The organism is Microbacterium sp. BK668 (assembly GCF_004362195.1).
Classification (GTDB): domain Bacteria; phylum Actinomycetota; class Actinomycetes; order Actinomycetales; family Microbacteriaceae; genus Microbacterium.
The window spans coordinates 397,965-453,959 of sequence record NZ_SNWG01000001.1 but is presented as its reverse complement, the minus strand read 5'-3'; the positions used below and the strand labels follow the sequence as shown (position 1 = coordinate 453,959).

General features: G+C 72.0%; 53 protein-coding genes (2 of these 53 running past the window's edge). 17 read left to right on the top strand and 36 right to left on the bottom strand.

The window, feature by feature from the left end:
• The 18 genes in view from EV279_RS02005 to EV279_RS01925 are tightly spaced (at most 18 nt apart) and all read right to left on the bottom strand, a layout consistent with a single transcriptional unit that may run on beyond the window.
• On the bottom strand, window positions 1-866 hold the 5' portion of the coding sequence (locus EV279_RS02005; RefSeq protein WP_133541272.1) for a DUF6519 domain-containing protein. The gene continues 2,104 nt to the left of window position 1, outside the view; 866 of the gene's 2,970 nt are visible here — the first part of the coding sequence; it begins with the start codon at window positions 864-866; its stop codon lies off the left edge, out of view.
• On the bottom strand, window positions 851-3,370 hold the full coding sequence (locus EV279_RS02000) for a hypothetical protein (RefSeq protein ID WP_133541271.1): 2,520 nt from the start codon (window positions 3,368-3,370) through the stop codon (window positions 851-853). The genes EV279_RS02005 and EV279_RS02000 overlap by 16 nt, the downstream gene beginning before the upstream one ends.
• On the bottom strand, window positions 3,367-5,832 hold the full coding sequence (locus EV279_RS01995) for a baseplate J/gp47 family protein (protein ID WP_243728587.1): 2,466 nt from the start codon (window positions 5,830-5,832) through the stop codon (window positions 3,367-3,369). The genes EV279_RS02000 and EV279_RS01995 overlap by 4 nt, the downstream gene beginning before the upstream one ends.
• Entirely contained in the window at window positions 5,832-8,252 is a 2,421-nt protein-coding gene (locus EV279_RS01990; protein ID WP_133541269.1) for a baseplate J/gp47 family protein, read from the bottom strand. The genes EV279_RS01995 and EV279_RS01990 overlap by 1 nt, the downstream gene beginning before the upstream one ends.
• Before the next feature lies 1 nt (window position 8,253).
• Complete coding sequence (locus EV279_RS16780; RefSeq protein WP_166644421.1) at window positions 8,254-8,646, bottom strand: GPW/gp25 family protein; 393 nt, start codon at window positions 8,644-8,646, stop codon at window positions 8,254-8,256.
• On the bottom strand, window positions 8,643-8,972 hold the full coding sequence (locus EV279_RS16775; protein WP_166644420.1) for a hypothetical protein: 330 nt from the start codon (window positions 8,970-8,972) through the stop codon (window positions 8,643-8,645). Before EV279_RS16775 ends, EV279_RS16780 begins: the two co-directional genes overlap by 4 nt.
• The gene (locus EV279_RS01980) at window positions 8,972-9,478 is read right to left on the bottom strand and encodes a phage baseplate assembly protein V (protein WP_133541267.1); all 507 of its coding nucleotides are present in this window, start codon (window positions 9,476-9,478) and stop codon (window positions 8,972-8,974) included. The genes EV279_RS16775 and EV279_RS01980 overlap by 1 nt, the downstream gene beginning before the upstream one ends.
• Window positions 9,478-10,566, bottom strand: a complete 1,089-nt coding sequence (locus EV279_RS01975) for a contractile injection system protein, VgrG/Pvc8 family (protein WP_166644419.1) — start codon at window positions 10,564-10,566, stop codon at window positions 9,478-9,480. The genes EV279_RS01980 and EV279_RS01975 overlap by 1 nt, the downstream gene beginning before the upstream one ends.
• A 1-nt stretch (window position 10,567) precedes the next feature.
• Window positions 10,568-10,843 carry a LysM domain-containing protein gene (locus EV279_RS01970; protein WP_133541265.1) on the bottom strand — a complete coding sequence of 92 codons (276 nt, stop codon included), beginning with the start codon at window positions 10,841-10,843 and terminating at the stop codon, window positions 10,568-10,570.
• Window positions 10,844-10,852: 9 nt separating this feature from the next.
• On the bottom strand, window positions 10,853-11,551 hold the full coding sequence (locus EV279_RS01965; RefSeq protein ID WP_133541264.1) for a hypothetical protein: 699 nt from the start codon (window positions 11,549-11,551) through the stop codon (window positions 10,853-10,855).
• The gene (locus tag EV279_RS01960; RefSeq protein WP_133541263.1) at window positions 11,548-11,829 is read right to left on the bottom strand and encodes a hypothetical protein; all 282 of its coding nucleotides are present in this window, start codon (window positions 11,827-11,829) and stop codon (window positions 11,548-11,550) included. Before EV279_RS01960 ends, EV279_RS01965 begins: the two co-directional genes overlap by 4 nt.
• Entirely contained in the window at window positions 11,826-13,724 is a 1,899-nt protein-coding gene (locus EV279_RS01955; protein ID WP_133541262.1) for an ATP-binding protein, read from the bottom strand. The genes EV279_RS01960 and EV279_RS01955 overlap by 4 nt, the downstream gene beginning before the upstream one ends.
• Window positions 13,721-14,974, bottom strand: a complete 1,254-nt coding sequence (locus tag EV279_RS01950) for a DUF4255 domain-containing protein (protein ID WP_133541261.1) — start codon at window positions 14,972-14,974, stop codon at window positions 13,721-13,723. The genes EV279_RS01955 and EV279_RS01950 overlap by 4 nt, the downstream gene beginning before the upstream one ends.
• A 3-nt stretch (window positions 14,975-14,977) precedes the next feature.
• A complete protein-coding gene (locus tag EV279_RS01945) occupies window positions 14,978-15,835 on the bottom strand; it encodes a hypothetical protein (RefSeq protein WP_133541260.1) in 858 nt (285 codons plus the stop codon).
• On the bottom strand, window positions 15,828-16,604 hold the full coding sequence (locus EV279_RS01940; protein WP_133541259.1) for a hypothetical protein: 777 nt from the start codon (window positions 16,602-16,604) through the stop codon (window positions 15,828-15,830). The genes EV279_RS01945 and EV279_RS01940 overlap by 8 nt, the downstream gene beginning before the upstream one ends.
• Window positions 16,605-16,612: 8 nt before the next feature.
• Window positions 16,613-17,122, bottom strand: a complete 510-nt coding sequence (locus EV279_RS01935) for a phage tail protein (RefSeq protein ID WP_133541258.1) — start codon at window positions 17,120-17,122, stop codon at window positions 16,613-16,615.
• Window positions 17,123-17,133: 11 nt separating this feature from the next.
• Complete coding sequence (locus tag EV279_RS01930) at window positions 17,134-18,756, bottom strand: phage tail sheath subtilisin-like domain-containing protein (RefSeq protein ID WP_133541257.1); 1,623 nt, start codon at window positions 18,754-18,756, stop codon at window positions 17,134-17,136.
• 18 nt (window positions 18,757-18,774) lie between these two features.
• Window positions 18,775-19,632 carry a hypothetical protein gene (locus EV279_RS01925; protein ID WP_133541256.1) on the bottom strand — a complete coding sequence of 286 codons (858 nt, stop codon included), beginning with the start codon at window positions 19,630-19,632 and terminating at the stop codon, window positions 18,775-18,777.
• 107 nt (window positions 19,633-19,739) lie between these two features.
• Between EV279_RS01925 and EV279_RS01920 the strand changes: the two genes are divergently transcribed.
• The 3 genes from EV279_RS01920 (at window position 19,740) to EV279_RS01910 (ending at window position 20,995) form a co-directional block, all read left to right on the top strand.
• The gene (locus EV279_RS01920) at window positions 19,740-20,108 is read left to right on the top strand and encodes a sterol carrier family protein (RefSeq protein ID WP_133541255.1); all 369 of its coding nucleotides are present in this window, start codon (window positions 19,740-19,742) and stop codon (window positions 20,106-20,108) included.
• Between the two features lie 76 nt (window positions 20,109-20,184).
• Window positions 20,185-20,643: a hypothetical protein gene (locus EV279_RS01915; protein ID WP_133541254.1), complete on the top strand. Its 459-nt coding sequence runs from the start codon at window positions 20,185-20,187 to the stop codon at window positions 20,641-20,643.
• Between the two features lie 7 nt (window positions 20,644-20,650).
• Window positions 20,651-20,995 (top strand): potassium transporter Trk, encoded by a 345-nt coding sequence (locus EV279_RS01910; RefSeq protein ID WP_133541253.1) that lies wholly within the window; start codon window positions 20,651-20,653, stop codon window positions 20,993-20,995.
• A 3-nt stretch (window positions 20,996-20,998) separates the two neighbouring features.
• Here the strand turns inward: EV279_RS01910 and EV279_RS01905 are convergent, their stop codons facing one another.
• A complete protein-coding gene (locus tag EV279_RS01905; RefSeq protein ID WP_133541252.1) occupies window positions 20,999-21,610 on the bottom strand; it encodes a zinc-binding alcohol dehydrogenase in 612 nt (203 codons plus the stop codon).
• Between the two features lie 158 nt (window positions 21,611-21,768).
• Between EV279_RS01905 and purM the strand changes: the two genes are divergently transcribed.
• Genes purM through EV279_RS01890 form a run of 3 tightly spaced genes read left to right on the top strand, consistent with a single transcriptional unit; the run spans window position 21,769 to window position 25,723 of the window.
• A complete protein-coding gene (purM, locus tag EV279_RS01900; RefSeq protein WP_133541251.1) occupies window positions 21,769-22,938 on the top strand; it encodes a phosphoribosylformylglycinamidine cyclo-ligase in 1,170 nt (389 codons plus the stop codon).
• A gap of 6 nt (window positions 22,939-22,944) precedes the next feature.
• Window positions 22,945-24,405 carry an amidophosphoribosyltransferase gene (gene purF / locus EV279_RS01895; RefSeq protein WP_133541250.1) on the top strand — a complete coding sequence of 487 codons (1,461 nt, stop codon included), beginning with the start codon at window positions 22,945-22,947 and terminating at the stop codon, window positions 24,403-24,405.
• A gap of 55 nt (window positions 24,406-24,460) precedes the next feature.
• Window positions 24,461-25,723, top strand: a complete 1,263-nt coding sequence (locus EV279_RS01890; protein WP_133541249.1) for an MFS transporter — start codon at window positions 24,461-24,463, stop codon at window positions 25,721-25,723.
• An 82-nt stretch (window positions 25,724-25,805) separates the two neighbouring features.
• Here EV279_RS01890 and EV279_RS01885 read toward each other — a convergent pair whose 3' ends face one another.
• Window positions 25,806-25,982 carry a DUF3073 domain-containing protein gene (locus EV279_RS01885; RefSeq protein WP_133541248.1) on the bottom strand — a complete coding sequence of 59 codons (177 nt, stop codon included), beginning with the start codon at window positions 25,980-25,982 and terminating at the stop codon, window positions 25,806-25,808.
• Window positions 25,983-26,149: 167 nt separating this feature from the next.
• Between EV279_RS01885 and EV279_RS01880 the strand changes: the two genes are divergently transcribed.
• A complete protein-coding gene (locus EV279_RS01880) occupies window positions 26,150-26,689 on the top strand; it encodes a universal stress protein (protein ID WP_133541247.1) in 540 nt (179 codons plus the stop codon).
• A 115-nt stretch (window positions 26,690-26,804) separates the two neighbouring features.
• Here EV279_RS01880 and EV279_RS01875 read toward each other — a convergent pair whose 3' ends face one another.
• Both EV279_RS01875 and EV279_RS01870 read right to left on the bottom strand, forming a co-directional pair.
• Window positions 26,805-27,425: a PadR family transcriptional regulator gene (locus EV279_RS01875; RefSeq protein WP_133541246.1), complete on the bottom strand. Its 621-nt coding sequence runs from the start codon at window positions 27,423-27,425 to the stop codon at window positions 26,805-26,807.
• Complete coding sequence (locus EV279_RS01870) at window positions 27,425-28,333, bottom strand: DUF4097 family beta strand repeat-containing protein (protein ID WP_133541245.1); 909 nt, start codon at window positions 28,331-28,333, stop codon at window positions 27,425-27,427. Before EV279_RS01870 ends, EV279_RS01875 begins: the two co-directional genes overlap by 1 nt.
• Window positions 28,334-28,490: 157 nt before the next feature.
• Here EV279_RS01870 and EV279_RS01865 point away from each other — a divergent pair, with 157 nt between their 5' ends.
• The gene (locus EV279_RS01865; protein ID WP_133541244.1) at window positions 28,491-29,249 is read left to right on the top strand and encodes a MerR family transcriptional regulator; all 759 of its coding nucleotides are present in this window, start codon (window positions 28,491-28,493) and stop codon (window positions 29,247-29,249) included.
• Window positions 29,250-29,434: 185 nt separating this feature from the next.
• Here EV279_RS01865 and EV279_RS16770 read toward each other — a convergent pair whose 3' ends face one another.
• Complete coding sequence (locus EV279_RS16770) at window positions 29,435-29,602, bottom strand: hypothetical protein (RefSeq protein ID WP_165126072.1); 168 nt, start codon at window positions 29,600-29,602, stop codon at window positions 29,435-29,437.
• A gap of 338 nt (window positions 29,603-29,940) precedes the next feature.
• Between EV279_RS16770 and EV279_RS01860 the strand changes: the two genes are divergently transcribed.
• The 5 genes from EV279_RS01860 (at window position 29,941) to EV279_RS01840 (ending at window position 35,573) form a co-directional block, all read left to right on the top strand.
• Window positions 29,941-30,903: a DNA topoisomerase IB gene (locus tag EV279_RS01860; protein WP_208109449.1), complete on the top strand. Its 963-nt coding sequence runs from the start codon at window positions 29,941-29,943 to the stop codon at window positions 30,901-30,903.
• 52 nt (window positions 30,904-30,955) lie between these two features.
• Window positions 30,956-31,387 (top strand): CrcB family protein, encoded by a 432-nt coding sequence (locus EV279_RS01855; RefSeq protein ID WP_133541243.1) that lies wholly within the window; start codon window positions 30,956-30,958, stop codon window positions 31,385-31,387.
• Window positions 31,384-31,776: a CrcB family protein gene (locus EV279_RS01850; protein ID WP_133541242.1), complete on the top strand. Its 393-nt coding sequence runs from the start codon at window positions 31,384-31,386 to the stop codon at window positions 31,774-31,776. Before EV279_RS01855 ends, EV279_RS01850 begins: the two co-directional genes overlap by 4 nt.
• Window positions 31,777-31,929: 153 nt before the next feature.
• On the top strand, window positions 31,930-35,214 hold the full coding sequence (locus tag EV279_RS01845; RefSeq protein ID WP_133541241.1) for an efflux RND transporter permease subunit: 3,285 nt from the start codon (window positions 31,930-31,932) through the stop codon (window positions 35,212-35,214).
• A gap of 5 nt (window positions 35,215-35,219) precedes the next feature.
• Window positions 35,220-35,573, top strand: coding sequence for a hypothetical protein (locus EV279_RS01840; protein ID WP_133541240.1), 354 nt, complete (start codon window positions 35,220-35,222; stop codon window positions 35,571-35,573).
• A 600-nt stretch (window positions 35,574-36,173) separates the two neighbouring features.
• Here the strand turns inward: EV279_RS01840 and EV279_RS01835 are convergent.
• The 3 genes from EV279_RS01835 to EV279_RS01825 form a co-directional block, all read right to left on the bottom strand.
• On the bottom strand, window positions 36,174-37,283 hold the full coding sequence (locus tag EV279_RS01835; RefSeq protein ID WP_133541239.1) for a DUF998 domain-containing protein: 1,110 nt from the start codon (window positions 37,281-37,283) through the stop codon (window positions 36,174-36,176).
• Between the two features lie 66 nt (window positions 37,284-37,349).
• Window positions 37,350-38,279, bottom strand: coding sequence for an aldose 1-epimerase family protein (locus tag EV279_RS01830; protein WP_133541238.1), 930 nt, complete (start codon window positions 38,277-38,279; stop codon window positions 37,350-37,352).
• 1 nt (window position 38,280) lies between these two features.
• On the bottom strand, window positions 38,281-38,898 hold the full coding sequence (locus EV279_RS01825; protein ID WP_166644418.1) for an antibiotic biosynthesis monooxygenase: 618 nt from the start codon (window positions 38,896-38,898) through the stop codon (window positions 38,281-38,283).
• 266 nt (window positions 38,899-39,164) lie between these two features.
• Between EV279_RS01825 and EV279_RS01820 the strand changes: the two genes are divergently transcribed.
• A complete protein-coding gene (locus EV279_RS01820; RefSeq protein WP_133541236.1) occupies window positions 39,165-41,231 on the top strand; it encodes a DEAD/DEAH box helicase in 2,067 nt (688 codons plus the stop codon).
• 129 nt (window positions 41,232-41,360) lie between these two features.
• Here the strand turns inward: EV279_RS01820 and EV279_RS01815 are convergent, their stop codons facing one another.
• Together EV279_RS01815 and EV279_RS01810 are read right to left on the bottom strand one after the other, a co-directional pair.
• Window positions 41,361-42,629: a nucleotide disphospho-sugar-binding domain-containing protein gene (locus EV279_RS01815; protein WP_133541235.1), complete on the bottom strand. Its 1,269-nt coding sequence runs from the start codon at window positions 42,627-42,629 to the stop codon at window positions 41,361-41,363.
• A gap of 92 nt (window positions 42,630-42,721) precedes the next feature.
• Window positions 42,722-43,798, bottom strand: coding sequence for an Rv2578c family radical SAM protein (locus EV279_RS01810; protein WP_133541234.1), 1,077 nt, complete (start codon window positions 43,796-43,798; stop codon window positions 42,722-42,724).
• A 122-nt stretch (window positions 43,799-43,920) separates the two neighbouring features.
• Here EV279_RS01810 and EV279_RS01805 point away from each other — a divergent pair, with 122 nt between their 5' ends.
• Both EV279_RS01805 and EV279_RS01800 read left to right on the top strand, forming a co-directional pair.
• Window positions 43,921-44,943: a M15 family metallopeptidase gene (locus tag EV279_RS01805; RefSeq protein WP_133541233.1), complete on the top strand. Its 1,023-nt coding sequence runs from the start codon at window positions 43,921-43,923 to the stop codon at window positions 44,941-44,943.
• Window positions 44,944-45,024: 81 nt separating this feature from the next.
• On the top strand, window positions 45,025-46,188 hold the full coding sequence (locus EV279_RS01800) for an acyl-CoA dehydrogenase family protein (protein ID WP_133541232.1): 1,164 nt from the start codon (window positions 45,025-45,027) through the stop codon (window positions 46,186-46,188).
• 6 nt (window positions 46,189-46,194) lie between these two features.
• Here EV279_RS01800 and EV279_RS01795 read toward each other — a convergent pair whose 3' ends face one another.
• The 6 genes from EV279_RS01795 to EV279_RS01770 form a co-directional block, all read right to left on the bottom strand.
• A complete protein-coding gene (locus EV279_RS01795) occupies window positions 46,195-47,472 on the bottom strand; it encodes an LCP family protein (RefSeq protein WP_133541231.1) in 1,278 nt (425 codons plus the stop codon).
• Between the two features lie 88 nt (window positions 47,473-47,560).
• Entirely contained in the window at window positions 47,561-48,106 is a 546-nt protein-coding gene (locus EV279_RS01790) for an ECF transporter S component (protein ID WP_133541230.1), read from the bottom strand.
• Window positions 48,103-48,987 (bottom strand): siderophore-interacting protein, encoded by an 885-nt coding sequence (locus tag EV279_RS01785; protein ID WP_133541229.1) that lies wholly within the window; start codon window positions 48,985-48,987, stop codon window positions 48,103-48,105. The genes EV279_RS01790 and EV279_RS01785 overlap by 4 nt, the downstream gene beginning before the upstream one ends.
• A 55-nt stretch (window positions 48,988-49,042) precedes the next feature.
• Window positions 49,043-49,873, bottom strand: a complete 831-nt coding sequence (locus tag EV279_RS01780) for an energy-coupling factor transporter transmembrane component T (protein WP_133541228.1) — start codon at window positions 49,871-49,873, stop codon at window positions 49,043-49,045.
• Complete coding sequence (locus EV279_RS01775; protein WP_243728397.1) at window positions 49,870-51,714, bottom strand: energy-coupling factor transporter ATPase; 1,845 nt, start codon at window positions 51,712-51,714, stop codon at window positions 49,870-49,872. The genes EV279_RS01780 and EV279_RS01775 overlap by 4 nt, the downstream gene beginning before the upstream one ends.
• Window positions 51,715-51,836: 122 nt before the next feature.
• Window positions 51,837-52,388: an ECF transporter S component gene (locus EV279_RS01770; protein WP_133541227.1), complete on the bottom strand. Its 552-nt coding sequence runs from the start codon at window positions 52,386-52,388 to the stop codon at window positions 51,837-51,839.
• Between the two features lie 146 nt (window positions 52,389-52,534).
• Here EV279_RS01770 and EV279_RS01765 point away from each other — a divergent pair, with 146 nt between their 5' ends.
• Window positions 52,535-55,546 carry a S8 family serine peptidase gene (locus tag EV279_RS01765; protein WP_133541226.1) on the top strand — a complete coding sequence of 1,004 codons (3,012 nt, stop codon included), beginning with the start codon at window positions 52,535-52,537 and terminating at the stop codon, window positions 55,544-55,546.
• 66 nt (window positions 55,547-55,612) lie between these two features.
• Here EV279_RS01765 and EV279_RS01760 read toward each other — a convergent pair whose 3' ends face one another.
• The gene (locus tag EV279_RS01760; protein ID WP_133541225.1) at window positions 55,613-55,867 is read right to left on the bottom strand and encodes a hypothetical protein; all 255 of its coding nucleotides are present in this window, start codon (window positions 55,865-55,867) and stop codon (window positions 55,613-55,615) included.
• A 95-nt stretch (window positions 55,868-55,962) separates the two neighbouring features.
• Window positions 55,963-55,995 carry the end of a pirin family protein gene (locus tag EV279_RS01755; RefSeq protein WP_133541224.1) on the bottom strand. Its footprint extends 951 nt past the window's final position, so the window shows 33 of its 984 coding nt (coding positions 952-984); the start codon falls outside the window, past its right edge — the gene reads right to left on this strand; it ends in the stop codon at window positions 55,963-55,965.

Here is a 55,995-nt window from a genome sequence, read left to right as displayed (position 1 = left end):
TCGAGCTGGGCTGTCGCGCGGAGCACCTGCACCGCCTGGCCGGCTCGCGGCCGGTGGAAGTCGTCCACGGGTGAGCGGTCCAGGGTCAGGACGGGGTTCGCGCCCGCGTCGGGCGTCACGCGGTAGAGGAACGAGGCGTCGTCGTAGCCCCACAGGAGGTCGAAGCGGCCGTCCCGCCCGACGCGCGTGAGCTGCACGCGCAGGAGCTGGTTCTCGGCGCCGAGGTAGCCCCCCGTACTGGTCGGCTCGCATGGGTTCGGCGGAACCGGTTCGGCATCCCACGTCACGAGCAGCCGGGAATCGGAGAGGAGCGCTGCCGTCTCCGGGTCGTGGCGCAGACCCTGCCTGAGCCACCGCCTCCGATCCGCCGCCATCGCCCCCGCGCAGGTCGAGGCATCCGTCTCGGTTCGCACGATCCGCTGCAGGAGACGCGTGCGTCCCGCCCCGTCCGGCCCGCCGAGGGCGACCTCGTGCAGGGCGGGGTCCTCGACCGCCGTGACGTCGGTCTCCTGCACGACGAGCGCGACGTGCTCGCGCCCCGTCTCGCGCCACCCCCGCCCGCGGTCGAGCCAGTCGGGCTGGTGGTAGTCGCCGACCTTCTCGTCGAGCTCGACCCGCCAGCCGCCGACGTACATCGTGCCCGGGCCGATCGTGAGCTCGAACCCGGTCCCCGCGCTGACGGCGTAGCCGTCGTCGGGCGTGCCGGTGGGTCCGACGATGTCGATCACCTGAGCGCGCTGCTCCTCGGTGTCGATCGTGCGCTGCTCGTTGGCCTCGGCCTCGAGGCTCACGCGACCCTGCTGGAGGACGACTCCGCGGTAGGCGCGTGCGCGGTCGAAGGAAAGGCGCGTCACATCGGTGGCCATGGTCTCCCTCTCGTCAGTTCGCCGACGGGATCGGCCTCGGGCAGGTGGATGAGCACGGGGGCGAGGCCGACCGGAAGGTACTCCTGCGCCTTGAGAAGCAGCGAACGGTCCTTCACACTCGCCAGGTCGCGGCAGAAGACGCCCATCTCGGACCGGTTCTCGGCGCCGCTCAGCAGGCTCGGGTCCGAACTGGTGTTGCCGCTGCGGATCGCCGAGTCGGCGCCGTCCGACAGCTGCGCATAGCCCCACTCGCCGTACCTGCGGCTCACCATGACGGGGGCCCCAGGGGCCACCTCGACCGACTCGTAGCGGCGCGGCAGCCGACTGCCGCTCGCCCATGCCGAGAATCGCACGCACCCGTCCTGCGTGTCCCGCACGAGTACGACGTCATCGAGGATCGACTCGCTGCACTCGAGCCGATGCACGTACGCGCGTCCGAGGATCGTGCTGCGCTCCAGCCGCACGCGGCCCGACTCCAGTGCGAGCGCGGCATCCCCGAGCGCGAGCGGGAAGCCCTCGGCGAGCAGCAGGCGATTGAGGCGACGGATGCTGTCGGCCTCGGTCGGGACGGCCGCCGCGGCTGCGACCGTCGAGGCGCTGAGCAGCCGCTCGCCGAACCGCGCGGCGTCCCAGATCAGAGGTCCGTCGATCACCGCCTGAAGGGCGGCCCTGACGAGCGATGCCGTCGCCGCGGCGGCCGGCGTGTTCTCCTGGTGCGTCGCGACGGCCGCGGCGGTCGCGGCATCCAGCTGTCCGGCCAGCCATGTGCCGAGCGGCTCGCGCTGGAAGCGCAGGGCGCTCGCGATCGCATCGGCGTCGCGCAGGGCGTCGAGGTCGCCCGGCAGCTCGGCCGGAAGCCCCTGCACGACGGAGTCGGTGACGACGACGTCGTCGACGAGTCCCGCGGTGCGGGTGCGGATCGGACCCGTGATCGAGCGGTCGATGCGCAGGGTGTCGACCGTGCCCTCGATCCACACCGTCGTGGGGGTGAGCTCGCGGCCGTCGACCGCCTCGTCCCACACGGCGGATGGCGTGTGCAGCGCCCCGGAACCACCCGGGTCGAGCGTGCAGCAGGAGACGGCGACCTCGGCGAAGTCGCCGCGCAGCACGATGTCGGTGCCGCTCACGAGGAGCCCCTCGAGCCGGAGCCGGCCGCCGGCGCCGGTGAACACCCACTCGGCACCGCCGACACCGCCGGCACCGCGAACGACGGCGCGCTCGCCGTCCTCGGCCCGGATCACGACGTCGCGGACGGCGGGCACGTCGCCCGTCGCGGTCAGCGTCCGGCCGTCGCGCACGACCACGGTGCCGGTGCCCGACAGTCCCGCGATCGCGCCGGGCAGGGCGACGGCGGAGCCGCCGTCGATCCGCGTGCGCGGAACGGGGTCGACGGGCGCGCGGACGCCGGGGCGCCGTCGATCGTAGGGCCCGGCGCCGATACGCGAGAAGAGGCCGTGGTGGTAGCCGACCTCGACCTCGGCAGGCCCGCCGGGCAGCACCTGGAACCGCCCGACCTCGGGCCAGACGCGGACGTCGGCGACGTCGAGGGGCGCGCCCGCGCCGGTCGGCGAGACCGAGAGGCTCCGCGGCCATGTGTCTGCGGCCTCGGGCTGGAAGGGGTCGTCGGGGTCGAGGATCGCGTCCCACAGCGGCTCGGTGAGAGGCGTCGGGAGCTGCCAGAGCGGCACCGGGAGCCATGCTTCGCCGTAGTCGTTGGCGCCGCGCCGCGGCGCGAGGAAGAGCGGAATCCGGCGCCCGGTCGGGTCGAACGCGAAGTGGCCGGGACACGCGGCGACCGGCACGGGCGTCGCCCGGTCGACGCGCATGGCCTCCGTGCGCCAGAGGAAGAAGCCGACCTTCGGGATGCCGTGCCAGCCGAGGTCGCCGCGGCCGATCCGCACGTCGAGGCAGTGGTGGAACTCGTCGAACGGGGAGTGCGCGAGGCTCGCGCCGAGCGGGTCGCGGAGGTCGGCCCAGCCGCCTGCTGGGGTTCCCGTCCGGGCGCCGGTGAGGCGCTCGGCATGCTGCAGCCGACGGGCTCCGACGGGGTCGTCGGAGTCGGCGGGCCACCCGATCGCGGGGTCCAGACCGTGCCGCGTCCGGGCGAGGGACGAGAAGAACTCGATCACGCGGGCGTCGTACCCGGTCACGTCGTTCGCGAGCCGCTCGAGCAGCTGCACCGTGCCCTTCGCGCGCCGGTAGAGGATCGTCCGGAAGACGTCCAGCCGCTGACCGCGGGCATCCATCGACGGCACCAGCCGGGTCGCGAGGAGGTCGGCGAGGTAGGGGATGACCCAGCTGTCGGCCGTCTCGACCGACTGGTCCTCCCACAGGCGGTCGATGCTCCGCCGCACGTCGGCCATGGACCAGCCGATGCGCGCCAGCAGCTCGCGCAGCGGTCCCGGCGCGTCGATCGACTCGCTGTCGGCCGCCCGGTGGTGCTCGGGCACGAGCGACCAGAGCTTCGCGGCGTAGCGCTGCGCGTAGGCATCCTGCACCGTCACGGCGCCACCTCCCCCGTGAGCAGCACCAGCTGGGGCAGCAGGTGGAAGAACCCGCCGTCCCCCGGGTGGAAGCGGGCGCCGGCGGAGATGTGCAGGCCGCCGCGGATCCAGTAGAACCGCAGCTGCCGGCTCGCGAGCACGCCGGGCACATCGGTCAGGACGCGTTCGAGCTCGCTCCGGTAGAGCGGTTCGCCGAGCGCGAGGATGCCGGGCGCGAAGAGCTCGTCGAGCACCGCCCGCCGAGCCCGGTCGATGACGGGCCCGATGACGTACTGGGAGTCGACGGTGAGCACGACCTTGAGGGCCGCCGGTACCCGCACCGCGGGGAGCACGGTCAGCGGCCGGTTCGGATCGGCCTGTGCGCGCAGCGCCGCCCGGGCGGCGTCGACGGCGGCGGCGTCGTCACCGACGTACACGCTCACGGTCGGCCGCTGCTCCGTCGCGTCGAAGGCCCACACGGTCGTGGCCCGCACAACCCCCGGCGCCGCCGCCGCGCACGCGGCATAGTCGTCGCCCGAGATCGCCCGGCCGAAGGTCAGCACCGATCTCGGCGCGAGATCGCGGATCTCATCGGCGGGCTGTGCGTCGGATCCTCCGCCCGGGGGAACCGGATTGCGCACCGACCGGAGGTTCGGCGGCGTGGAGAGCAGCTGCGTGAGCGCGCCTGGAGGCGGCACGGCGGCGCCCGCGCCGACGCGGTAATCGGCCGTCACCACGGCTCCGGTCGGCAGTCGGCGCCCCGCCACGCCGTCACCCGTGCGCACGTGGGTCTTCCCCTCCTCGTCGTTCCATGTCGCGAAGACCTCGTCGCTCGGGCCGCGGCCGTAGAGGCTCGGCACCTCGGCCCAGCGCCGTCCGTCGACGACGAGCTCGATCGTGGAGGAGTAGCCGTCGCCCGAGCGCCCGGGAAAGTCGGCGCGGAACGTGACCGGCGACTTCGCGAGGGCGAAGTCCTGACCGGCGGCCGAGGCATCCCCCCGTCCGAGCTGTTCCCCGCGCACGGTGGCCCCGCGGCTCACCTCGATGACGTCCCACAGCACGCGCAGCGGCGGCTCGAGCGACGCGGCACCCCCCGAGAGGGCCACGGCGCTCGTCCCCGCCACCGGCACGGCCTGCACCTCGGCGCCGCCGCCCTTGCCGTCCTCGACGAGGGCGGGAACGGCGACCCCCGCCGCGGCGGCCGGCGGCGCGGCGAGCGTCACGGAGGAGGGCACGGCGCTGAGCGCCCGCACGGCGGTGTCCAGGAGCACGCCCACCTCGCGCCATCCGCTCTGCACGACCACCTTCGCCGCCTGCGACCCGTAGCGCGAGGGAAGGCTGACCCCCGACCGCGCCTGGACGGTCAGCTTCGCCACCTGCAGGGGGATGCCGGGGACGTCTCCGGCCGGCGGGACCGAGGGCGTGCCGGCCAGCGCATTGGCGTACCACAGCACCTCGGCGTAATCCGTGAGCCGCACCACGTCGAACCCCGACCCGGGGCTGCCGCCCACTCCCGCACCCGGGACCTCGACCAGCAGCGGGTCGCCCGCGGCGAGGTGCCGGGCCGGTGCGTCGAGCACGAGCGTGCCCGAGGCGACGGCCGCCGCTCCGGCCGGGAGCGTCGTGAGGTGGCCCGCGCGCGTCGGCCGCAAGAGGCGGTAGGCGCCGGAGGCGGCGTTCGAGGGCAGGCCGACCGCGCCCTCGAGGAGGACCCGGGTGTTCTTGCGGGAGTGCGCGTCGACCTCCACGGCGGTCCCGGTGACCTTCACCACGACCGCCGGCGCATCCGCCGATCCCCACGTCTTGGTCACCAGCAGCAGTCGCTCCCCGGTCTTCAGTGTCTGGGTGCCCTTCAGCAGCACCCCTCCGCGCGCGAGAAGCCGCGGCTGGGCGGGCACCTCCGCGGTGCCGGGCGGGGCCGACGGAGGGGGGCCGGCGAGAGGCGGGGCATCCGTCATCCCCGCCGGCGGCGCCGGAACGCTCGACGGTCGCTCGAACCGCGCCTCCTCGTCGACTTCGAAGGTCTGGGAGGCGATGCCGGGGCTCGCCTTGCTCGCGATCGCCAGCCCCTTCGGCACGACGAGCGGCCCCGGACCCGACGCGATGACGGCCAGCCGGCCCGTCGCCGCGATCGCCGGCCGCGGGCGGTAGCCGAGCAGCCCCACGAGCCCCGCGACGCTCTCGGGCAGCTGCGCCGTGCGCAGATAGTGCTCGTTCGCGTAGCGCTCGTTGTAGAAGGTGAGGATGTCGGCGATGTACGCCCACGCGTCGAGCATCGCGAGTCCGAGGTCGTCGCCGGCGCTCGGCTGCCATCCGGCGAGCTCCCGCTCCCCATCGAGCTGCTGCAGGAGCGCGCGACGGAACGTCGCGAAGGTGCCGATCCGGTATGCCAGCCGGTCGGCGCCGGCGGCATTCCAGACCGGAACGCGGTCGGGCCTCGTGCCGCACCCTGTCTCGCATCCGCATCCGCACCCGCACGACATCACGCCACCCCCTTCACCACGACCCGGATCGACCCGCGGTCGGGGCGGTTCGCGTCGTTGTCGGCACGGAGGATCTCATCGAGGCCGACCGAGACGACCTCGGGCATCGGGCGATACCAGGGCACGTGCCCCCGGCGGCGGTACCGCACCGACACGACGCCGTCGACGCCGGATGCGCGCTGGACGGATGCCTCGAGCTCGCTGCGCTCCAGTGGTGCGCCGAACCGCAGCCGGCCCGGCGCGAAGAAGCCGAGCCGTCCGTCGCACGTGCGCCCCGTGCCGAGCTCGTCGAGGACGGCTTCCTCCACCTCACCGCGTCGCGCGCCGGGCAGGGCGCACACCGTCACGACGAGGTCCAGTCCCACATACCGGGGAGCCGGCGTGTGCACGTCGTAGCCGGCCAGCCTTCGCCGATCGAGCAGCTCGACGAGCTCGCCGGTCTGCCCGGTGCTCGGCGCCTCGCCCGTCGGGGGCTGCGCGGTGGTGAAGACGCTGAGCCAGCTTCCCGTCCAGCGCACCCTCGTCCCCGCGTCGAGGACCCACGGCAGCTCCTTGGCCGTAGCGGTGTAGTCCTCCGCGCGGACGGCGCGGAACTGACGAGCCCGGAACGCGTACGGCGCATTGTCGCGGATGTGCGCGATCGACTCGCGGTCCTCGCCGCCCGCCGCCGGGAAGGGGTTGGTCGCGGAGAGGACGATGCCGGCGAGGTCGTCCCCGACGATGGTGACGGCGTCGGCCGCGACGTTCCCCGTCGCTCCCGCCGTCGTGCGATAGGTCACCTCGAAGCGGGCCCCCGTCGGCGGGAGCTCGCCGAAGACCCCGTCGCCGAAGCGCACCGAGTCGCCGTCGTCTCCGTCGTACTCGAACCACGGCAGGTCGCGGGGCGAGCGGCGAAGGTCGCGGTAGACGACGGGATCCACCGTGTAGGCCTGCTCGAAGAGATCGGCATCGAGAAGGGTGCGGCGCCAGCGCCAGATGGTCGCGGTGTCTCCCGCGGTCTCGGGAAGCTCGACGACCGCGATCTCGGGGAGGCGGGCGCTCCCCTCGCGCACCCACGCGAGCGTGCCCGCCTCGAGGGTGTGGAGGTACTGCGGCGTCGCGTCGTCGCACCCGGCGTCGGGTCCGCTGCGCACGACCGCCGCGAGCGGGGCGTCGGGACCGCCCGGGTCGGGCTCGATCACGAATCGCTCCGTGTACCGCTGCCCCTCGACCGCGGCCACGAGGTTGCCGGCGAGCACCGTGCGGTCGAGCGCGTGCTCGACGGCGAGCGCCTCGCCCGCATCCCACGTGAGGTGCGTGAGCGCGATGCCGTAGAGCGGGTCGACCTCCTCGGCGGCGCCCGTCAGGTGCACGACCTCGCGGACGGTCGGGTCGGCGGCGGTCGGGGCGGCGGTGTCGAGCAGCACCGCGAGGCCGACGGTGCCCTCGCGGGGATCGCCGATCGGGAAGCTGTACCCGTGCCCGCGCACCCACAGCTCCGTCGAGCCGGCCGGCAGGCACACGACGGCGTCGTCCCACCAGTACGGCAGGATGCGCGGGACCGGCTGCGGGCCGGTACGGTCGAAGCGATTCCACCGCGGGTCGACGGCGAGGGGATCGGTGCGCAGCGCCCCGGAGTCGGGGTCGAGCAGCGGCCCGCCGAGCTCGAACGGCAGGGTCGACCCGTCGGGGAGGCCGGCGCCGATCGTGAGGCCCCGGGCGAGGCCCGGGAAGGCGACGTCGATCTGCACGAGGGTCTCCGCCGAGGTCGCGGGCGTCGGCTCGTAGTCGACGAGCCGGGCATGACGCACCGCCGATACCTGCTGGGTCGCGGTCGCGAGGGCCGATTCGCCGGTGATGCGGTCCTGGAGGTAGGAGAGGTCGTCGCCTGCGGCGCTCAGGAGCTCGACCAGCATCATCCCGACGTCGGGCTCATCCCGCTCGACCCATCTCGGATAGGCGGAGGCGGTGTAGTCGAGCAGCGCGGCGCGCAGGCTCGTGAAGTCCTTCGCGAGGTAGTCGATCGCGGGCGCGGGGGTGTCGTCCGGCTCGCATTCCTCGTCGTCGGCGCAGTCGAGCGTGGACGGGCACCCCGCCTTGAACGTGAACAGGATGGTGGCGAAGAAGGGGTCGAGCGCGGTGCTCGCGACCGACAGGCGGTAGTGCGAGAAGTCGCCGGGGAAGGGCGTGCGCACCGTCAGCACGGGGCGGCCCGCGTCATCCGTCGTCCAGTCGGCCCCGCCGATGGGCTCGACGGGGACCGCGGCCACCGTCTCGCCGCCGGTGATGCGGACCGGGGTCGTCGCCGCGAGCGTTCCTTCGACCGTCACCGTGTTGAGGAAGTGGACGCGCAGGAGCGTCTGCGCGGGATCGCCGATCTCGACGAAGTCGATCCCGTTCAGCGTCGTCGAGGCGACGAGGTCGGTGAGACGGTCCGGCATGTCAGCCCACCCTCACCGTCACGCTGTCGGGCGTGCGCGTCTCGACGAGCGCGTACGACACCGTGATGAGCATGGCTCCCTCGTCGAGGCCGCTCCCCGGGGTCGCGGCGCCCGAGGCCACGTCGACGTCCAGCAGCTCCACCTGGTCCGCGAGCCAGCGATCGATCGCCTGCTGGACCTGGATGCGCACCGTCGCCGCGAGGGCGTCGGACTGCGGGGCGAAGACCAGGCGGCGCAGGCCGCAGCCGAACTCGGGCAGGCAGACGCGCTCGCCGGGGCTCGTCAGCAGCAGCTGCTTCACGAGCTGGCTCACGTGACGGGCGTAGTCGGTGCGCGCGATCTGGTGGGATGCCGCGTCGACGCGCAGCGGGTGGGCGAAGTCGTGCCGGATCACAGCCCGCTCACTCTCGTCTGCGTGCTGACGATCTGCACCGGTCCCTGCACGGCCTCGTCGCCGGCCTTGCACAGCCCGACGCTGTCGGTCGTCAGCGGCTGATCCTGCACCATGGTCGAGCGCTGCGCCGTGACGATCCACTCGACGGTGAGGCAGGGATGCGGCGATCCGGCGACGTTGAAGACGCAGCCTCCGATGGGGAAGGTGTCGCCGGCGAGCACGACCGGCTCGCCGCCGATGCGCACCTGCGTCGTGCCGGGCACGGGCATCACCTTGCCGCCGTGGGGGCACAGGAGGCTCGCCGACGCGGTGAGGAAGGTGCCCATCACGTCACCTCCAGCGCGCCGTCGTTGACCGAGACGCTCGAGGACGTCACCGCGACCGACGATCCGTCGCGCGTCGTCGTGACGCCCGACGAGTCGAAGGCGATCGTGGCGCCGTTGCCGTCCTCGATGCGCAGCTCGCCCGCGTCGTCGTCGAGCACGATCTTGAGGCCCCCGGCGGTGGCGAGCACCCGGACGTTCGGGGCGACGTCCTCGGGGATCTCGTCGTCGAACCAGAAGCAGCCCGTCCAGATCGGGTAGTGCACGTCGCCGCCCTCGAATTCGATCCACACGCCGGAGCCGACGGCCGGAAGGAACGCGAAGCCCTCGCCCTTGCCGGCGAAGGGCACGCAGGGCGTGGCCCAGGCCGAGGCCTCGGCGAGGACGGCCGGGACGGTCGCCTTGACGCGCATCCGGGCGGCATCCACCTCCTCGACCACGCCGCGGTACTTGCCGTAGTAGCGGTGCCGGAGCTGGTCGGCGAGCTCGTGGAGCAGTTCGTCGGTCATCACGCCTCCGGCCCGACGGTGTTGCTCACGAGCGCGAAGGACATCGCGTGCGCCTGCGTCGTGAAGGTGTGCCGCACGCTCCAGACGAGGTACCTGCCCGACAGGAGCGAGCCGCAGCCCTCGACGGCGACGACCTGCCCGACCCGGAGCACGCGCTTGAGCACGTTCACGTCGGTCGTGCCCTCGCAGCGGACGAACCAGTTCGACTCCCGGAGCAGGCCGGCGCTCCGGTCGGGCAGCTCCGTCGTGTCGGCTGCGGCGGTCAGCAGCACGGTGCGCTCCTTCCCGGCGAAGTCCGCGAGAGTCCTGGCATCGAGGGGAGACAGGCCCGATGCGCTCGTCGCGGCGCTGACCCCGGTCTTGTCGTTGTCGGCGAGGCTCACCTGACGCGCTTCGACGGCGGTGGGACGCGAGGCATCCCACGAGAAGTCCAGAACCGGAACGGCGGACGTCGCGGGGTCGGTCACGCCGATCGTCACGACAGGCTCCGCGTCGGTGCCGGGCGGCGCGAACCACCCGGACCGCGCGCCGGCCTTCTCGCCGGCGAAGACGCGGAACCATCGGCCGGTGCGCCGCGCGAGCCGGCGGAGGAACTCGGCATCCGAGCCGCGCTGGACGAGCGCGTGCTCGTCGTCGCTGTGCGTCGGGCCGGGCTGCGTGCCGTTGGCGGATGCCGCGGCGATGCCGTAGCTCGAGAAGATCTGCTCGGCCACATCGGCCTCGGTCATCCCCGACCACACCTTGACGTGCTCGGTCATGCCCATGAGCACGGTCGCGTCCTGCCCCCAGACCTCGACGGTCGCCCCGGCGGTGCCGCTGGGCAGGTGCACCTTATGCGTGAGGACGTACCCGTCGAAGATGCACTCGTCGGCCGCGTCGGGGGCCGTCGCGACGACGGCGACATTGGCGTAGGGCCGCAGCCTGGCATCGCTCACCCACGTGAGCTCCTCGTCCACGACGCCGACGGGCAGCGTCAGCGAGATCGCGCCGGGAAGGTCGGCGTTCTCCTCCACCTCGAGGCGGCTGATCTGCTCGTAGAAGTCCTTGTCCACGGGTGCACCCTCGAAGAGCACTTGATACTCCGACATGTCACCTCCCCGGTCCGGGAATGCCGATGAGCTCGTGCGCGGCCAGCGCGTCGGGCGACAGCGCATCGTTCGCGTCGCACAGGAGCCACGCGCGCGTGGCGTCGCGGGTGTACCGGTGGGCGATGACGTCGAGGCGCTCTCCGTCCGCCCGGCGGTGCCAGCCGACGAGCCGGGTCGCCGCGGGACGGGCGGCCTTCGTCACGGTGACGACCCTGCCGTCCGCGAGGGTCACCTGGTACGTGCCGGCGTCGGCGTAGCGGCTGTCTGCGGTGAACACGGGCGGGCCTCAGATCGGAAGCATGCCGAGGACGGAATCGGCGGAGTTGACGAGGTTCGCCACGGCGAGCGCCTGCCGCAGGCCGTGGGTGTAGGTGTTCGCGGCCTTCGCGAGGGTCTTGAGGGTGTCGGCGTTGTGCTTGAGCTCCTCGTCGGTGAGCACCCGGAGGGTGATCTGCGCCTCGGCCTTGACCGGGTTGAGGATCGTGTCGTACAGGCGCTCGGTGACCGTGAGCGCCGTCACGCGCACGGGGACGATCCGCCCCGGCCCCCAGACGAAGAGGCACGTGTTGATCGTGGACGCGGGCACCTTGCGCTTCACGCCTCCCCCGCCGCCCCCTCCGATCAGGGCCGAGACGGTGCCGAGCAGTCCCCCCTCGGTGTCGGAAGAGGGGAACAGCAGCATCTCGAGCGCCGCGAGCCGGGAGGCGACGCCGCTGATCGTCGCGAGGCCGCCGGAGGCCCCGCCCTCGGCGATCGAGTCCTGCGCGTCCATCGAGAGGGTGAAGCTGAACGACTCGCCCGGATTGCCCTCGACGGCCAGCGGGTTGGTGGTCGTCTGGTTCGGGCCCGCCTTCGGAGCCTCGGGCTGGGTCCACGCGTGCGACATGGTCTCGGGGTTGTACTGGAAGACGATGATGTTCGGGATGGGGATGAGCGGCGTCGGCATGAACTCGACGATCGCCCCGCGCAGGTAGAAGCCGCTCATGACCGCATCCCCGTTCCGGCGGATGCGCCCGCTCCGCGAGAGGGGCCGGATGCCTCTTCCCGCGTGTCGGACCCGCTCAGCGCCTGCTCGAGGGCGGCCGCGACGGCCTCGCGCAGGCTCGGCAGTCCGCCGGTCCCCGGCTGAGCGACGTCGATCCGCACACTGCCGGCGGGAGGAAGCGGCATCCCGGCGAGGTCCTCCGCGACGAGGCGCGCGAGCTCCCGTGCGTCCGCATCGGTGAGCGGCCCGGTGTGGAGGGTCAGCCGGCCGATCCTCACGGCGCGACCTCCGTCCGCGCGGGCGCGGCGATCCGCAGGACGGCGCCGCGCTTGCCGAGTTCGCGGCGCGAGGCCTCGACCACCGTGTCGAGCGTGATGAGACGGCCCGCCTGCCGGGCATCGAAAGCCGCCCCGAGCGCGATGGTCGTGATCTCGGCGCCGGTGAGGTCCAGGTGCGCTGCGAGCCACTCGTGATCCAGGTCCTCCGTCACGGGGATCCCTCCCGAGGTGGCGCGCGGCAGCGCCGAGCGCCACAGCCGCAGCCGTTCGGCGGGGGCGGGCGCCACGAAGTCGACGACCGTCCGCAGACGCCGTAGGAACGCGGGGTCGAGGTCGCCCTTGCGATTGGTCGCGAGCACCGCGACCCCGCGAAAGGAGTCCAGCCGCTGGAGGAGATAGTCGATCTCTATGTTGGCGTAGCGGTCGTGGGCGTCGCGCACGGTCGTGCGCTGACCGAAGAGCGCGTCCGCCTCGTCGAAGAGCACCATGATGCGGCTGCGCTCGGCCTCGTCGAACACCGCCGCCAGCTGCTTCTCGGTCTCGCCGATGTACTTACTCACGACCGTCGCGAGGTCGACGCGGAAGAGCTCGAGCCCGAGCTCGCGCGCGAGCACCTGCGTCGCCATCGTCTTGCCCGTGCCGCTCGGCCCGGCGAAGAGCGCCGTGACGCCGGAGCTCGACGGTGCGAGCCGCCGGAACTCCCACTCGTCGAGCACCTCCGAGCGCAGCCGGACCTCGACCAGCAGGCGCTCGAGCGCGCGCTCCACGTGATCGGCGACGATCAGGTCGTCCCACGAGTACGGCCGCGGCAGCCGCTGCATCGTCGCGAGCGAGCCGTCGCGCACGCGTCCGGCGAGCACGAGCGAGGCGGCCCTTCCGGCGCGCGCCGCCGTGCGGATCTCGGCGGGGGTGAGCTCCCAGTCGGCGACGGCTGCCGGCGGATCGAGGACGGATGCCGCGCCCCACAGCGCGCGACGCTGCGAGGCGGTCGGCACGGGCAGGTCCCACCGCAGCCGGACGAGCGCGCCGTCGCTCGCGGGTGCGGCCTCGCACGCGACGAACGTGAGGCGCTCGTCGTCGAGCGCGACGGGGTCGCCGGGCCGGGCTGCGACGATCGCGATGGCGCCGCGCAGTCGTGCGGCGCGGAGACCGCGGATGGCGCTCCCCGGCGCGACGCGAACCGCCTCGCGACCGAGTGCCGCAGCCAGCTGCTCCAGCAGCGTGCGTCTTCCGGAGCCCGGCCTGCCGACGAGCTCCACGACGCCCGCGTGGAGCGGCGACACGGCGTCGGTCATCTCGGTGAGGAGCGCAGGGTGGAGGCAGTCGTGCCCGGCGGATCCGGCGGGGTCCGCCTCGCGGCGGACGGCGAGCCACTCGGCGCCGGCGAGGAACGCCGCGATCTCGGCATCCATCGCCCACGGGGTGGTGGACTGCATGTCGCCGTGGGGCTGCGCGAGCTCCCAGCGGACCACCGCGGAGGCGGGCCCCGGCTGGACGCCGAGCGGCCAGCCCCACAGGAGCGCGGCCGCGGCCGGAGTCGCGGGGACCGCTGCCGCCGTGTCGTCGAGATACCCCAGCACGCGGGTCAGGCGCGGGTCGAGCTCGCACGCGCAGACGAGCGCGAGCCACTCGACGTCGAGGTCATCGAGGCCCAAGGCCCCCACGAGGCGCTGCCAGCGCGGGTCGGCGTCGATCGCCGCGCGGGCGGCGGAGACCTCGGGCACTGCCTCGGGTGCCGCCTCGGGCAGTGCCTCGGGTGCCGCCTCGACCGCTCGCCGCGCGAGGATGTCGTCGATGGCTGCGTGCACCGTTCCGCCGTTGTCGTTCCAGCGCGCGCGCTGCGCCGCGACCCGGACCGCCGCCAGGTCGCGCAGGGCGTCGAGCCATCCGGTCATGGCACGACCGCCCACTTGACCGGATCCGCCTCGACGTCGTTCGCCCGCAGCCCGACGAGGTACGTGCCCGCCGGGGTGCCCGCCGGCGCCGCGAAGGTGAGCGTCGCGCCCTGCAGGCGCCACTGGCCGGGCTGTGGCGTTCCCGCGCCGATGCGGGTCAGCGCCGTCGTCCCGAGGCGCAGCAGCACGCCGGCCGGCGGGACGTTGCCGACCGTCAGGCTGAACCGGCCCTGGGCGTTCGGGGTGACGAGCGGCCCGCCGGCCGGATCGATCCACGCCGCCACGTTCAGCGGCACGGCATTGGACTGCCAGCCCGGCTCGGTCGGCCGCGTCAGGACCACCTCGTGACGCCCGGGTGCCGGCGCGCCCGCGCCCGCGGGCGGCGTCAGCCGGAACGGCGGGTCGCCCGCCGCGACCCAGGTGGCCGTCACGTCGGTCTCGGTCCGGACGCCCCCCGGATACGACACGAGCACGACGTGGTCGCCCGGCAGCATCCCCGCACCGTCGAGCACGACCTCCTGGTTCGCCGCGGCCGGCCCGGGCGCGGGTGCCGTCGTGGCGGGCGAGAGCTGCACCGTCTCGTCGACGGGACCCGGGGCGGTGTAGGCCAGGGTCCGGCGCGTCGCGAACAGCTTCGCCGGTGTCGCCGCGGGCGAGAACCCGGGAGCGGCGACGAGGTTGACGATCTCGGGGCGAGGCGCATCGGCCGGGATCGTGTCGGGCGTGAGGAAGACGACGCTCACGCGGTATTCGGCCGTCGTCCGCAGCGGCAGCCCGAACGCCTGCCACAGCCTGCTCAGCTCGTCGAAGCTCGGCGCCTCGAGGACGACGGTGGCCTGGCTCGGCGTGATGGCGCCGGGGAGGGGTGTCGGGGCGTTGATCTCGAGGATCGCGTTGTCGTGCATCGCCTGCATCGCGATTCCGAGGATCTGCTGCTCGTGCACGTAGCTGGTCTTCGACTGCGCCGACACCATGTACCAGAGGTCGAGGCTCAGGGGCTCCGACGCGACGGGCGGCGTCGTGCCGTGCTGCGCCGCCTGGGACCAGAAGCTGTTCGCGAGGTGCTTGTCGGGCGCGACGTGGAAGAGGTAGACGTTGAGCTCGCTGTCGGACAGGCCCGGCGTCTGAGGATGCTGGCCCGACACGGTGACCGAGAACGGCGGCGGAGCTCCGCCGAAGAGGGGGCTCGTGTTGACGGCCGTCGTGAGCAGGTCGCGCAGGGTGTCGGTGACGATGGAGAGGTCGCGCATCGCTCACCCCTGACCGAAGCCGAAGGGCTGGGCAGGGCGGCTCAGCCGCTCGGGGCGCCCGGGAGCTGCGGGAGCGAGCGGGGAAGGGGCGACGGATGCCGCGGCCGGCGCCGGCGCGGCGGGCTGCGTCACGAACACCTCGATGCTGCCGATCTCGACCCGCGCCGGCTCGGGCTCGCGCGGCGCGGCGGCGACCGGCTCGGCGACCGGCTCGGCGATCCCGATGGCGGTCAGCGGGGGCGGGACCGGGCGGGGAGCCGGCGGCTCCGCGTCGTGCGTGCGCTCCACCACGGGTGCCGGCCGCTCCGTCTCGGCGGGCAGCGCGGCCGAGAACCGCCGCGCCAGGTGCTCGAGGCGTTCGAGCGCGACCTCGGTGCCGGCGGGAAGCCGCGGCGCCGCCGCGCGCGGCGGCGCCGGGAACTCGGCCGCGGGGCGGGCCGCCGGCCGGCTCGGCTCCGGCGACGCCGGCGGTCCTGCAGCATCCGTGTCCCGCGCCGTCGCGCGCCGTTCCACCGGGGCGGGAGGGGCGGAGGAGACCGGGGCGGGACGGGGAACGACCGTCGAGCCGCGGGGAGACGGCTCCGGATGCCCCGGCACCTCGATGGCGGGCGGGGTCGAGGCATCCGTCGCCTGCTCGTGGACGGGCGCGGGCGGGGGCGGGGGCGCCGATGCGGCCGGCAGGGCGGCGCGGGCCGGCGGCCGCGGGGCGGAGAGCGCGGCGGGAGCCGTCTCGACGTCGTCCAGCACCTCGGCCGGAGGCGTCGGACCCCAGCCGGGCTGCGTGACGGCGTGCACGGCGCTCCGCGGCGCGGGTCGGGCCGAGCGCACGAGCGTGGCGAGGTATCCGTGCCGGCTACGCATGAGCGAGCTCCCTCGCGCGCGTCTCGGGAAGGTGACCCGCGATCGTGCCGGCGTACCTGCGCCGGCGCGCGGAGGGGAGGTCGAGGATGTCGTCCTGGCTCCACCCGTACGCCGTCGCGATGAGATTGACGTCGTCGTAGACGGTGATCGCGTCCTGGCGGAGCTCGGCCATGCAGAGCTCCCGCGCGTCGACCTCGAGCTCGAACGCGGCGCCGCACTCCGGGCAGGTGCCGGCCACGGCGGCGCGGAGCGTCGGGGCGAGCCGCGCCATCGCGGCCTCGATCGAGCGGGCGGTCGCCGGTGGCACGGTCCCCCGCACGCACCGGTCGAGGAGCTCCGAGCGGGGATCGACGGATGCCGCGGCCTCCAGCACGTCGGCCGAGGTGGGGACGCGGAACTCCGCCTCTCCGGCGCGCAGCCGGAACCATCCGTCGCCGATCGGCTCGGCCCTCCGGCTCGCCCGGGGCCGGTGGTGGGCGGCGTACGCGGCGAGGCTGAAGCGCACGTCGACCGGCTCGAGGCAGCGGCCGCAGCGCCCCTCGGCGACCATCGTGTCGCCGCGGCGCTCGCGGCGGTCCCAGACGACGACGAGATCGACGTCTCCGACGGGGAGGTCGCGCGCCTCGACGGGAGGATCCAGGCGCACCGCGCTTCCGACGTAGTCCACGGCGCCTTCCAGTCCCTGGGCGCCGTCGGCGAGGGCGATGTCGTCCCGCCCGGTCGCGGGACGCCACGTCGCCTGGACGCCGGAGATCGGAAGCGCGAGCATGGCGCGGCTCAGTTCTCCTTGGGCTCGGCCAGAGACAGGTCGTGCTCCCAGCCCTCGTTCTCGAGCTTGATGTGCTCGATGGCGACGGCGTTGGTCCCGGCGTCCAGATCCGGGAGAGCCTGATACTCCGAGACCCACGCCCGGTGCACGAGGTAGCGGTGCACGGGCTGGCCCTGCTCGTTGAGCAGCTCGATGCGGATCTCCTTGCGGAGCTTCGACAGCGAGGACGAGGGGGCGCCCTTGTCGAGCACCTGGGCGGCGTTGGCCCACTGCTCGAACGAGTCGTCGTGGGTCACGCCGCGCTCGAGCGTGATCGGCTCGTACTTGCCGCGGCCGATCCCCTTGCGGATGATCGCGTTGCCCCCCTCCTTGTACTCGATGACGTCGTGCGAGCGTTTGAGCGAGCTCACCTTGCTGACGCCGGCGACGGGGGAGGTGGAGGTGTCGAAGTACACCAGGAAGCGGTAGCTCTTGTACGGGTCGAAGCGCGAGACGTTGACGCTGAACGGCTTGGGCATGGCGGAACTCCTTACGACTGGGGCTGGCCGGCCAGCTGCGCGATCTTGAGGATGACGAACTCGGCCGGCTTGACCGGCGCGAAGGCGACGACGATGTTGACGATGCCGTTCGCCTGATCGTCGGGAGTGGTCGTCGTGGCGTCGCACGTCACGGCGAACGCCTGCGAGGGCGTCGAGCCCTGGAACGCGCCCTGGTTGAACAGGCCGAGCATGAAGTTGTCGATCGTGGTCTTGATCGACACCCACAGCGGCGTGTCGTTGGGCTCGAAGACGACCCAGCCGAGACTTCCGACGAGCGACTGCTCGAGGAAGAGGGCCATGCGCCGCACCGGCACGTACCGGTACTGCTGGAAGGCCGGATTCGCCGAGACGAGCGTGCGCGCGCCGAAGACGACCGTGCCGATGCCGGGGAAGGTGCGCAGGCAGTTGACCCCGAGCGGGTTGAGCGTGCCCTGCCGGGGATCGGTCATGCGGCCCGAGGGAGCGACGCCGGTCGTGTTCTGGACGAGCGCCTCGAACCCCGCGGGCGCCTTCCACACGCCGCGGTTGGTGTCCTGCCGCGCGATCACGCCGGCGACGAAGCCGGACGGAGGGACCAGCAGCGGCTCGCCCGTCGACGGGTCGGTCGTGCGGAGATACGGGAAGTACAGCGCGCCGTTCTGGCTCTTCGCGATCGTCCGGCCGGGCACTTCGTCGTTCATGATCGCGCCGATCATCGGAAGCGGTGCGCCGGTCGTGTCGGCGACCGCGTCGGCGGGCGGATCCATGAGGAAGAACGCCCGCTTGCGCTCGGCGACCGCGAGGGCTGCCGAGGTGACACCGTGGTCCCACACCCCCGGTGTCAGCAGGAGGTTGAAGATGGGGATCTTGTCGAGGGCCTTCTCGGGCTCGAACGCGTCGGCGAAGTCGCCGGGGCTGAACGACGTGAAGGGCGCGGCCGGAAGGTTCGACGCGAGCGGTGTCGCGCCGAGCGCTGCGGGCCAGGTCGTCGGGTACGCGGTCGTCGGCGCGACCGTGACGAGGCTCGACACCGGCGCTGCCGTCGTGCCGAGCCGGGCCTCGAGGGTGTTCTCGGCATCCGCCGCCGGGGGCGCCGGGTTGAGCGTCACACGCCGGAACGTCTCTGCGCGCCCGGCGTAGGCGAGCGTCAGATCGGCGAGGTCGAGCGCCGCGGGCGCTCCGACGGGGTCGCTCGCCCGCAGGTTCGTGATCGACACCGTGAGCTCGTGCTGCGCGTCCACCGGCTCCCGCCCGGTGAAGACGATGCCGTCGGCGGCCGTGCCGATCTGCAGACTCGGGGCGGCGACCGGTGTCGTCGGCCCGCCCCCGAGGTCGTGCCACTGCGGCAGCAACGGCACGACCCAGGCGATCGCTCCGCCGTTGGCGAAGAACTGGTACACCGCGCGCCCGACGTCATCGGCGAGCCAGTCGACGTTGAAGAGACCCCCGAACTCCCGCTCGTAGTCGGCGAAGCTGAAGATCTGCACCGCGGCGCCGTAGTGCTGGGGCCTGGTCTTGAAGGGGTGGGTGTATCCCATGAAGACCGTGACGGATGTCGGAGCCCCCGTGATCGTGCGGGAGTTGCTCAGGATCTCCTCGACGTAGAGGCCCGGATAGGTGGGTGTGATGGGCATGCGCGTGTCCCCTCTGGATCACGTGTAGAGCAGGCCGCCGGCCGCGAGGCCCTCGGCGCCGCCGGACAGCTGAGCGGACGAGTCCGCGGGAAGCGCCGCGCCGCGCGGCGGTGCGCCCACCGTCACGAGGTAGGCGACGGGATCGGCGACATCGCCGAGCGTCAGGAGGGTCACGGGACTCTGCGTCCCCGCCTCCTTCGTGGAGTCGTACGTCACCGTGATCGAGAACGTCGCGCCGTTCTTCGTGACCTCGTACGACAGGCCGTCCTTGCCGGCGTAGTCCGAGCGCGGCCTGATCGTGCAGACGACCTCGTCGTCCTCGTCCTTCAGCTCGACGTCGGTGGCCTTCTTCAGCACGCCGGTCTTGGCGACCGCGGGCTTGGCGCTCGCGCCCGTCGAGCCCTTCTTGACCGCGATGAGGCCCGTGGCGCCCGGGGGATCGCCGTCGGCACCGGTGGGGGCATCCACGCCGATGCGGAACGCCGCCGCGTCGCCGTCTGCGAGACCCGTCCAGGTGTCGACTTCGACGGCCGAGAGCGTGATCTCCGCCTCGAGCGCCGGAGCATTCTTCTCGACCTGCACGGAGACGGTGATGCCGTTGCCCTCCGGCCCCGCGTGGGCGGCCGTGACGGCGAGGGCGGCAGCGGGGGGCGGAACGGGTGGCTTCGTCAGCTCGCCGACGGCCGCGCGCGCCTTCGCGACGGCGAGGAGCGTCGTCTGCTCGCCGGCGTCGAAGCCGCCCTGCCATGCGGTCTTCAGGCGGATGTCGGAACCGCTGAACTCGAAGGCCGACAGCGGCACGACCTCCTGCGCGCCGGAGGCGTTGCCGAAGCTGAGCGGGGTGGAGCCGATCACGTCGGCCGTTGCAGTTGCCATGGCGGCACTCCGATCGAATCGTCGATGCCCCGGAGTGTGGACCCGTCTGCGTCACGGGAGCGTCACCGCTGCGTCACCGCGCGCGTGCGCGGGCGTAGCGTGGGGGAGTGGCGAAGAAGATCCGCGTCGACGAGGGGCGGGCGGCGCTGGACGCGGTGCGGGCGGCGGCCGCGGCATCCACCCGCGCGTCGCGCACCGATCTCGCGACGGCTGTCCGCTATCTCCTGCAGCTCCTCGTCGAGAAGGCGCCCGGCAACTCCGTCGAGATGCGCGTGCCGCCCTTCGGCGCGGCGCAGGTGATCGAGGGTCCCCGCCATACGCGGGGCACGCCGCCGAACGTCGTCGAGACCGACCCCGACACGTGGATCGCCGTCGCGACCGGCGCCGAGCACTGGACGGATGCCGCGTCCGCCGGCCGCATCCGCGCTTCGGGCACCCGGTCCGACCTCTCCGACCTGCTGCCGCTGCGACCCTGACCGGAGCGCGCGATCGCCCGACGCCCTTCCGGCGTCAGCCGGGTCCGCGAGGCTCCTGCGGTGGGATGATTGCAGCATGGGTCGCACGCCCGCCGGTGCTGCCGGCGAGGACGACCGTGCCGATGAGCACGTCGTCGACGAGGAGTGGGAGTCCGGCGCGCTCCGTCGGGCCCCGCGGTACGGCCGCATCCTGCTCGGAAGCGTCTTCGCCGGCCTGGCGGTCGCAGGCGTCCACACGGCCCTCTCGAGCGCCGGCGCGGCACCGGGCGACCCGCTCGCGTCGCAGCCGTCCGGCATCATGTGGACCTTCGGCGTCCTCGCCGTCATCTGGTGCGCGTTCGCGCTGCTCGTCGCGGCGACGATCGTGATCGTGCTCGATCGCATCGCCGGCCACCGGGTCCGTCCCGTCATCACGGAGCACCGGACGATCATCACCGACGACCTCAGCTCGCCCATGACCGACGAGGTGCCCTGGTGGCTCCGCGGCGAGGAGGACGAGGGCGGCGAGCCTCCGCGGCGACGGCCTGAGAGATGATGGAGACATGCCCGACACGCCCCGCCCTCCGCTGACACCCGGATCCGGTCCTCAGACCCTCCGTGTCCGGCGCGCGCCGAAGTTCTCGGTGTTCCTGATCGCCGGTGCGGGGCTCGGGCTGCTGACGGCGCTCATCCTCACCTTCGCGTTCGACGGCTCGAGCGCCGTGAGCGACAACACCGGCCTCATCTACTCGACGGGCCAGGTCTTCGGCTTCCTCGCCCTGATCTGCGTGACGGCGGGCGTCGCGGTCTTCGCGATCCTCGCGCTCATCCTCGACCGCGTGAGCCGGACGCGCACGCGCGAGGTGCGCGTGGACCGCGAGACGGTCCAGGAACCCGACGCCGGCTGATCTTCAGGCGAGCTCGGCGATGATCGGGTGGATCGCGGCGTCGAAGGCCGCGACATCCCCCCGCAATCCGTCGGTGACGGCGATCGTGAGAGATCCGATCCACCACACGCCGCGCTGCGCGAGCGGCAGCACCTGGACGTTCAGCTCGAACGAGTGCGCGCGGCGGCCGACCTGTCGCTCGTGCTCGGCGATCGCGCTCGCGTACGCCCGGTACGAGACCCCGGGCTTCGCGGCCGCCTCCTTGCGGTAGCGCTCCTTCGCGGACTGCGAGTAGGCGACGGCTTCGGCCGCGTGGGGCGCCATCGCCTGCCGGAGGTCGTCGGATCCTTCCAGCGGGAGCGCCACGAGCGTGTCGAACCCCTCGACGAGATCGAGGGGGACGGGCGACGGATGGGCCTGCGGCTCGACCGTCATCGCCCAGTACTCGCGCCACTGCCGCTCGAGGCGCGCGTGTGCGTCGTCGTCCCGGTTCTGCGGGCGGGACGGGATGCCGCGCAGCTGCGGCAGCTCGTCGGGGGAGCGGATGCCGAGCACCTGGCGCAGGTAGAGGGCGAGCAGGACGGGCTGACTCGCGTCCTCGCGAATCACCCACTCCGGTGCCCCGGCGCTGCCCATGCCGATCATTCTAAAACCGTGAGCCTTCATCGGAGCGCCGAGAACTCGGCCGGACGCGGGTGCCCGGCGCCCAGGAGGAGGCTCATGCTCTGGGAGGAGGGATGCCGGGGGTCGGCGGCCGGGCGTCCGCTCAGGTGCGCCGCCGGTAGGCTGGGGAGGTGGCATCTCCCACCGACGATGCGCCCGCGCCGGGCGCCCCCGCCGAATCCGCACACACCTCCGACCCCTACGCCGAAGCCGGGGTCGACACCGCTGCCGGCGACCTGGCGGTCGAGCTGATGAAGTCGGCCGTACGCCGGACGCAGGGACGCGAGGTGCTCGGCGGCGTCGGCGGCTTCGCCGGGCTCTACGACGCGTCGTTCCTGCACGCGTACCGCAAGCCGCTCCTCGCGACCAGCACCGACGGCGTCGGCACGAAGGTCGCGATCGCCCAGGCGATCGACAAGCACGACACGATCGGCCGCGACCTCGTCGGCATGGTGGTCGACGACATCGTCGTGGTGGGAGCGAAGCCGCTCTTCATGACCGACTACATCGCGACGGGCAAGGTCTTCCCGCAGCGCATCGCCGACATCGTGCGGGGCATCGCCGACGGCTGCGCCGAGACGGGCACGGCCCTCGTCGGCGGCGAGACGGCCGAGCACCCCGGGCTCCTGGGCCCGAACGACTACGACGTGGCCGGCGCCGCCACCGGCGTCGTCGAGGCCGACGCCGTGCTGGGAGCCGACCGGGTGCGCCCCGGCGACGTCGTCCTCGCGCTCGCCTCGAGCGGCCTCCACTCCAACGGATACAGCCTCGTGCGCCACATCGTCGCCCGGGCCGGCATCCAGTACGGCGACAACGCGGCGGACTTCGGCGCGACGTGGGGCGAGACGCTTCTCGAGCCGACGCGCCTCTACACGGCGCCGCTTCTTCGCCTTCTCGAGTCGGCCGGCGGCACGGACGCCGGCGTGCACGCGCTCAGTCATGTGACCGGCGGCGGAATCGCCGCCAACCTCGCGCGCGTGCTGCCGCAGCACACGTGGACCGAGGTCGACCGCTCGACGTGGTCGCCGCCGCCCGTCTTCCGCGTCCTCGCCGACCTCGGCGACCTCGCCCTCGAGCAGACCGAGGGCACATGGAACCTGGGCATCGGCTTCCTCGCGGTCGTGTCCGCCGATCACGCGGAGGCCGCGGCGTCCCTTCTCTCGGCGGAGGGCGTGACGACGTGGCAGGTCGGCGTCGTGAGCGACGGAGCGCGTCCCGAGGGCGCGTTCGAGCAGGGCGCAAAGGGCGTCGACGGCGGGGCGGTGCGCCTCGTGGGCACGTACGAAGACGGAGCGAAGTAACACCCCATGTGCGGAATCGTCGGGATGGTCGGCCAGGGATCCGTCAACCAGGAGATCTACGACGCCCTCCTCCTGCTGCAGCATCGCGGGCAGGACTCGACGGGCATCGCGACGGCGGAGCGCAACGGCGTCTTCCACATGACCAAGCAGCGCGGCCAGGTGCGCGAGGCGTTCCGCACGCGCGACATGCGATCCCTCCTCGGCGACATCGGCCTCGGCCACGTCCGGTACGCGACGAAGGGCACGGCGTCGAGCGAGGAGGAGGCGCAGCCCTTCTACGTCAACGCCCCGTACGGCATCGTCCTCGTCCACAACGGCAACCTCACCAACACGCGCGAGCTCACCGACGAGCTCTTCCACAAGGACCGCCGGCACCTCAACACCAGCTCCGACACCGAGCTGCTCGTCAACGTGCTGGCCAACGAGCTGCAGTCCTCGATCACGGGCCTGCGCCTCGACCCCGAGCAGGTCTTCGACGCGGTCGCGCGCGTGCACGAGCGCGTCGAGGGCTCGTACGCCGCCATCGCGCTGCTCGCCGGCTACGGCCTGCTGGCCTTCCGCGACCCCTTCGGCATCCGTCCGCTCATCATCGGCACGCGGCCCGCCGAGACCGGCGGATACGAGTGGATCGTCGCCTCCGAATCGCTCGTCCTCGAGAACGGGGGGTTCGAGGTCGTGCGCGACGTCGATCCCGGCGAGGCCGTGTTCGTCGATCTGGACGGGCACCTGCACACCAAGCAGTGCGCGCCCGCCGCCCAGCTCGCGCCCTGCTCGTTCGAGTACGTCTATCTCGCCCGTCCCGACTCCGTGATGAACGGCATCTCGGTCTACGAGGCGCGCCTGCGCATGGGCGAGCGCCTGGCCGACACGATCGCGAAGTACACGCCGAAGGGCGCGATCGACGTCGTCATGCCGATCCCCGACTCGTCGCGCCCCGCCGCGATGCAGGTCGCGCGCAAGCTGGGCGTCGAGTACCGCGAGGGCTTCTACAAGAACCGCTACGTCGGCCGGACGTTCATCATGCCGGGTCAGGCGGTGCGCAAGAAGAGCGTCCGGCAGAAGCTCAACGCCATGTCGACGGAGTTCAAGGGCAAGAACGTGCTCCTCATCGACGACTCGATCGTGCGGGGCACGACGTCGAAGGAGATCATCCAGATGGCGCGGGATGCCGGGGCCCGGAGCGTGACGTTCGCCTCGGCCGCTCCACCCGTCCGTTACCCGCACGTCTACGGCATCAACATGCCCTCGCGTCACGAGCTCGTCGCGCACGGCCGCACGATTCCCGAGATCGCCCGGGAGCTCGGCGCCGACTACATCGTCTACCAGGAGGTCGAAGACCTGAAGGCGGCCATCCTCGAGGGCTCCGACATCGACGACCTCGACATGAGCTGCTTCGACGGCCGCTACGTGACCGGCACGGTGTCGGAGGAGTATCTCGCCTGGGTCGAGGGGTCGCAGGAGTCTTGATCGGCCGACACGCGGGCCTCCACCGCCCGCGGGAGGCCGAACGCGGGCTTCCTCGGTGAGCTCCTCTCCGCCGGCGCGGCCGCTGTGGCGCGGACGGGCGCTCGCCCTCGTCGGCATCGTCCTGTTCGCCTTCTCGCTGCGCTCGGCCGTGGGGTCGCTGTCCCCCCTCCTCGACCACGTCACGCAGGACTTCGCCGTCCCCGCCCCCGTCGTGGGGCTGATCGGCACCGCGCCGCCCGTCTGCTACGCGGTCGCCGGACTGCTCACACCGGCGCTCGAGCGCCGCTTCGGGCTCGAGCGGCTCGTCGTGGCGGCGATGGCGATCGCGGTGCTGGGGCTCGTCGCCCGCAGCCTCGCGGTCGACTCCCTGACGCTTCTCGGGTCCACCGCGATCATCTTCGCCGCGGTGGGCACCGGGAATGTGCTGCTGCCGCCGCTGGTGAAGAAGCACTTCCCGGATCGCATCGGCATCATGACGACGATCTACTCCACGACGATGGCGGTGTCGACGTTCCTTCCGCCGCTGGTGGCCGTGCCGGTGGCGGATGCCGCGAGCTGGCGCCTGTCGCTCGGGCTGTGGGCCGTGTTCGCCGCCGTGGCCGTGATCCCCTGGATCGCCCTCCTCGTGCGGGAGCGCGGGGACGGCGGGGCCGGCGGGGCCGGCGGGGCCGGCGGGGACGAGGACGTCGAGTCGGCGAATCCCAGGGTCTTCGGGCGGCTGTGGCGCCTGCCGCTGGTGTGGGCGCTCACGGTCATCTTCGTCGTCTCGGGCACCCTCGCCTACACCTCGTTCGCGTGGCTGCCGACGATCCTCGTGCAGACGGCGGGCGTGTCCAACGCCCAGGCGGGCACGCTGCTGTCCCTCTTCGCGTTCATGGGTCTTCCGGCATCGCTCGCGGTGCCGGTGCTCGTCGCACGGTACAACGCGATCGCCCCGCTGTTCGCCGTCGCGGTGGGAAGCGGGCTCGCCGGGATCGCGGGGCTCCTGCTCGCCCCGTCCGCAGCCCCGTGGCTATGGGTCGCGCTCCTGGGCATCGGCCCGCTGTTCTTCCCGCTGACCCTCGTGCTCCTCGGCCTGCGGTCGCGCACCCACGAGGCATCCGTCGCCCTGAGCAGCTTCGTCCAGAGCATCGGGTACGCCATCGTCTCGGTGTTCCCCGTGAGCATCGGGCTGCTCCACGACGCGACCGACGGCTGGGCGGCGCCGCTGTGGGTGCTCGCCGTCGTCGTCGCGGCGGCGATCCCGGCGGGGTTCGTGATCGCGCGGCCGCACACCGTCGAGGACGAGTGGGAGCGGCGGCACGGCGCCTGGTCGTAGCCCGCGCACGCGAGTGGGCGCTGAGACCCGCCGGCAGCGGTGGCCGGGGCTCAGCGCACGGCGAGAAGGATCCGCGAAGCGGTCAGGCCTTCTCGTCCTCGTATTCGTCGGCGTACTGGTCGGCCCACTTGTCGACGTACTGCTCGTCGTCCGGATGACCGAGTTCGCGCTCGAGCGCAGCGTAGTTCACGCTCGGGCTGTACGACTTCAGTTCGCGAGCGATCTTGGTGTGCTTCGCCTTCTGACGGCCACGCCCCATGCGAGACCCCCTCATTTCTGAGCCGCGGGCTGTTCGCGGAGTGTTCCGCCGGCTCTCGCCCGCCCAATCACGATCCGGCCGGGGAGCCGGTAAGAGTAGCATTCAGAATAACACGGAGCATCGGGGCACCGGCGGCTCCACACCCATGCGGAAGGGGCGATGGACCAATGGCGGATGAGGCATCCGAGGTTCCGAGCAGTGCGAGCGAAGGCGACGCCGTGCGCGGCGCCGTGATCGTCGGGGTCGTGCCCGGCGAGCCCGCGCGCGTCGTGAAGGAGGCGGCGCGCTATGCGAGGGCCTTCGGCGCGCCGCTGCTCGTCGTGCACGTGGATGTCACGCGCTTCGTCACATACGAGGATCCCGACGGGTACGTGCACACCGCTCCGATCGACATGAACATCGGGGGCGGCGAAGCCGACCTCGGCCGGGTGCGCAGCGAGACCGAGGCCGTCCTCGGGGAAGCCGACCTCTCGTGGAGCATCCGTCAGCTCGTCGGAGACCCCGCCCTGGCCATCAAGCACCTCGCCGAAGAGATCGATGCGCGGCTCATCGTGGTGGGCACGCGCAAGCGGGGCATCGGCGAGTCCATCCGCGAGTTCTTCACCGGCTCGGTCGCGGCGCGCCTCGCGCACCGCCAGCACCGGCCGATCCTCGTCGTGCCGCTCGGCGAGCCGGTCCCCGACGATCAGGAGATCTGGCCCTCCTGACGGCCGGCCCGTCCAGATCGCAGGAATGACGGGCGGGATGCTGTCCCACCCGCCATTCCCGTGATCTCGACGCGGGTCTCGCCGATGCGCGGGACCTGGTCCCCGGGCGGGGCGGTCAGCCGCGCAGCGCGCGCGTGACGGAACGGGCGGCGTCGTCGAGGGCCGACTCGAGGTCGTCCACGATCGACGCGGCGAGCATCCCGCCGCGGGCGACGTGCGTGCGCAGGTCGCTGCGGACGCGGGCGCGGAACTCGGCGACGGCCGCCTCGGCCCGGTGCAGCTGCTCGCGACTGTGCACGCGGGGGTCGTCGCCGGGAGGCGAGGCATCCGTCATCGTCCGCGTGCCCGCCCGCTCATCCTGCGCCGCGGCGGCGAGGTCGGCGCGCAGGCTCTTCATCGCCTCGCGGACGCTGCCGCGCACCTCCTCGGCGATGAGCCGCACGGAGTCGGCCAGCCCCGCCTCGATGCCTTCCAGATCTCCGGCGCGCGCCTCGACCTCGGCGTGGCCCGCCGGGGTGATGCGATAGATCGTCTTGCGACCGTCGACCGTCTTGCTGACGAGCCCCTCTTCCTCGAGCTTCGCCAGCCGCGGGTAGATCGTGCCGGCGCTCGGGGTGTACGTGCCTCCGGTGCGGTCGGACAGCGCCTGCATGATGTCGTAGCCGTGCCGCGGTCCCTCGTCGAGGAGATTGAGCAGGTACAGGCGCAGATCGCCGTGGGAGAAGACGGGAGGCATCACCAGGCTCCCTCGTTCGGGGCGTCGATCGCGCTGTCGGTGCCGGAGCCGTTCTCGACCTCGGGGGCGCGCGCGCCGTCGTCGAGCGTCGTGACGGCCGCCCGGCGGAGCACCGTGACGTCGCCCGAGACGGTGTTGGCGCGCACGTCGGCGAAGGTGCCGCTCAGCTCGCCGACCGAGCCGGTGTAGTTCGTCGTGAACGAGCCGTGGCCGGAGCGGACGGTGCCGTCGACCTGCACGCGGCCGCTGACGCTGCGCACCGCGTAGTTGGCGGGGAGGCCCTCGTCGAGGCGGATCGTCGCGCTTCCGGCGACGGTGTTGATGTTGACGGAGTGCATCTCTCCGGCCGAGTCGACCAGCACGGCGCCCGAGACGGTGTCGACCGTGGCCTTGCGCAGCGACCCCGTCGCGGCGACGGCGCCGGAGACGCTGTTCGCGTTGAGGCTCCCGGTGAGCTCGCGGATCTGCACGTCGCCCGACACCGCGTTGACCGACGCGTCGCCCACGATGCCGTCGGCGATGATGTCGCCCGACACCGTGTTGAGCTTGACGTCGCTGCGGATGCCGGACACGAGTGCGCTCGCGGTCACGACCCCGAGGTTCAGGGCGATGTCCCGCGGAACCGCGACGCTGATCTCGGCCTTCGGGCCGCCCGCGCCGAAGTTGCGGAAGACCTCGAGGAAGTTGTCCCAGCGCAGCTGCGGGTGGTCGATCTCGACGACGTCGCCCGTCGCCTCGATGCGCAGGTCTTTGATCGTCACGGCGTGCACCTCGATGCGGACGCCGGGCTCGTCGTGCGCGACGACGTCGATCTGGCCGCCGACGAGGCCGATCTTGAGCTTGCGCACGTCCTCGATGTCGATGACGCGCGTCTCACCAGGGTGGATGATCCACTTCTCGAGAGTCATGAGGTTCTCCTTCTTCGGGGCTGACTCGCGATATATCGCGTGACAGCGAGGGTAACACGATATATCGCGAGTATGTCAACCTTCTCTGCGAACGGTGCGCTTGACCTTGACGCTGCGTCAACCTCTACCGTCGTAGGAAGGAGAAGAGAGGAAGACCATGGAGTGGTCCATCCAGCAGATCGCCCGGCTGGCGGGGACGACCAGTCGCACGCTGCGTCACTACGACGACATCGGCCTCCTGCCGCCGTCGAGCATCGGCTCGAACGGCTATCGGCAGTACGACGAGGCTGCTCTCGTCCGGCTGCAGCGCATCCTGCTCCTGCGCGAGCTCGGCCTCGGCCTGCCGCAGGTCGCCGAAGTGCTCGCGCGGCCGACCTCCGAAGCGAGCGCGCTGGAGGGCCACCTCGCGTGGCTGCGCCAGGAGCAGGAGCGGCTCGTCCGGCAGATCGCGTCGGTCGAGAACACCATCGACGCCTTGAGAGGAGGTGAACGACTGATGGCAGAGAACATGTTCGACGGCTTCGACCACACGCAGTACCGGGACGAGGTCGAGGAGCGCTGGGGGAAGGACGCCTACGCGCGCTCCGACGCCTGGTGGCGCGGCATGACCGCCGCCGAGAAGGCGCAATGGGGGACCAGCACCGAGTCACTCGGCCGTGCGTGGATCGCCGCCGCCGAGTCGGGTGTCGCGCCCGACAGCGCTGAAGCCCAGGATCTCGCCCGCCGCCATGTGGAGTGGCTGACCGGCATCCCGGGCACCCCCGCCGGGACGCCCGGCGGAGACGTCAAGGGATACGTCATCGGCCTCGGTGAGATGTACGCGGCCGATCCGCGGTTCGGGAAGAACTACGGCGGCGCACACGGGGCTGAGTTCGTCCGCGACGCACTCCGCACCTACGCCGAGGCCAACCTCTAGACCGCCGGCGGAGACACGAAGAGCGGATGCCCGAAGCTCGGGCATCCGCTCTTCTGCGCGTCCTGCCTGAGCCGACGCGGGCCCCTGCGACGCCGGCCGGCTGGCGCCCCCCTGGGCCGCCGACCGGCGTCAGCATGGCAGTGGGCTCCGCGCGCCCGATGCGCGGAGCCCACCAGGGGGATGCCTTACACGCGGTTTCGTCCGCCGCTGATGAGTCGGAACAGGAAGACGATCAGGGCGATGATGCCCACGATGATCGCCACCCATAGCAGCCAGTTCAGGGCGGAGTTCAGTCCGCCGACGATCGCAAGGATGATCGCGATGACGATGATGATGATCAGGGCCAGGTTCATGAGGGGGGCTCCTTCTCCTGTGGGGGCCGCTCGGGTGAGCGGATGCCTGGGTTGGCATGGAAACAACCGTGGCATCGCCGAGCATCGGCAGGGAGGGCCTTGACGCCGCGGGAACGGCGGTGCTAGCCGCCCGGTTGAACCGCGTGTCCGCGGTGGCGGCTAGTGGTGGCGGTCGCCGCTGTCAATCCCCCCGTCACCGGCATGCCCGCGAAATAGCGTTCAGACGACGGACTCGGGAAGGGGGATCGCGCCATGCCTCGACCACACGGCTCGATCGGTTCCGGCACACGGGAAGCGGGGCTCATCGACATGCTCCGCAGCCGCTAGGGGCGGCCGCTGTGGCACGGCTGACCCGCGTGCGACCGGGCCAGGACCCGGGCATCCGCCGCGTGCGCGCGGGGTCGGGCTTCCGCTACGTCGCACCGGACGGATCCGCCGCGAGCGACGACGACCGTGAGCGCATCTCCGAGCTCGTCATCCCCCCGGCGTGGGAGGACGTGTGGATCTCGACGAATCCGTTCGGTCACATCCAGGCGGTGGGGACGGATGACGCGGGCAGGCGCCAGTACCTGTATCACCCCCGCTGGCGCGAACGGCGCGACAAGGGCAAGTACGCGCGGGCGCTCGAGCTCGCCCAGGCCCTGCCCTCCGCGCGCCGTCGCGTCACGACGGCGCTGCGCACGGAAGGTCTCACGCGTGAGAAGGTGCTGGCCGTCTCGTTCCGGCTCCTCGACGAAGGCGCGCCCCGCATCGGGTCGGCGAGGTACCTCGAGCGGCACGGCAGCCGCGGCCTCACGACGCTGCTGAGACGGGATGCCTCGGTCGAGGCGTCCGTCGTCACCCTGTCGTTCCCCGCCAAGAGCGGGCAGCGGGCGTACATCGAGATCGACGACGGCGAGCTCGCCCCGGCGATCGACGAGCTCCGCGTCGGAAAGCAGAGCGCGCATCTGCTGTGGTACCGGCGCGGCCGCCGACGGCTGACGCTGACCCCGAGCGAGGTCAACACCCACATCCGCACCCTGACGGGGGAGCGCTTCACCGCGAAGGACTTCCGCACCCTCCGCGGGACGATACTCGCCGCCGATGCCCTCGCCCGTATCGGGACGGTCGACACGGAGCGCGACCGCAAGCGCGCCGAGCTGCTCGCCGTGCGCGCGACGGCGGAGGCGCTCGGCAACACCCCCTCCGTGGCTCGCTCGAGCTACATCGATCCTCGGGTGTTCAAGCTGTACGAGCGCGGGCGGCTGCTCGACCTGGATGTCTCGCCCGAATCGGCGATCCGCAAGCTCCTCAGCCCCTGATCGCCCGGCGCGCGTACCCGGCGGGGCGCGATGTCGCTCGTACAGTGGCGCCATGGCCCGCACGCGCGCGTTCACGCCGGCCGCGTTCGTCGCGGTGGTGCTGGGCGGCGCGATCGGGGTCGCGCTGCGCACGCTCTTCGTCGTCCCACTCGGCGCCGTGGACGACGCCTTCGCGGTGCCGGCCGCCACGCTCGTCATCAACCTCGCGGGGTCGCTCCTCCTCGGCCTCGTCGTCGGGTGGATCGGGGACAGCCGCCCCCTCACCCGCGCCTTCTTCGGCACGGGGGTGCTCGGCGGCTTCACGACCTACAGCGCCTTCGCCGTCCACGTCGTCGAGCTCGGCGGTACGGCCCCCGTGCTCAGTCTCGCCCTCGCGGCCGTCTCCCTCTTCGGCGGGGTGCTCGCGGCGGGGATCGGGCTCCGGCTCGGGCACGGGATCGTCGGTGTGCGCGCGCGTATCGAGCCGCCGGAGGTGGCCGAATGACCGGGTGGATGCTGATCCTCGTCGTCGCCGGAGCGGGTGGCCTCGGCGCCGGCCTGCGCTACGCGGTGGACGCGCTCGTCATGCGCGGGCGGCGCGGCGCGTTCCCCGTCGGGATCCTCGTGGTGAACGTCACGGGCTCCTTCGGGCTGGGACTGCTCACGGGCCTCGCCGCGCTTGTCGACGCCTCGTGGGCGACCGCGATCGGCGTGGGCCTCCTCGGCGGATTCACGACCTTCAGCACCGTCTCCGTCGAGACCGTGCTGCTCGGGCGGCGAGGTCGCCGGGACTGGGCGTGGCTGAACCTCGTCGGGACCCTCGCCGCATCCGTCGCCGCCGCGGCGATCGGCGTCGGCCTGGGCCGGCTCCTGGCGGGCTGGATCGCCGGCTGAGCGCTCGCCGAAAGGAGACGATCCGCGGCGAGACCGCGTGTTTCACCGTGCGATACTGAGGCTCGATACATCCGCGTATCGGCCGCATCACTCGGCACCGGGTGGGGCGGAGCCGTGTTCCCGGCAGTCACCCAGCATCCAGCGAAGGCACCCGTGTCGAACCTCGCCGTCCTGAGCCTCAGAAATCGCGCCCTCATCGCGCTGATCACGATCGTCGCCGCCGTCTTCGGCGGGCTCGCGCTCGTGAATCTCAAGCAGGAGCTGATCCCCTCCATCGAGTTCCCCCAGCTCTCGATCGTCACGACGTACCCCGGCGCGTCTCCCGACGTCGTCAGCAACGACGTGTCGACGCCGATCGAGGCCGCGATCCAGGGCATTCCCGGCCTCGAGACCACCACCGCGACGAGCTCGACGAACGCCTCCATCATCCAGGCGTCGTTCACCTACGGCACCGATCTCGCCACCGCCGAGCAGAAGATCACGCAGGCGATCAACCGCATCAAGAGCGACCTTCCCCCCGACGTCGAGCCCAACGTGGTCTCGTTCTCGTTCGACGACCTCCCTGTCATCCAGCTCGCCGTCACGGGATACGACGACGAGGCGACGATCCAGGCGCAGCTCGAGGCATCCGTCATCCCCGATCTCGAAGACATCGACGGGGTGAGCTCCGCGCAGATCGTGGGCGGTCGCGGCGAGCGGGTCACCATCACCCCGGATGCCGCGGCCCTCGCCGCGGCCGGGTACACCCAGCAGGCGATCTCGGACGCCCTCGAGCAGAACGGCGTGCTCTTCCCCGGCGGCACGGTGACCGAGGGGGAGCAGACGCTGACGGTGCAGACCGGAGCCAAGCTGTCGTCGGCCGACGAGATCGCGGCGCTGCCGCTCGTCCCCTCGACGCCCGAGCAGGCGCGCGCCGGCGCCGTGACGATCGCGGATGTCGCGACCGTCGCGCAGGAGCAGGACCCCGTGACCTCGATCTCGCGCGTCAACGGCGAGCCCGCCCTCACGATCGCCGTCACGAAGCTGCCGGCGGCCAACACGGTCGAGGTCTCGGAGGCGGTCACCGCGGCGATCCCCGACCTGCAGGACGCCATCGGCGAGGAGGCCGAGTTCACGATCGTCTTCGATCAGGCGCCGTACATCCAGCAGTCGATCGACTCGCTCGCGCAGGAGGGGCTGCTCGGTCTCTTCTTCGCCGTGCTCGTCATCCTCGTCTTCCTGCTGTCGGTGCGCGCGACGCTCGTGACGGCGATCTCGATCCCGACGAGCGTGCTCATCACCTTCATCGGCATCCAGGCCTTCGGTTACTCGCTCAACATCCTGACGCTCGGCGCGCTGACGATCGCGATCGGACGCGTCGTGGACGACGCGATCGTCGTCATCGAGAACATCAAGCGCCACTATGTCGGCGACGCCGAGAAGCTGCCGTCGATCATCCGCGCCGTGCGGGAGGTCGCAGCGGCCATCACGGCCTCCACGATCACGACCGTCGCCGTCTTCCTTCCGATCGCCTTCGTCGGCGATGTCACGGGAGAGCTGTTCCGGCCGTTCGCGCTGACCGTCACGATCGCGATGTCCGCCTCGCTGCTGGTCGCGCTCACGATCGTGCCCGTGCTCGCCTATTGGTTCCTCAAGCCCGGCAAGCCGGTGCTCGACGCGGCCGGCCGCGAGGTCGACCCGGAGGCGCCCGACGCGCCGCCGACCCGCCTGCAGAAGGCCTATCTGCCGGTGCTGGGCTGGACGCTCCGGCATTCCTGGATCACCCTGGCCCTCGCCGTCGTGGTGCTCATCGGCACGATCGCGCTCGCACCGCTCATGAAGACCAACTTCCTCGGCGACTCGGGTCAGAACACCTTCACCGTGACGCAGGAGGTCGGGCCGGCCGCGAGCCTCGACGCCCAGGACGAGGCTGCGCGGAAGGTGGAGGACGCCATCCTCGGAGTCGAGGGCATCGAGACCGTGCAGACCTCGATCGGCTCGAGCGGCTCGGCGCTGCGCGACGCCTTCCGCGGGGCGAGCGGCGGCATCACCTACTCCGTGACGACCGACCCCGACGCCGATCAGGTGCAGGTGCGCGAAGACGTGCAGTCGGCGATCGCCGACCTCGACGACGTCGGCACGGTCGCGGTCGCGTCGGGCGGCGGCGGATTCGGCTCGAGCGACATCGAGATCGATGTCACCGCGCCCGACCAGACCACCCTGCAGGAGGCGACGGATGGCGTCGTCGAGGGCGTCCAGGAGGCCGAGGGCGTCGGCCAGGTCACGAGCAACCTCTCGGCATCCCTCCCCTACGTCGCCGTGACGGTCGACCGCGACGCCGCGGCGCAGCTCGGCCTCTCGGAGGTCGCCGTCGGAGCGCTCGTCTCCAACACGATGCAGCCGCGTTCGATCGGCACGGTCGAGATCGACGACACGGCGCTCACGGTCTATCTCGCGGTGCCGGAGCCGCCCACCACGATCGAGCAGCTGCAGCAGCTCCAGATCCCGAGCGCGACAGGACCGATCCCGCTCAGCCAGGTCGCGACGGTGGAGGAGTCGGAGGGGCCGACGTCCATCACGACGCAGCGCGGGCAGCGCACCGCGACGGTCACGGTGACCCCGTCGACCGACGACCTCAACGCGGCATCCGCCTCGATCAGCACGGCTCTGGGCGCGGTGGATCTGCCCACGGGCACCGAGGCCGAGATCGGCGGCGTCGTAACGCAGCAGCAGGACGCCTTCTCCCAGCTGGGCCTGGCCCTGCTGGCGGCGATCCTCATCGTCTACATCGTGATGGTCGCGACGTTCAAGTCGCTGCGGCAGCCGCTGCTGCTGCTCATCTCGGTGCCATTCGCGGCGACCGGGGCGATCCTGCTGCAGATCCTCACGGGGGTGCCGCTCGGCGTCGCATCGCTCATCGGCGTGCTCATGCTCATCGGCATCGTCGTGACGAACGCGATCGTGCTCGTCGACCTCGTGAACCAGTACCGCGAGAAGGGGCTGTCGTCGAACGACGCGACGATCGCCGGCGGCTCACGACGACTGCGGCCGATCCTCATGACGGCGCTCGCGACGATCTTCGCGCTGACCCCGATGGCGCTCGGCATCACGGGGCACGGCGGCTTCATCTCGCAGCCGCTGGCGATCGTCGTGATCGGAGGCCTGATCTCGTCGACCGTGCTGACACTGCTCGTGCTGCCGACCCTGTACAACCTCGTGGAAGGGGCGCGCGAACGCCGAGAGGCGCGGAGGACGGGCGGGACGGATGCCGCGCCGGGCCGGGGCGGGAAGGGCGAAGGCCCCTCGAGCCTGCCGTCGGCGACGGCGGCAGCGCAGCCGGTACCTGCGACCGTGCCCGCCGCACCTGGGCCGGCCGCGGAGCCGTCGAGTCTGCTCGCGTCAGGACTGACCCCGGCAGCACCCGTGCAGCAGACGCGGAGGCGGCGCCGCGAGCCGTGACCCGGGTGAGCCTGCTCCGACGCGCCGGCGCCGGCGCCTCGGCCCGCCCCCGGCGGCGGGTCGTCCCGCTCGAGGCGTTCCGCAGGGCCGTGCTGAAGGTCACGAGCCAGACGAAGATGAGGCCGAACCCGATGATCTCGAGCAGGGCGAGCGTGATGAGCCCCAGGACGAAGACCACGATCGCCGGCACCAGCACGACGGCGATCCCCGCCGAGATCCAGCGCACGCGCCGGGGCGTCCACGGGCTCGCGAGCATGATGACGAGGATGCCGAGGAACGACAGCATCGTCCCGGACGCCCCCCGCTCGTGCAGTGCGGTGTCGACATTGAGGGGCACGAGGCCGACGAGGGCGAGGTGACCGCCGAAGGAGACGATGAGGGCGACGAGGAGTCGCGCGACGTGCGTCCCCGCATGCACGGCCGCCTCCAGCCGGTGCAGGATCACGCCGAGTTCCTGCCGCACGCGGGCGGCGAAGACGACGAGCAGCCCGCCTGCCGACATGGCGCCGATGTTGAAGGCCGCTCCGGACAGGTCGCGATGCGTGCCCAGCTCGCTGAAGTGCAGCGTCCACCACTCGGAGTCGGTCGTCGTCGCGACGGCGATCGCCGTTCCCAGCACAAGGAGCACGACCGAGGTGATTGCGAGCTGCCGCGAATCGGCGCGGGAACCTCGGAAGAGGTCCGCGCTGACGAGGTAGGCCGGGGCCCATACCGGGCGCCGGGTAACGGCCTGGATGGTCGAAGACATCGGGTCACCACACACAAGTCAAGCCGACCGGCGTGCCGACAAGCTCCCCGGTCGGGCGGTCTGTCCAGGCGCTACGGGCGATACGCTCTCCTTTGGGCGAGAGCACGCCAACCCCAATACCGCATCACGCCCCTGGTGTCCACTGTATCGGAGCGCGTGGCGGAATCCCTGAGGGGTGATCCGAACCCACCCGTCGAGGACGAGGCATCCCTCACGCGGACGCCCGCAGTCCGGCGACGCCGAGGAACCGGATGAACACCGCGATCCAGGCGAAGACGAGCGAGAAGACGATGATCTCGAAAGCCGTGAGGCCGAAGTAGCCGACGACGAACAGCGCGACCGAGATCACCAGAGCCGCGAGGAATCCCCACGTCGTGACGAAGAAGGTGCGCGGCATCCCCCGCAGCACACGCGGCGCGGCGATGAGGAGGCCGAGGAAGACGACGGCCATGCCCGTCGCGGCGAGGTTGTGGATCACCAGGTTCACGTCGACGGGCACGATGCCCACGAACGCCAGCATGACGCCCATGACTACGAAGACCGCCGAGACGGTGCGGGGACTGTGCGGATTGGTGAGGATGCCTCGATCCACGAGGGCGCGCATGTCGTTGGCGACGTAGACGGCGAACGTCGTGACCAGGAGACCACCGGCGATGAGCGTGCCGTTGAAGATCCAGCTCGACACGGTGTCGAAGGTGCCGAGCTGGCTGAAGTGGTAGGTCCACCAGTCGGCCTCGGGCGCCGTGATGGTCGCGGTCAGCGCCCCGATGCCGATGAACGAGACGAGGAGCGTCGACATCCGCTGCGTCGTCATGCGGGACGCCGACACGTAGCCGAGGTGGGCGGCGAGGAAGAGGTTGACGGCCATCAGCACGGCAGCCCAGAACGGCTCCATCGTGAGCCCGATGAACCCCTGGCCGAGGACGTAGTAGAGCGCGATCGTCCCGAGGATCGCGAGGATCGTGTGGACGATCACGACCGAGACGGCATTGACCGCGAACCGCCAGGGGGCGAGCGTGAGTCGCCACTCCTGGCCAGGCGAATGCCGCGACCGCCAGTAGGCGGTGCCTGTCGAGGCCGCGGCGACCGCTCCGGCGGCGAGGGCGGAGATCTCGCCGAACGAGCCCACCCCCGACAGCGGGAGGTTCGGCCGCACGGCGCTGACGACCAGACCCAGCACCACACCGACGACGGCGGCGGCGAGTCCGGCGGTGAGGGCCTCGTTGATGACGCGGAGGCTGGGGGCGGGGGCGTTCGCCGCAGACGAGGACGGCGGGATCAGCGGATCCGTTCCCGGTGCGGAGGCGAGGTGCTCGGGCATGGCGCCAGTGTAAGCGGCGGGACCTGTCGGCGCTCTCACCCTCGGCGGGTGGTTCCGCCGCGGCGATCAGTCGTTCGGTCGGGCGTCGAAGTCGATGCCCCACTCCAGCTCCCACGACTCCCCGGGCGCGAGCCAGCGCAGGCCCCGACCGGAGTTCAGCGCGTCGGCCGGGGCCGTCATGGGCTCGACCGCCAGCGCGAGCTCGTGGCCCGGGTACCGGTCGGTGGTGAAGATCTGCACATAGTCGAAGCCCCGCCCCTGCCACAGGGTCACACGCCGGCCGTCCGGCGCCGTGAGCGTCGTGCGGACCCGACCGTCGGGGTCCGGGGACAGGTCGCCGAACGCGGTGTCGAGGTCCAGCTCGCCGACGCGACGGCCCGAGCGCAGGTCGGTCGCGGCATCCACGGGCTCCTGCGCGACCGGCACCTTCTGCTCGTCGGCGACGAAGCGCGTCGAGCCCGACGCGCGCAGCGTCAGGTCGGCCGTGTCGACGTCGCCGATGCAGAGGTAGGGGTGCGCTCCGAGAGCGACCGGTGCGTCGTCGCGGCCGAGGTTGGTGACGGCGTGCATCACGGCGAGCCCGGCGTCGTCGAGCACGTACGTGACGCTCGTGCCGAGGTGGAACGGATACCCGGTCTGCGGGACGACGGGATGGGCGAGCGTCACGGACGATGCGCTCTGCGCCGCCGCGGTGTACGACGCGAACCGCAGCAGGCCGTGCGACGCATTCCCGGTGGCGGGCTCGGTGATCGCCAGCTGACGGGTCTCACCGCGCTGCGTCCATCGGCCGCCGCGCACGCGGTTCGGCCACGGCACGAGCACCATCCCCGACCCGGCGGGCGCGGGGATGTCGAGGGGATAGCGCGGCACGAGGTCGACACCGTCGACGGCGAGGGCGCGGAGGGCCGCCCCCACCTGGACGATCTCGGCCGTGACGCGGCCGTCGGTCGAGGCAAGCACGTACTGCTCGCCGGTGGGGTAGTGGGTCTCGGTCATGTCAGCCTTTCTGGAGCCATGGACGCAGCGCCCGCGTGATCCACGGAAGCACGAGGTAGGTCATGACGGGGGTGAGCAGGACGGTCGCGAGCAGCACCCGGGCCCACAGCGGCCAGTCGGCGAAGCCCGGAAGGAATCCGAGGAGCCACGACGCGAGGAGGTTGGTCGGGAAGAAGCCGAGCCAGATCGTGACGGCCTGCTTCCAGCGCGGCGGCGCGGCGGGGATCGGCTGCTGGATGGGCCCGGTCGCAGGCGCCGTCGCCCGGTCGACGTGCCGCGTCTCGATGGACGTGGCCAGCGGCGCATCGAACCAGCCCTCGATACCGGTTCGACGCTCGACACGCACTTCGCTCGCGAACGGGCGCCCGGAGTCGAGCCACCACGAGCGCTGCGCGGAGTCCTCCCAGGCCTCGAGCGTGGCCATGTCGCGGAAGCGGTACAGCATGTACCAGAGGTCGGATCCCTCTCCGGCGCGCACCCAGCCCGAGCCGAGGAAGCCGGGGAAGCCCGTCGCGAGGTCGGTGCCCGCCTGCATCCAGCTCGTCGCCTCGATCGTGCGGTCGGGGTCGATCCGTCGCTCGATCGCGACGGTGATCGGGTGGGAGTCGAGCTCGGCCATGCCATCCATTCTCCCGCCCGCCGGGCATCCTCCCAGGCGAGTCGGGTAGCGTAGGGAGGTCGGCTCTGGACGCCGCGCTGTGCGCGCGGATGGGTTTGTGAGTCCAAGGGGCCGATGGTGGGAGCGAATCCGCTCCGACGACCATCACTGTGAATGGCCCCCGGCCGACGGTAGTCCGGGTTACTCCATGCCGCCGCGAGCGGCAGCGCCTGCGTGCGCGTCGAGGAGTGCTGTTCTCGTGCGAGAGAACCCAGAAGGACACACCCATGCCCAAGAACAAGAAGCCCGCCGGCGGACGACCCGCCAAGAACTTCGAGCCGCGCTACGGCGCCAAGACCAGCTTCCAGGACCGCAAGCGCCGGACCGACGGACCCTCGGCCGATCGCCCGGCGAAGCCCGGCAGCAAGAGCCCCGGCCACCGCGGCTACCGGCCCGAGTCGGCCGAGGCGCCCGCGAAGCGTCGCTGGACCGCGCAGGAGAAGGCCGGCCGCGAGCAGGCGCACGGGATCCGCAGCCAGGCGAGCGGCGCCTCCGGCCGTGGCCACGGCGACCGCCCCCGGTACGACCGCTACGACCGCGACGACCGCCCCGCCCGCTCGTTCGAGGAGCGCCCGCGCCGCGACTACGGCGACCGTCCGGTGCGGACGTTCGACGACCGTCCGCGCCGCGACCACGGCGACCGTCCGGCCCGCTCCTACGATGACCGCGGGCGCGCGGACCGCTCCCAGCGGCTCGACCGCGTCGATCGCGACGACCGCCGGACGTTCGGAGACGCCCGCCCCTCGTACCGATCGGACGACCGCCCGCGCCGCGCCTACGACGACCGCCCCTCGCGCTCGTACGACGACCGTCCCCGCCGGGACGACCGGCCCGCGCGCTCCTACGACGACCGTCCGCGCCGGGACGACCGGCCCGCGCGCTCGTACGACGATCGTCCGCGCCGGGACGACCGGCCCGCGCGCTCGTACGACGATCGTCCGCGCCGGGACGACCGACCCGCCCGCTCGTACGACGACCGCCCGCGCCGCAACGACGGCCCCGGCCGCTCGGACTGGAACGCCGCGCCCGTCCGCGACAAGGCGCACGAAGACCGCGTCGACGTCGTCCACGAGCGCCTGCAGGCAGAGGCCGTGCAGGCCGAGGACGTCGCCGGCACCTCGTTCGGCGATCTCGGGCTCGGCGACAACATCGTCCGCGTCCTCGCAGACCTCGGTGCCGCGTCGCCGTTCCCCATCCAGGCTTCGACGATCCCTGCGATCCTCGAGGGCAAGGACGTCCTCGCCCGCGGCCGCACCGGCTCGGGCAAGACGATCGCCTTCGGCGCGCCGCTCGTCGAGTCGATCCTGCGCTCCCAGGCCGGCCAGCGCCGCGAGTTCGGCCGCTCGCCGAAGGCCCTGATCCTGGCGCCGACCCGCGAGCTGGCGCTCCAGATCGACCGCACGATCCAGCCGATCGCGCGCTCGGTCGGCCTCTTCACGACGCAGATCTACGGCGGCGTGCCGCAGGCCCGCCAGGTCGGCGCGCTCAAGAAGGGCGTCGACATCATCATCGGCACGCCCGGCCGCATCGAGGATCTCGTCGAGCAGGGCAAGCTCGACCTCTCCGAGGTCCGCATCGCGGTGCTCGACGAGGCCGACCACATGTGCGAGCTCGGCTTCTTCGAGCCGGTGCAGCGCATCCTGCGGCTGACCGACGAGGGCTCGCAGAAGCTCCTCTTCTCGGCGACCCTCGACCGCGAGGTCGCCGGCCTCGTCGACGAGTTCCTCGTCGACCCGGCCGTCTACGAGGTCGCCGGCGAAGATCAGGACTCCGGAACGATCGACCACCGCGTGCTCGTGATCGACCATCGCGACAAGGCCGAGATCCTCGGCTCGCTCGTCGACCGCGACGGAAAGACGCTCGTCTTCGCCCGCACCCGCGCCTACGCCGAGATGCTCGCCGAGCAGTTCGACGACGCCGGCATCCACGCGGTGGCCCTCCACGGCGACCTCAACCAGGCCAAGCGCACGCGCAACCTGGAGCGCCTCACGTCGGGTCGGGTCAGCGTGCTGGTGGCCACGGATGTCGCGGCACGAGGCATCCACGTCGATGACATCGATCTCGTCATCCAGGCCGACGCGCCGGACGAGTACAAGACGTACCTGCACCGCTCGGGCCGCACCGGCCGCGCCGGCCGCTCGGGCACCGTCGTGACGCTCGTGACGCGCCAGCGTCGCCGCCGCATGACGGAGCTTCTCGACCGCGCCGAGATCGACGCCCCGTTCGAAGAGGTGCGCCTCGGCGACGACCTCATCGAAGAGCTCGCGGGCCGGCAGGTCGACCCCGTCGCCTGAGGGGCCTGATCCGCACCACCTCGCCTGCCACGCAAGGCGAGCGGAGGACATCGAGCGGGCGGAGGACGATTCCAGCCGGATCGTCCTCCGCCCGCTCGTCTTCCTCCGGCCGTGACGAGGGACGGATGCTCAGGCGAGAAGCCCCTCGAGCAGCGCGGCCGCGCGCGGGGCGCCGCCGAGCGACCGCAGCTCCTGCCCCACCCGCTCGGCCGCGGCGCGGAACGAGGCATCCGTCTCGATCCGCCCGACAGCCGCTCGGACGGCGGAGGCGGACGGGGTTCCGGTCCGGAGGTCGACGCCCGCGCCCGCCCACGCCACCCGCGCCGCGATCTCGGGCTTGTCGAGGTCGCCTCCCGCGACGGCGAGGGGGATTCCGTGCGAGAGCGCGGCGAGGGTTCCGCCCCAGCCTCCGTTGGTGACGACGATCTCGACGAGCGGCAGGAGCTCGCCGTACGGGAGGAATCCGGCGACGCGGGCGTTCGACGGCACCGGGAAGGGCAGGATGTCGCGGCCGCGCACGCCCGTCGCGACCACGACGACGAGGTCGTCCCGGTCGGCGAGCGCATCGAGCGCGGGAGCGATGAGATCGGCCGGGTCGACGTTCTGCGTCCCCTGCGTCACGTGCACGATCCGGCGACCACGGAGGTCGTCCCACCAGCCCGGGAGCTCGGCCGGCCCGTCCGTCGGCGGGAGGAGCCGACCGACGAACTCCACCGAGGGCGGGCGGTCCCGTCGCCGGTAGTCGAGCGAGGTCGAGCCGCTGGCCACCACGAGGCGTGGCGAGAAGACGATCCGATCCATCGTGAGCCGGGACGGTGGCAGCCCGGCGGCCGCGCGCGCGTCCGCCAGCGGCTTGCGGAGCGGGCGCGACAGGAGGGGGACGGCGGCCCGCAGCGCCGCGTCGCGGGTCTTCGTCAGCGGGTTCCGCCCCGGTGCGAGCCCCAACCCGCTCGGCGGCCCCTGCGTCCCCGGCATGTTCAGGGGCAGCACGGCGACGGTGGCCCACGCGAACCCGAGGCGCTCGGCCGCGAGCACAGATCCGATCGAGACCTCGTCGGCGGCTAGGACGTCCCACGGATCCCGCGTCCACTCCGCCTCGAGGTCTTCGACCTGCTGCGGCGCGGTGCCCATGAAGAGGTCGGCGACGTTGATCAGCAGCTGACCGAGACCCTTCTTGCCGACGAGGCGCGGGAAGGTCGCGGGCAGATCGTTCTCGTCGAAGTCGGGGGCCGCACGCCACGGCACGAGAGTCGCACCGGATGCCTCGACGCGCTCCCGGAACGCGGATCCGGTGTAGAACCGCACATCGTGCCCTCGGGCGCGCAGCGCGCTCGCGACGGCGAGGAGCGGCACGACGTGTCCGGTGAACGGCATCGCCGTGATCATGAAGCGCCCCATCGCGGCTCCCTCCGCCGCGATCAGTCTCGCGCTCCCGACCGTCGCCCGGAAGAGTGCGGGCGCTCGGCGGACGGCGGCGGGCAGCGCGGCGGTCAGAAGAGCATCGCGGGTCCCGCCTGGCGCGCGGCGGCCGCGCGGCCGCGCGAGGTCGTGACCACCTGCGTACGGGATGCCATGCCCGGCACGGGACCGCGGCGAGGCGAGTCGTCCTCGGCCTGCCCGCCCAGTCCGTGCACGCGCAGCAGCGGCTGCACGCGCTTGGCGAGCCACGACCGGTAGGCCTTCGGCGCGTAGGTCGAGGCGCCGGGGTAGAGGCCCAGGTACGACGACACGAGCTCCGGGTGCTCGCGCTGCAGCCACTGCAGGAACCACGGCTTCACGCCGGGCCTCAGATGCAGCGCGCCGTAGACGACCCGCCACGCTCCCGCCTCTTTGATCCGGCGCAGGGCGTCGTCGAGCAGAGGCACCGAGTCGGTCAGGTGAGGGAGGATCGGCATGAGGAACACCGTCACCCGGAAGCCCGCGTCGGTCGCAGCCCGCACGGTCTCGAGCCGTGCCGCCGTCGTGGGCGTGCCGGGCTCGATGAGCTTCTGCACCGCGTCGTCGAACACCGCGATCGACATGGCGATCGTGACCGGCACGGATGCCGCGGCATCCTGCAGCAGCGGCAGATCCCGCCGCAGCAGCGACCCCTTGGTGAGGATCGAGAAGGGGGTGCCGGAGTCGGCCAGCGCCGAGACGATCCCGGGCATCAGCCGGTACCGCCCCTCGGCGCGCTGATACGGATCGGTGTTGGTGCCGAGCGCGACCGGTTCGCGCTCCCAGCTGCCCCGCGCGACCTCTCTGCGCAGCACGTCGGCGACGTTGATCTTCACGACGATCTGCGAGTCGAAGTCGTGCCCGGTGTCGAACTCGAGGTACTCGTGCGTCCCCCGGGCGAAGCAGTAGACGCATGCGTGCTGGCAGCCGCGGTATGGGTTCACCGTCCAGTCGAAGGGCATCGCCGAGGCCCCGGGGACGTGGTTGAGCGCGCTCTTGGCCATGACCTCGTGAAAGGTCACCCCCGAGAACTCCGGCGTCGTGACGGAGCGGACGAGACCGTTCAGGTGCTCGAGCCCGGGGAGGGCCGCGGCATCCGGAACCCCTAGCTCCTGACCCTGCCACCGCATGCCTACAGTCGAACAGAAATACGATGCCGCGTCAAGCCGACTCGAACAAAGGCGCGATGACGAGTCGGTGAGAATCGCGCCTGCCGACGGCCGCTCCCAGGTCGGCAGGGCACAATGGCGGGGTGACGCCTCCGGTCACGCGTCGCGAAGCCCGCGCGGCGCACCTCTTCACAGCTCCGCCCGCGCCCGCGCGTCATGCGCGGGCTCGCCGGGCTGCCCGGCTCGGCGTCGTCTTCGCAGCGGTCGCGGGCATCGCGCTCGTCGTGGGCGGTGCGGCCGCCGTCACCTCCGCTCTCACGGCCGCGGGGCCTGTTCGCGACGAGCGGCTCGCCGCCGCTCCGACGCCGTCGGCGACGCCTGTGCCCCTGCCGCAGGCCGTCGAGGCCATCCCGGCTCCCTCGGTCGCGCTGGCACCGGCGATCGTGGACCTCTGCGGCATCCCGGCGTTCACCGACGCTCTCGCCGCGGGCGACGACGCCGCGGCGATCGCCGCCGCGGGGGGCGCGGAGGCCTTCCGCACCTCGGTCTCCGCCGGCGCTGCCGGATGCGTGTCTTTGTCGGACCCCGGCCGGGTGTGGGTCGTCGTCAACAAGCTGCGGCCGTTCGATCCCGTCGACCATCAGCCGTCGTCGCTCGCGCGCCCGCCCGTGCGCGAGATCTCGACGGCGAATCTCCGCCCGGATGCCGCGGCCGCCCTCAGCGACATGTTCGCCGCCGCCTCGGCGGCCGGAGCCGGGGAGCTGGGGCTCGACAGCGGATACCGCTCCTACCGGACGCAGCGCACGACCTACCAGCGCCTCGTGTCGGTCAAGGGCGTGCAGGGCGCCGACATGGTGAGCGCGCGCCCGGGGTTCAGCGAGCACCAGTCGGGGCTCGCCGCCGACGTGACGGCGTGCTCGCCGGGATGCGTCGGCCTCGAGGCGTTCGCCGGCACGACGCAGCAGCAATGGATCGCCGCTCACGCGTGGGAGTTCGGCTGGATCGTCCGGTACGAGGCCGAGTGCACGTCGATCACGGGGTACTCGCCCGAGCCGTGGCACCTCCGGTACATCGGCCGGGAGCTCGCGGCGGCGTATCACGCGGGCGGCTGGCGGACGCTCGAGGAGTTCTTCGGACTCCCGCCCGCCCCCTCCTACGCCGACTGAGGCGCCGATCTGCCTGGCACTCAGTACCATGAAGTCTGGGATGGGATCCCATTCACTTCAGGGTGCGAGGAAGGAACCGCAATGGAGCGCGACATCTACGACGAAGACCACGAAGCGTTCCGCGACGTCGTCAAGGAGTTCTGCAAGCGCTACGTCACGAACGAGGCGCGCGAGCGCTGGGACGCCGAGGGCGAGGTCGATCGAGCCACGCTGCGCGCGGCCGGGGACGCCGGCGTCATCGGCCTGTCTGTGCCGGAGGAGTTCGGCGGCGCCGGGATGCTGCAGGACTACCGTTTCCGCGCGGTCGTCAACGAAGAGGTCATCAAGGCCGGCGCGGGCTCGCTCGCGGGCGCCCTCGGGATCCAGGACGACCTGGCCGTCCCCTACCTCGTGCACATGGGCACGCAGGAGCAGAAGGAGAAGTGGCTGCCGGGCATGGCCACCGGCGAGATCATCGGCGCCCTGGCGATGACCGAGCCCGGAGCCGGCAGCGACCTGCGCGGCATCAAGACGACGGCCAGGCGCGCGGAGGGCGGCTACATCGTCAACGGCGCCAAGACGTTCATCTCGAGCGGCAAGACCGCCGACGTCCTCGTCACCTTCGTCAAGACCGGCGAGGGCAATCGCCCCGACGCCTTCAGCCTCCTGCTCATCGAGAACGGCATGGCCGGCTTCGACCACGGCAAGAAGCTCCACAAGATGGGCTTCCACGGCCACGACACCGCCGAGCTGTCGTTCACCGACGTCTTCGTGCCGGAGGAGAACCTCATCAGCGGCAAGGAGGGCATGGGCTTCGTGCAGCTCATGATGAACCTGCCGCTGGAGCGGCTCTCGATCGCCGTCGCGGCGGCTGCGGGCGCGCAGGCGGGGCTGGATTGGACGCTCGACTACACCAGGAGCCGCGAGGCGTTCGGCGAGCGGATCATCGACTTCCAGAACTCGCGCTTCAAGCTGGCGGATGTCTCGGCCACGGTCGACGCGCTCTGGGCGTACATGGACCGGGCGATGCTGGCGTACAAGGACGGCAGGCTGTCGGCCGAGGAGGCGGCGAAGATCAAGTTCTGGGCGACCGAGCGCGAATGGGATGTGCTCGACACGTGCGTGCAGCTGCACGGCGGATACGGGTACATCACGGAGTATCCGATCGCCCGCGCGTTCCTCGACGCCCGCGTGCACCGCATCTACGGGGGCACCAACGAGATCATGCGCGAGATCGTCGGTCGCCAGCTGGCCGGCAAGCGCTGAGCCGCCTCAGCCGCGGACGTTGCCTCCGCTGCAGGTCTGCTGGGCTGCGGTCGAGCCCGTGATGGCAGGCGGGAGGGCGACGGCTGCCTCCGTCGGAGTCGGGGTCGGGCTCGGCGTCTGCCCCGGTGTCGAGGGCGGTGTCGAGGGAGGTGTCGTTGCTGTGGGCGGCGGGGATGCCGCATCCGTCGGCGTCACATCCACGACGCCGCCGCGCGCACCGACGTCGCCCGTGATCTCGAGCGGCCGGTTGTCGCGCAGCGCCTGCCAGAGGATCTCGGCCGAGGCGTAGTCCGGGCGCAGACGGTTGGGGTCGGATGCGTCGGTGAAGGTCGGGTACTGCACGAAGACGATCTCGTCGAACGGCACATCCTTGACGGCCAGAGCGATCTGCACGAGCGTCAGCGGGCTGGCGAGCGAACGCGTCGGGGTGACGTTGTCGAGGGCGACCGTGGCGAGCTTGTAGAGCTGGGCGGGATTGCCGAGCACGTCCTCGCTCACGAGCTTGTGGGCGAGGCGCGACATGTACTGCTGCTGGTTGGAGATGCGGCCGAGGTCGCTGCCGTCACCGACCCCGTACCGCGTGCGGAGGAACTGCAGCGCCGTCACCCCGGCCACCGTGTGCGTGCCGGCGCCCAGGTCGAGTCCCGTGTTGCGATCCCGGATGCCTCGCGCCAGGCACACCTCCACACCACCTAAGGCGTCGGTCACCCGGATGACGCCGCCGAAGGTCACGACGGCGCCGAACGGGATGTTGAGGTCGCTCATGTCGGAGACCGTCTTCATGACGCACCCGAGGCCGCCGTACTGGTAGGCGGTGTTGATCTGGTCCGTGCCCCCGCCCGTCGTGGAGCCGTCCGCACCGGTGCAGGAGGGGATCGGCACGAGAAGATCTCGCGGGAACGAGACGACGGTGACGCGCCGCGGATTGTCGCCGATGTGGACGAGGAGATTGACGTCGTTGAGCTCGGTCGTGCTGTCGGCACCCGTGCAGCGATCTCCGAAGATGCTCTTGAACTCCTCCTCGCACTCGTCGATGCCCGTCACGAGGATGTTGACCCCGCCCTCGATCGCGCCGATGTCGGGCGGCACCGGCTCCTGGTCGGGGATGTCGACGATCTCGTCGGCGAAGCTCGCCGCCAAGTCGTACGTCGCGTAGGCGGCCACGCCGCCGAGGCTCACGGCGAGCACGGCCAGGCAGACGCCGACGATCGTCAAGAACTGGCCGAGCGGGCGCGGCGAAGGCAGCCGCGCATGCCGCGCGACGGTACGTCGTCGTCTTGCCATCCCGCGCGTCCCCCGTGCCGTCGGATTGCCGGAATTCTAGTGCGCGGGGATGCGGCCGTGTGGGATCTTCGATGCTCTCATCGCGGGGTCAGGACGAGTCGGAGACGGCCGTGACCCGGCGGCGGGCGAGCCTTGCGACCCCCGCGGAGCGCAGGCGGTCGGCGACGAGGATGCCCAGGCCCACGCCCGCCAGACAGGAGGCGATCGTGAGAGCGAAGAAGGCGGCCATCGCCCACGGGGCCATCGCCCAGAGGTCGAACGACGCCGCCGCGAGCACCGGGTACACCACGCCGGTGAACACCGCGCCGGCGTAGTACTGCCACGTGCGCCACGACCGATAGAGGGTCACGAGGAACGCGAGCTCGGCGAAGAACGCCCACCACAGCGCGGCGCCGAGGAACGGGAAGACGACGAGCCCCGAGATGACGCCGACGAGGATGCCGGCGAGCGGACGCTCGAGGAGGCGCAGGGCGATCGTCGCGGGGAGCAGCCAGAGGCCCGCGATGCCGACCGAGACGAATGGCACCGTCGCGAAGAGGACGGTCGAGACCCACCCGGCGCCCCAGAGCATGACGCCGCCTGCGACGCCGATGGCGGCGCACGTCAGCAGATACGCCGTCGTCGCGCGGCTCACGGGCGTGCCGCCGATGTCTCCAGCCGGGACTTCGGCGTGGGCGACGCGGCGCCGGCGCGCCAGTAGCCGCAGAAGCTCACGCGGTCCTTCTCCACCCCGCGCTCGGCGATCAGGTGCCGCCGCGCGCTCGTCGGCAGCGCCTGCTCGCCGACGATGTAGGCGTGGAAGGGGTGGGCCGGCAGGTCGCCGTCGCCGAGTTCGCGCAGAGCGTGGAGCGCCGGCTCACCCGGCTTGACGTCGTGCTCCCGCACGATCCATCGCACCTCGATCCCCTCCGGGTGCGCGAAGGCGAGAGCGTCCTCGGTGTGCGGCACCTCGACGACGGCCAGGCCCGAGGCATGGGGCGGCAGGCTCGCGCAGATCGACGACACCGCGGGAAGGCCCGTCTCGTCGGCGAGGAGCAGCACGCGGTCTGTGCCGCGCTCGGGGTTGAAGGCGAGGCCCTCGTCGATGACGACGACGCTCTCACCCGGCGTGCACCCCTCTGCCCAGCTCGAGGCCGGTCCGGCCGTGCCGTCGGCGCGCGAGCCGTGCAGCACGAAGTCGATATCGAGCTCGGCGCCGCGCTCGGACGTGGCCGGGCGGAAGGCGCGCACGCTGTAGCTCCGCATGACCGGCCGCACTCCGTCCGGGATGCGCAGGTACTTGAGGTAGCCGAAGAGCCGGTTGGCCTTCGCGGGCACCCGGTCCAGTCCCTCGTCGCCGCCGACGGGGAGGAAGATGCGGAACCACTGGTCGAAGCCCATCGGCTGGAACCGCTCGATGTCGCCTCCCCCGAGCGTGATGCGCATCCAGTGCTCGGAGAGGCGAGCGCACCTCTGCACCCGCAGGTGCAGGAGGTCCTGGCTCTCGGGCTTGACGAGACGGCTGGACGAGGCCATGCAGGCTCCTTTCGCGATCCGGCCCTGCTGCTGCGGCCGGGGGGGGGGGGGGGACTCACAGGCCCCAGGGGAAGAACAGCCAGAAGATCGCCGTCGAGACGAGGAGGAAAGCCGCCACGAAGACGGTGTCGCGGACCCGCCAGGGCACCAGGTGGCGCTCGGTGCGATCGGGGTAGGCGCCGAAGGCGCGGGCATCCATCGCCAGGGCCACTCGTTCGGCGTGACGGATGGCGCCCGCCAGCAGCGGCACGATGTATCCCGACCAGCGGGCGATCGCGGCGATCGGACCCCGGCCGCCGTGCGCGCCGCGAACCCGATGAGCCTGCCGGATGACCTCGAGCTCCGTACCGAACCGCGGCACGAAGCGGAGAGCCGCGAGCGCCGTGTAGCCGATGCGGTAGGGCACCCGCAGCTGCTGCACGAAGGAGCGGGCGAGGTCGGGTCCGGTCGTGCTCAGGCCGACGAGGAGGGAGAGCGCCACGATCGCGCCCAGGCGCAGTGCCGTCCCGAAGCCGGTCTCGAGCATGCCGAGGTAGATCGTCCAGCCGCCGACGCGGGCGACGGCGTCGCCCGCGTCGATGCGCGTCGGATCCGTCCACAGCGAGAAGCCGAGACCGATGACGAACATCCCGATCGGCAGCCCGACGAAGAGCACGAGGGCGAGGCGGCGCGTCATGCGGACGCCGACCAGCAGCAGAGCGTACGCGAGCGCGAGGAAGGCGGCAGGGGTCGCGGCATCCCGCACGAACACGAGCAGCACCATCGCCGGAGCGGGGGCCGCGAGCTTCGCGACCGGATTGAGGCGATAGAGGAAGCGGATGGGCGACGCCGAGGGTGCTTCGGCGTACGGATCGGATGGCGCGGCGGCGGGAGCGGTGAGGGTCATCGCGGCTCACCTCCCGGAAGATCGGCGAGGCGAGTGACGCGGGCGAGATCGGGATGCCGCGTCAGCCCTTGCAGGGCGCGTCGCAGAGGCGGCTGCCTCAGGCCTGCGCTTTCGAGCAGCGCCGCGTCGGCGAAGACCTCGGCGGTCGCGCCCTGCGTGAGGATCCGGCCGTCGGCGAGCACGACCGTGCGGTCGGCGTGCTCGGTGACCAGCTGCATGTCGTGGGTCACGACGATGATCGTGGTTCCCTCGGCGTTGAGCTCGGCCAGGAGCCGGAGGAGTTCGTCGGCGCGCGCCCGGTCCTGCCCGAACGTCGGCTCGTCGAGCGCGAGCACGGGGGCCCCGGCGACGAGGGCGGTGCCCACCGAGAGCCGGCGCTTCTGGCCTCCCGAGAGCAGGAAGGGATGGACCGTCGCCTTCGCCGCGAGGCCGAACCGCTCCAGCACGTGCTCGGTGCGGGCGCGGACCTCGTCCTCGGGGAGACGCTGCAGGCGCAGGCCGTGCGCGAGCTCGTCGAACACGGTGTGCGAGATGAACTGGTGCTCGGGGTTCTGGAAGACGAAGCCGATGCGCGACGCGAGGGCGCGCGCGTCGCTCCTGCCGACGTCGAGATCGCCGATCCGCACCGCGCCGCGCGGAGGAGGAACCACGCCCGCGAGCGCCTGGATGAGGCTCGTCTTGCCCGCGCCGTTCGCGCCGACGACCGCCACGAACTCCCCGCGGCCCACGTCGAGATCGATCCCGTGGAGGATACGGGCGCGACCCCGGGTGAGGGTGAGATCCCGGACGCGGAGAAGGGGCTCCGCCGGTCCCGAGGGCACGGCGCGCTTCGTCTCGGTCGATGGGCTCCCCCGCTCGGCGACCCGGGACGCGGAACCACCGGCCGTCGAGCGACCGGGCCGAGACGAGACCCCGCCGGTCGTCCCCGCGACGCGCGGTGCCGGTGACGCCTCGAGGCAGTCGCGGAGCTCGGCGGGAGTCAGCGGCAGAGGCTCGAGGTCGTACCCCGCGGCCCGCAGGCGCAGCGCGGCGAGTGTGGAGGTGGGAAGCCACACCCCCATCTCGTGGAGCTCCTCGGCGCGGCCGCGCAGCACGTCGTCGACCGACCCGTCGGCCACGAGCCGGCCGTCGGCATCCAGCACGACGACGCGGTCGACGAGGCCGACGGCCGCATCGAGATTGTGCTCGATCAGGAGGACCGCGCGGTCGCCGTCGGCGAGCAGCGACCCGAGCGCCGCATAGACCTCGTCGATGCCCTGCGGATCGAGGTTCGCCGTCGGCTCGTCCAGCACGAGGAGCGGCGAGCCCATCGCCAGGGCGCACGCGATGGCGAGCCGCTGGCGACCGCCGCCCGAGAGGCGGTCGGGATTGTCGCGCCGGCGCTCCCACAGGCCGACGCGGCGCAGCGCGTCCTCGGACCGGGCGAGCACCTCGGCCACCGGCATCCGGAGGTTCTCCGGCCCGAACGCCACCTCATCGAGGACCGTTCCCGTCACGAGCTGCGCGTCGGGATCCTGGAAGACCATACCCACGCGGGTGCTGAGCCGGGCGACCGTCGCCTCCGCGGCGACGATGCCGTCCACGACGACCTCGCCCCGGACATCGGCGGGCACCGCCTGCGGGATCAGGCCGTTGATCGCGAGGGCGAGCGTCGACTTGCCCGACCCGCTCGGGCCGAGGACGAGCACGACCTCGCCGGCGCGCACGTCGAAGCCGACTCCGGCGGGGGTCGCGGCGTCTGCCCCTTCGTGCGTGATCGCGAGACCGCGCACGGACAGGAGCGGCGTGGAGGCGCCCACCGCGGCGAGCGCGGCGGAAGTCGCGGGTCGCGGAGCGGTCACGGTCTTCCCAGGGATGGCGAGATTAGTCTCCCCTAACTTAGCCTGCCCTTACCTGGATGCGAAGCCGGGTGTCTCGAAGGCGAGACGCGCACGCCGCGACGCCGGCCCGGACGGCTTCCGCCTCAGTGGCGCGCGCGACGCGCGACGCCGGCGCGCCGCAGCGCCGCGCCGATCCCGAGGCCGACCGCGGTCCAGGCGACCGGTCCGAGCACGGCCAGCGCGAGGTACACGATCTGCGCCCAGAGAGCGAGGGTCGCCAGGTGCGCTGCGAACGCGACGACGACGGCCACGAGGATGCCGATCACGATCGCCGATACGAAGAAGCGCCACGCGCTCCAGACCCGGTAGCGGGTGAGGGCCGCGACGATCTCCTGGATGCCGCCGAAGAGGATGGCCGTGCCGAGGAAGCGGAACGCCCACTGCGGCGCCATCGCGCTGGCGACCAGCGCCGCGATGACGTGCGAGATCAGTGCGACCCAAGGAAGGCGGATGAGCTCCTGCGCGATGATGCCGGGGAGCACGTGCGCCCCCAGCACGAAGCCGTAGAGGATCGGCAGGGTCGCCAGGACGACGGGCGTGACCCAGCCGGCGAGGCCGCCCAGCACGCCTGTCGCGACGCCGATGGCCGCACAGGTGAGCAGGACGCTCGTTGAAAGGTGGCGGCGAGGGGCCATCTGCTCAGAATACCGGGGCTGGCTCATGCGTTTCTCATGTTCGATCGTTGGCGGTGTCGCACCCGTGGGTTACGTTTGCTTTCGTTGTGCGCCGAAGACGCCGCACAACTCCCACTTCACTGCTGAATCCTTGGGGAGTCACATCGATGGGTCTATCCTCCGTGCGCGCAGGGGCGGTCGTCACACTCGCCGTCCTGTTCGCCAGCACCGCCACAGCCAGCTTCGCTGCCGCGCCCGCGGGGGAGGTGAAAGCCCCGGTCCCGGCGAATGCCGCCAACGGCCACTACATCGTCCTGCTCAAGGACGCGCCGCTGGCCACCTATGAGGGCGGCGTCAACGGCATCGCCCCGACGAAGCCGGGCAAGGGCAACCAGCTCGACGCGCATTCGGCCAACTCGCAGAAGTACGTCGCCCACCTCAAGAAGGAGCAGGCGGACTTCGCGGCGGCAGCGGGCGTCACCCCCGACATCACGTATCAGGTGACCCTCAACGGCTTCAGCGCGACCCTCACGGGCGATCAGGTGGCCTCGCTCAGCGTGGACAAGAACGTGCTGGGCGTCTTCCCCGACGAGATCAAGCACCCGACGGCGGCGGTGCCGTCGACCGAGTACCTGGGACTGGGCAGCCGCGACACGGGGCTCGGTGGCGTGTGGGATGCCGCGGGCGGCACTGCCGAGGCGGGCAAGGGCATCGTCGTCGGTGTCGTGGACACCGGCATCGCGCCGGAGAACCCCGCTTTCGCGGGCGCGAAGCTCGGCAGCAAGCCGAGCGCCGAGCCGTACCTCGCCGGCGACACGGTCGTCTTCCAGAAGGCCGACGGCAACCTCTTCCGCTCGCAGCGGGTGGCGGGCGAGCAGTGGGGCCGGCAGGACTACTCGACCAAGATCGTCGGCGCCAAGTACTTCAACGCCGGTGCCAAGGCGTCGGGATTCTCCTTCAAGTCCGACTTCGCATCGCCCCGTGACTTCGAGGGCCACGGCTCCCACACGGCGAGCACCGCGGCGGGCAACTTCGGCACGAAGGCGACGGTCCAGGGCATCGACTTCGGCAAGATCTCGGGGGTGGCGCCGGCCGCCAAGGTCGCGGCGTACAAGGCCTGCTACGGCGGCCCCGACTCCCTCGCGACCGAGGACGACATCTGCGCCGGGAGCGATCTGCTCGCGGCCATCGATGCAGCCGTCGCCGACGGCGTGGACGTGATCAACTACTCGATCGGCGGCGGGTCGGCCTCGACCGTTCTGCAGGCCGAGGACGTGTCGTTCTTCAACGCGGCCGCTGCGGGTGTCTTCGTCGCGGTGAGCGCGGGCAACTCCGGCCCGGGCGCGTCGACGGCCGACCACGCGTCCCCCTGGTACACGACGGTCGCGGCATCCACCATCCCGACCTACGAGGGCACGGTCCAGTTTCCCGGCTTCAACCACGCCGGCGCTTCGGTGTCGGTGCCGTTCGGCAAGCAGGTGACCGGACCGTCCGTCTTCGCCGGCGACATCGGCGTGGCCGGGGCCACGACGCCCGAGCTCTGCCTCCCCGGATCGATCGACCCGGCCAAGGCCGCGGGCCACATCGTGGTCTGCGTCCGCGGCGTCAACGCGCGCGTCGAGAAGTCGGACGTCGTCAAGGCGGCGGGGGGCATCGGCATGGTGCTCGTGAACGACCCCAAGGGCGCGAACTCGCTGGACAACGACTTCCACTCCATTCCGACCGTGCACCTGTCGAACGTCTACTACTCGCAGGTCGTCGACTACGTGCGCAGCGGCACGGACCTTCCGATCACGCTCGTCGGCGACAACGTGTCGGGCGAGGTCACGCCCACGCCCCAGATCGCCGGGTTCTCGAGCCGCGGCCCGATGCTCGCCGACGGCAGCGACGTGATCAAGCCCGACGTGTCGGCTCCCGGCGTGGCCATCATCGCCGCGACCGGCAACGCGGCAGGCAAGGCGCCGACCTTCGACTTCATGTCGGGAACGTCGATGTCGTCGCCGCACGTCGCCGGTCTCGGCGCCCTCTACCTCGGCGAGCGTCCCAAGGCGTCGCCCTCCGAGGTCAAGTCCGCGCTCATGACGACGGCGTACAACCTCGTCGACGCAGCGGGTGCGCCCGTCACCGACCCGTTCACGCAGGGCGCCGGACACGTCGATCCGACGAAGTACTTCGACGCCGGCCTGCTGTACCTCAACGGTCCGGCCGACTGGGCGTCCTACCTCGAGGGAGCTCTCGGGCAGGACATCTTCAACGGCGTCAGCGCCACCGACCCGAGCAACCTCAACCTCGCTTCGATGGGTGTCGGCTCGCTCGCCGGATCGCAGACGATCACGCGCACCGTCACGGCGACGAAGGCGGGCACCTACACCGCCTCGGTCGACCTCCCCGGCGTCGACGCCGTCGTGTCGCCGTCGTCCTTCACGATCGCCGAGGGAGGCACGCAGACCTTCACGGTCACGCTGACGAACTCGACCGCTCCCGTGGAGGCGTGGACGAAGGGCTTCCTCACCTGGAAGAACGGCGCCACGTCGGTTCGTTCGCCCATCGCAGTGTTCCCCGTGACCGCCGACGCGCCGAAGTCGGTCGCCGCAGCCGGCGCGAACGGCAGCGTGAAGGTCGACGTCACGCCCGGCGTCTCGGGGTCGCTGCCGCTCAACGTGTTCGGTCTCGCGCCTCAGAACGTCATCATCGATGGCACCGAGGCGACGGGCGCCGCGACGAACGGCACGACCAATGTACTCGTCGAGGTCAAGCCGGGCACCGAGCTGGCCCGCTTCGCGATCGACTCGTCGGACGACACCGGATCCGACCTCGACCTGACGGTCTACCACCTCGTCGGCGGACAGGACTCCACGACCTATGACAAGGCGTGGCAGTCGGCCTCCGGCTCGGCGGACGAGGCCGTCGAGATCGCGGCGCCGCCCGCCGGCTGGTACGTCGTCTCCGCGGACGTGTTCTCCTTCACGTCGCCGTTCACGTGGAAGACCACGAGCGCCCTCGTCAGCGCCGGCGGCGTCGGCTCGCTGACGGCGTCGCCGAACCCGCTCCCTGCCCAGCAGTCGGTCCCGACGAGCTACTCGCTCTCGTGGTCCGGTCTCAGTGCGGGCAGCTACCTCGGCGTCGTCCGCTATGGCGACTCGCAGGTGCGGACGACCGTGTCGGTGACGGTTCCCTGACCGACTCGAGCCGCGAGGGGCGTCCGGGTGCACACCCGGGCGCCCCTCTCATCGCCTGCGGGGCCTTCAGCGCCGGCAGAGCCGGGGCACATCACCGCGCCCGAATCGGTAGTCGTAGGTCGCGCCCCCCGCCTCCACGATGACGCGCAGGCCCTCGACGATCGCCTGCGTGTACGAGAAGCCCGGCCGGGGACAGCCCAGCGAGCCGTCCGGCCATGTGACGGCGGTCGCTTCGACGAGCGTGGGCGTCGCCGTCACACCCCTCCCGGCGAGATCCTGGACGATGGCCGCCCACCTCGCCTCGCCCGGCACGACGGGCATCCCTGGCGTCGACGCCGCACGGGGCACTCCGACCGGCTCCCGCGAACCGGCACGGGACGGAGGGCGGGCAGACCCCTTCGCTTCCTCTCGTCGGGTCACACCCGGCGCCGCCGCTGCGTGAGGCGGAC

What these genes read in the sequence shown, in the direction of transcription:
- EV279_RS01995 (WP_243728587.1), bottom strand. Translation starts at nt 5,832, where the DNA reads ATGTCGTGCGGGTGCGGATGCGGATGCGAGACAGGGTGCGGCACGAGG.
- EV279_RS01990 (WP_133541269.1), bottom strand. Translation starts at nt 8,252, where the DNA reads ATGCCGGACCGTCTCACCGACCTCGTCGCCTCGACGACGCTGAACGGG.
- EV279_RS16775 (WP_166644420.1), bottom strand. Translation starts at nt 8,972, where the DNA reads ATGGGCACCTTCCTCACCGCGTCGGCGAGCCTCCTGTGCCCCCACGGC.
- EV279_RS01980 (WP_133541267.1), bottom strand. Translation starts at nt 9,478, where the DNA reads ATGACCGACGAACTGCTCCACGAGCTCGCCGACCAGCTCCGGCACCGC.
- EV279_RS01975 (WP_166644419.1), bottom strand. Translation starts at nt 10,566, where the DNA reads ATGTCGGAGTATCAAGTGCTCTTCGAGGGTGCACCCGTGGACAAGGAC.
- EV279_RS01965 (WP_133541264.1), bottom strand. Translation starts at nt 11,551, where the DNA reads ATGAGCGGCTTCTACCTGCGCGGGGCGATCGTCGAGTTCATGCCGACG.
- EV279_RS01955 (WP_133541262.1), bottom strand. Translation starts at nt 13,724, where the DNA reads ATGACCGGATGGCTCGACGCCCTGCGCGACCTGGCGGCGGTCCGGGTC.
- EV279_RS01950 (WP_133541261.1), bottom strand. Translation starts at nt 14,974, where the DNA reads ATGCGCGACCTCTCCATCGTCACCGACACCCTGCGCGACCTGCTCACG.
- EV279_RS01945 (WP_133541260.1), bottom strand. Translation starts at nt 15,835, where the DNA reads ATGCGTAGCCGGCACGGATACCTCGCCACGCTCGTGCGCTCGGCCCGA.
- EV279_RS01940 (WP_133541259.1), bottom strand. Translation starts at nt 16,604, where the DNA reads ATGCTCGCGCTTCCGATCTCCGGCGTCCAGGCGACGTGGCGTCCCGCG.
- EV279_RS01935 (WP_133541258.1), bottom strand. Translation starts at nt 17,122, where the DNA reads ATGCCCAAGCCGTTCAGCGTCAACGTCTCGCGCTTCGACCCGTACAAG.
- EV279_RS01930 (WP_133541257.1), bottom strand. Translation starts at nt 18,756, where the DNA reads ATGCCCATCACACCCACCTATCCGGGCCTCTACGTCGAGGAGATCCTG.
- EV279_RS01925 (WP_133541256.1), bottom strand. Translation starts at nt 19,632, where the DNA reads ATGGCAACTGCAACGGCCGACGTGATCGGCTCCACCCCGCTCAGCTTC.
- EV279_RS01915 (WP_133541254.1), top strand. Translation starts at nt 20,185, where the DNA reads ATGGGTCGCACGCCCGCCGGTGCTGCCGGCGAGGACGACCGTGCCGAT.
- EV279_RS01910 (WP_133541253.1), top strand. Translation starts at nt 20,651, where the DNA reads ATGCCCGACACGCCCCGCCCTCCGCTGACACCCGGATCCGGTCCTCAG.
- EV279_RS01905 (WP_133541252.1), bottom strand. Translation starts at nt 21,610, where the DNA reads ATGGGCAGCGCCGGGGCACCGGAGTGGGTGATTCGCGAGGACGCGAGT.
- purF (WP_133541250.1), top strand. Translation starts at nt 22,945, where the DNA reads ATGTGCGGAATCGTCGGGATGGTCGGCCAGGGATCCGTCAACCAGGAG.
- EV279_RS01885 (WP_133541248.1), bottom strand. Translation starts at nt 25,982, where the DNA reads ATGGGGCGTGGCCGTCAGAAGGCGAAGCACACCAAGATCGCTCGCGAA.
- EV279_RS01880 (WP_133541247.1), top strand. Translation starts at nt 26,150, where the DNA reads ATGGCGGATGAGGCATCCGAGGTTCCGAGCAGTGCGAGCGAAGGCGAC.
- EV279_RS01875 (WP_133541246.1), bottom strand. Translation starts at nt 27,425, where the DNA reads ATGCCTCCCGTCTTCTCCCACGGCGATCTGCGCCTGTACCTGCTCAAT.
- EV279_RS01870 (WP_133541245.1), bottom strand. Translation starts at nt 28,333, where the DNA reads ATGACTCTCGAGAAGTGGATCATCCACCCTGGTGAGACGCGCGTCATC.
- EV279_RS01865 (WP_133541244.1), top strand. Translation starts at nt 28,491, where the DNA reads ATGGAGTGGTCCATCCAGCAGATCGCCCGGCTGGCGGGGACGACCAGT.
- EV279_RS16770 (WP_165126072.1), bottom strand. Translation starts at nt 29,602, where the DNA reads ATGAACCTGGCCCTGATCATCATCATCGTCATCGCGATCATCCTTGCG.
- EV279_RS01855 (WP_133541243.1), top strand. Translation starts at nt 30,956, where the DNA reads ATGGCCCGCACGCGCGCGTTCACGCCGGCCGCGTTCGTCGCGGTGGTG.
- EV279_RS01850 (WP_133541242.1), top strand. Translation starts at nt 31,384, where the DNA reads ATGACCGGGTGGATGCTGATCCTCGTCGTCGCCGGAGCGGGTGGCCTC.
- EV279_RS01835 (WP_133541239.1), bottom strand. Translation starts at nt 37,283, where the DNA reads ATGCCCGAGCACCTCGCCTCCGCACCGGGAACGGATCCGCTGATCCCG.
- EV279_RS01830 (WP_133541238.1), bottom strand. Translation starts at nt 38,279, where the DNA reads ATGACCGAGACCCACTACCCCACCGGCGAGCAGTACGTGCTTGCCTCG.
- EV279_RS01825 (WP_166644418.1), bottom strand. Translation starts at nt 38,898, where the DNA reads ATGGCCGAGCTCGACTCCCACCCGATCACCGTCGCGATCGAGCGACGG.
- EV279_RS01820 (WP_133541236.1), top strand. Translation starts at nt 39,165, where the DNA reads ATGCCCAAGAACAAGAAGCCCGCCGGCGGACGACCCGCCAAGAACTTC.
- EV279_RS01815 (WP_133541235.1), bottom strand. Translation starts at nt 42,629, where the DNA reads ATGGGGCGCTTCATGATCACGGCGATGCCGTTCACCGGACACGTCGTG.
- EV279_RS01810 (WP_133541234.1), bottom strand. Translation starts at nt 43,798, where the DNA reads ATGCGGTGGCAGGGTCAGGAGCTAGGGGTTCCGGATGCCGCGGCCCTC.
- EV279_RS01800 (WP_133541232.1), top strand. Translation starts at nt 45,025, where the DNA reads ATGGAGCGCGACATCTACGACGAAGACCACGAAGCGTTCCGCGACGTC.
- EV279_RS01795 (WP_133541231.1), bottom strand. Translation starts at nt 47,472, where the DNA reads ATGGCAAGACGACGACGTACCGTCGCGCGGCATGCGCGGCTGCCTTCG.
- EV279_RS01785 (WP_133541229.1), bottom strand. Translation starts at nt 48,987, where the DNA reads ATGGCCTCGTCCAGCCGTCTCGTCAAGCCCGAGAGCCAGGACCTCCTG.
- EV279_RS01780 (WP_133541228.1), bottom strand. Translation starts at nt 49,873, where the DNA reads ATGACCCTCACCGCTCCCGCCGCCGCGCCATCCGATCCGTACGCCGAA.
- EV279_RS01770 (WP_133541227.1), bottom strand. Translation starts at nt 52,388, where the DNA reads ATGGCCCCTCGCCGCCACCTTTCAACGAGCGTCCTGCTCACCTGTGCG.
- EV279_RS01765 (WP_133541226.1), top strand. Translation starts at nt 52,535, where the DNA reads ATGGGTCTATCCTCCGTGCGCGCAGGGGCGGTCGTCACACTCGCCGTC.
- EV279_RS01760 (WP_133541225.1), bottom strand. Translation starts at nt 55,867, where the DNA reads ATGCCCGTCGTGCCGGGCGAGGCGAGGTGGGCGGCCATCGTCCAGGAT.